Origin of the sequence: Streptococcus sp. 'group B' (genome assembly GCF_002073795.1) — a bacterium.
In the GTDB taxonomy this organism is placed as follows: domain Bacteria; phylum Bacillota; class Bacilli; order Lactobacillales; family Streptococcaceae; genus Streptococcus; species Streptococcus agalactiae.
In genome coordinates this window covers 1,161,543-1,219,213 of sequence record NZ_CP020432.1, presented here as the reverse complement: position 1 = coordinate 1,219,213, position 57,671 = coordinate 1,161,543, and the positions used below count along the sequence as shown (strand labels likewise).

General features: G+C 34.8%; 54 protein-coding genes and 1 pseudogene (2 of these 55 cut by a window edge). 25 read left to right on the top strand and 30 right to left on the bottom strand.

What is annotated here, in order from left to right; genetic code table 11:
* The 18 genes from A6J68_RS06500 to A6J68_RS06415 all read left to right on the top strand — a co-directional run.
* Nucleotides 1–428, top strand: partial view of a bifunctional riboflavin kinase/FAD synthetase gene (locus A6J68_RS06500; RefSeq protein WP_000690921.1) — the end only. Its footprint begins 505 nt before the window's first position; 428 of the gene's 933 nt are visible here — the last part of the coding sequence; the start codon falls outside the window, past its left edge; the stop codon is at nucleotides 426–428.
* Nucleotides 429–470: 42 nt separating this feature from the next.
* Entirely contained in the window at nucleotides 471–884 is a 414-nt protein-coding gene (locus A6J68_RS06495; RefSeq protein ID WP_000631264.1) for a Spx/MgsR family RNA polymerase-binding regulatory protein, read from the top strand.
* Nucleotides 877–1,158 (top strand): UPF0223 family protein, encoded by a 282-nt coding sequence (locus tag A6J68_RS06490; RefSeq protein WP_000625904.1) that lies wholly within the window; start codon nucleotides 877–879, stop codon nucleotides 1,156–1,158. Before A6J68_RS06495 ends, A6J68_RS06490 begins: the two co-directional genes overlap by 8 nt.
* Nucleotides 1,148–1,912, top strand: a complete 765-nt coding sequence (locus A6J68_RS06485; protein ID WP_000338948.1) for an inositol monophosphatase family protein — start codon at nucleotides 1,148–1,150, stop codon at nucleotides 1,910–1,912. Before A6J68_RS06490 ends, A6J68_RS06485 begins: the two co-directional genes overlap by 11 nt.
* A gap of 67 nt (nucleotides 1,913–1,979) precedes the next feature.
* Nucleotides 1,980–3,290 (top strand): RsmF rRNA methyltransferase first C-terminal domain-containing protein, encoded by a 1,311-nt coding sequence (locus tag A6J68_RS06480; protein ID WP_000775401.1) that lies wholly within the window; start codon nucleotides 1,980–1,982, stop codon nucleotides 3,288–3,290.
* A gap of 178 nt (nucleotides 3,291–3,468) precedes the next feature.
* The gene (locus A6J68_RS06475; protein WP_001873504.1) at nucleotides 3,469–4,335 is read left to right on the top strand and encodes a phosphate ABC transporter substrate-binding protein PstS family protein; all 867 of its coding nucleotides are present in this window, start codon (nucleotides 3,469–3,471) and stop codon (nucleotides 4,333–4,335) included.
* 45 nt (nucleotides 4,336–4,380) lie between these two features.
* The gene (pstC, locus tag A6J68_RS06470) at nucleotides 4,381–5,298 is read left to right on the top strand and encodes a phosphate ABC transporter permease subunit PstC (RefSeq protein ID WP_000795717.1); all 918 of its coding nucleotides are present in this window, start codon (nucleotides 4,381–4,383) and stop codon (nucleotides 5,296–5,298) included.
* Nucleotides 5,288–6,175 (top strand): phosphate ABC transporter permease PstA, encoded by an 888-nt coding sequence (gene pstA / locus A6J68_RS06465; RefSeq protein ID WP_000992189.1) that lies wholly within the window; start codon nucleotides 5,288–5,290, stop codon nucleotides 6,173–6,175. Before pstC ends, pstA begins: the two co-directional genes overlap by 11 nt.
* An 11-nt stretch (nucleotides 6,176–6,186) precedes the next feature.
* Nucleotides 6,187–6,990, top strand: coding sequence for a phosphate ABC transporter ATP-binding protein PstB (gene pstB / locus A6J68_RS06460; protein ID WP_000852851.1), 804 nt, complete (start codon nucleotides 6,187–6,189; stop codon nucleotides 6,988–6,990).
* A gap of 11 nt (nucleotides 6,991–7,001) precedes the next feature.
* On the top strand, nucleotides 7,002–7,760 hold the full coding sequence (pstB, locus tag A6J68_RS06455) for a phosphate ABC transporter ATP-binding protein PstB (RefSeq protein ID WP_000193363.1): 759 nt from the start codon (nucleotides 7,002–7,004) through the stop codon (nucleotides 7,758–7,760).
* Nucleotides 7,761–7,793: 33 nt separating this feature from the next.
* The gene (gene phoU, locus A6J68_RS06450; RefSeq protein WP_000946330.1) at nucleotides 7,794–8,447 is read left to right on the top strand and encodes a phosphate signaling complex protein PhoU; all 654 of its coding nucleotides are present in this window, start codon (nucleotides 7,794–7,796) and stop codon (nucleotides 8,445–8,447) included.
* 145 nt (nucleotides 8,448–8,592) lie between these two features.
* Nucleotides 8,593–11,142, top strand: a complete 2,550-nt coding sequence (locus tag A6J68_RS06445; RefSeq protein ID WP_000859382.1) for a M1 family metallopeptidase — start codon at nucleotides 8,593–8,595, stop codon at nucleotides 11,140–11,142.
* 161 nt (nucleotides 11,143–11,303) lie between these two features.
* A complete protein-coding gene (locus A6J68_RS06440) occupies nucleotides 11,304–11,984 on the top strand; it encodes a response regulator transcription factor (RefSeq protein WP_000590620.1) in 681 nt (226 codons plus the stop codon).
* Entirely contained in the window at nucleotides 11,968–13,281 is a 1,314-nt protein-coding gene (locus A6J68_RS06435; RefSeq protein ID WP_000042576.1) for a sensor histidine kinase, read from the top strand. Before A6J68_RS06440 ends, A6J68_RS06435 begins: the two co-directional genes overlap by 17 nt.
* Before the next feature lie 88 nt (nucleotides 13,282–13,369).
* Nucleotides 13,370–13,702, top strand: coding sequence for a putative DNA-binding protein (locus A6J68_RS06430; RefSeq protein ID WP_000402075.1), 333 nt, complete (start codon nucleotides 13,370–13,372; stop codon nucleotides 13,700–13,702).
* Nucleotides 13,703–13,719: 17 nt separating this feature from the next.
* Nucleotides 13,720–15,285 (top strand): signal recognition particle protein, encoded by a 1,566-nt coding sequence (ffh, locus tag A6J68_RS06425; RefSeq protein ID WP_000863591.1) that lies wholly within the window; start codon nucleotides 13,720–13,722, stop codon nucleotides 15,283–15,285.
* A 66-nt stretch (nucleotides 15,286–15,351) separates the two neighbouring features.
* Entirely contained in the window at nucleotides 15,352–16,038 is a 687-nt protein-coding gene (locus tag A6J68_RS06420) for a SatD family protein (protein ID WP_000280311.1), read from the top strand.
* Nucleotides 16,028–16,801 (top strand): DUF3307 domain-containing protein, encoded by a 774-nt coding sequence (locus A6J68_RS06415; RefSeq protein ID WP_000622399.1) that lies wholly within the window; start codon nucleotides 16,028–16,030, stop codon nucleotides 16,799–16,801. The genes A6J68_RS06420 and A6J68_RS06415 overlap by 11 nt, the downstream gene beginning before the upstream one ends.
* 32 nt (nucleotides 16,802–16,833) lie before the next feature.
* Here A6J68_RS06415 and A6J68_RS06410 read toward each other — a convergent pair whose 3' ends face one another.
* Entirely contained in the window at nucleotides 16,834–18,429 is a 1,596-nt protein-coding gene (locus A6J68_RS06410) for a peptide ABC transporter substrate-binding protein (protein WP_000093958.1), read from the bottom strand.
* Nucleotides 18,430–18,813: 384 nt separating this feature from the next.
* Between A6J68_RS06410 and xerS the strand changes: the two genes are divergently transcribed.
* A complete protein-coding gene (gene xerS, locus A6J68_RS06405; protein WP_000817931.1) occupies nucleotides 18,814–19,884 on the top strand; it encodes a tyrosine recombinase XerS in 1,071 nt (356 codons plus the stop codon).
* A gap of 42 nt (nucleotides 19,885–19,926) precedes the next feature.
* Here the strand turns inward: xerS and A6J68_RS06400 are convergent, their stop codons facing one another.
* The 5 genes from A6J68_RS06400 to A6J68_RS06380 all read right to left on the bottom strand — a co-directional run bounded on the left by A6J68_RS06400 (nucleotide 19,927) and on the right by A6J68_RS06380 (nucleotide 25,337).
* The gene (locus tag A6J68_RS06400) at nucleotides 19,927–20,865 is read right to left on the bottom strand and encodes a sensor histidine kinase (RefSeq protein WP_000620981.1); all 939 of its coding nucleotides are present in this window, start codon (nucleotides 20,863–20,865) and stop codon (nucleotides 19,927–19,929) included.
* The gene (locus A6J68_RS06395; RefSeq protein WP_000076874.1) at nucleotides 20,862–21,530 is read right to left on the bottom strand and encodes a response regulator transcription factor; all 669 of its coding nucleotides are present in this window, start codon (nucleotides 21,528–21,530) and stop codon (nucleotides 20,862–20,864) included. Before A6J68_RS06395 ends, A6J68_RS06400 begins: the two co-directional genes overlap by 4 nt.
* Nucleotides 21,531–21,639: 109 nt before the next feature.
* On the bottom strand, nucleotides 21,640–23,595 hold the full coding sequence (locus A6J68_RS06390; RefSeq protein WP_000499553.1) for an FtsX-like permease family protein: 1,956 nt from the start codon (nucleotides 23,593–23,595) through the stop codon (nucleotides 21,640–21,642).
* 1 nt (nucleotide 23,596) lies between these two features.
* Nucleotides 23,597–24,349 carry an ABC transporter ATP-binding protein gene (locus A6J68_RS06385; RefSeq protein WP_000923535.1) on the bottom strand — a complete coding sequence of 251 codons (753 nt, stop codon included), beginning with the start codon at nucleotides 24,347–24,349 and terminating at the stop codon, nucleotides 23,597–23,599.
* 25 nt (nucleotides 24,350–24,374) lie between these two features.
* Nucleotides 24,375–25,337 carry a S41 family peptidase gene (locus A6J68_RS06380; protein ID WP_001253125.1) on the bottom strand — a complete coding sequence of 321 codons (963 nt, stop codon included), beginning with the start codon at nucleotides 25,335–25,337 and terminating at the stop codon, nucleotides 24,375–24,377.
* Between the two features lie 165 nt (nucleotides 25,338–25,502).
* Between A6J68_RS06380 and A6J68_RS06375 the strand changes: the two are divergent.
* Nucleotides 25,503–25,990, top strand: a pseudogene (locus A6J68_RS06375) (PASTA domain-containing protein).
* A 31-nt stretch (nucleotides 25,991–26,021) separates the two neighbouring features.
* Here the strand turns inward: A6J68_RS06375 and A6J68_RS06370 are convergent.
* The 4 genes from A6J68_RS06370 to A6J68_RS06355 all read right to left on the bottom strand — a co-directional run bounded on the left by A6J68_RS06370 (nucleotide 26,022) and on the right by A6J68_RS06355 (nucleotide 29,970).
* Entirely contained in the window at nucleotides 26,022–26,870 is an 849-nt protein-coding gene (locus tag A6J68_RS06370; protein WP_000694284.1) for a MetQ/NlpA family ABC transporter substrate-binding protein, read from the bottom strand.
* Between the two features lie 132 nt (nucleotides 26,871–27,002).
* Entirely contained in the window at nucleotides 27,003–27,746 is a 744-nt protein-coding gene (locus A6J68_RS06365) for a GNAT family N-acetyltransferase (protein ID WP_000559002.1), read from the bottom strand.
* Nucleotides 27,747–27,823: 77 nt separating this feature from the next.
* Nucleotides 27,824–29,158, bottom strand: coding sequence for a methylenetetrahydrofolate--tRNA-(uracil(54)-C(5))-methyltransferase (FADH(2)-oxidizing) TrmFO (trmFO, locus tag A6J68_RS06360; RefSeq protein ID WP_000083755.1), 1,335 nt, complete (start codon nucleotides 29,156–29,158; stop codon nucleotides 27,824–27,826).
* Nucleotides 29,159–29,271: 113 nt separating this feature from the next.
* Complete coding sequence (locus A6J68_RS06355; RefSeq protein WP_105253170.1) at nucleotides 29,272–29,970, bottom strand: GntR family transcriptional regulator; 699 nt, start codon at nucleotides 29,968–29,970, stop codon at nucleotides 29,272–29,274.
* A 212-nt stretch (nucleotides 29,971–30,182) separates the two neighbouring features.
* Between A6J68_RS06355 and guaA the strand changes: the two genes are divergently transcribed.
* The gene (gene guaA, locus A6J68_RS06350; RefSeq protein ID WP_000129872.1) at nucleotides 30,183–31,745 is read left to right on the top strand and encodes a glutamine-hydrolyzing GMP synthase; all 1,563 of its coding nucleotides are present in this window, start codon (nucleotides 30,183–30,185) and stop codon (nucleotides 31,743–31,745) included.
* A 269-nt stretch (nucleotides 31,746–32,014) separates the two neighbouring features.
* Nucleotides 32,015–33,142 (top strand): cation:proton antiporter, encoded by a 1,128-nt coding sequence (locus A6J68_RS06345; protein WP_000547446.1) that lies wholly within the window; start codon nucleotides 32,015–32,017, stop codon nucleotides 33,140–33,142.
* Nucleotides 33,143–33,204: 62 nt separating this feature from the next.
* Here the strand turns inward: A6J68_RS06345 and A6J68_RS06340 are convergent, their stop codons facing one another.
* The 4 genes from A6J68_RS06340 to gyrA all read right to left on the bottom strand — a co-directional run bounded on the left by A6J68_RS06340 (nucleotide 33,205) and on the right by gyrA (nucleotide 37,958).
* Nucleotides 33,205–34,167 carry a DUF1002 domain-containing protein gene (locus A6J68_RS06340; protein ID WP_000023418.1) on the bottom strand — a complete coding sequence of 321 codons (963 nt, stop codon included), beginning with the start codon at nucleotides 34,165–34,167 and terminating at the stop codon, nucleotides 33,205–33,207.
* A gap of 152 nt (nucleotides 34,168–34,319) precedes the next feature.
* Complete coding sequence (locus A6J68_RS06335; protein WP_000767937.1) at nucleotides 34,320–34,733, bottom strand: VOC family protein; 414 nt, start codon at nucleotides 34,731–34,733, stop codon at nucleotides 34,320–34,322.
* 15 nt (nucleotides 34,734–34,748) lie between these two features.
* Complete coding sequence (locus A6J68_RS06330) at nucleotides 34,749–35,492, bottom strand: class A sortase (protein WP_001244681.1); 744 nt, start codon at nucleotides 35,490–35,492, stop codon at nucleotides 34,749–34,751.
* A gap of 6 nt (nucleotides 35,493–35,498) precedes the next feature.
* The gene (gyrA, locus tag A6J68_RS06325) at nucleotides 35,499–37,958 is read right to left on the bottom strand and encodes a DNA gyrase subunit A (RefSeq protein ID WP_001152978.1); all 2,460 of its coding nucleotides are present in this window, start codon (nucleotides 37,956–37,958) and stop codon (nucleotides 35,499–35,501) included.
* A 238-nt stretch (nucleotides 37,959–38,196) separates the two neighbouring features.
* On the opposite strand from gyrA, the gene A6J68_RS06320 reads away from it, so the two are divergent.
* Nucleotides 38,197–39,186, top strand: a complete 990-nt coding sequence (locus tag A6J68_RS06320) for an L-lactate dehydrogenase (RefSeq protein WP_000127487.1) — start codon at nucleotides 38,197–38,199, stop codon at nucleotides 39,184–39,186.
* Nucleotides 39,187–39,306: 120 nt separating this feature from the next.
* Here the strand turns inward: A6J68_RS06320 and nox are convergent, their stop codons facing one another.
* The 7 genes from nox to A6J68_RS06285 form a co-directional block, all read right to left on the bottom strand.
* Nucleotides 39,307–40,677: a H2O-forming NADH oxidase gene (nox, locus tag A6J68_RS06315; RefSeq protein WP_000036813.1), complete on the bottom strand. Its 1,371-nt coding sequence runs from the start codon at nucleotides 40,675–40,677 to the stop codon at nucleotides 39,307–39,309.
* Nucleotides 40,678–40,882: 205 nt separating this feature from the next.
* Nucleotides 40,883–41,839 (bottom strand): ABC transporter permease, encoded by a 957-nt coding sequence (locus A6J68_RS06310; protein ID WP_000060306.1) that lies wholly within the window; start codon nucleotides 41,837–41,839, stop codon nucleotides 40,883–40,885.
* Between the two features lies 1 nt (nucleotide 41,840).
* Entirely contained in the window at nucleotides 41,841–42,902 is a 1,062-nt protein-coding gene (locus A6J68_RS06305; protein WP_000036989.1) for an ABC transporter permease, read from the bottom strand.
* On the bottom strand, nucleotides 42,895–44,430 hold the full coding sequence (locus A6J68_RS06300; RefSeq protein ID WP_000193235.1) for an ABC transporter ATP-binding protein: 1,536 nt from the start codon (nucleotides 44,428–44,430) through the stop codon (nucleotides 42,895–42,897). Before A6J68_RS06300 ends, A6J68_RS06305 begins: the two co-directional genes overlap by 8 nt.
* 144 nt (nucleotides 44,431–44,574) lie before the next feature.
* On the bottom strand, nucleotides 44,575–45,624 hold the full coding sequence (locus A6J68_RS06295; protein WP_001034779.1) for a BMP family lipoprotein: 1,050 nt from the start codon (nucleotides 45,622–45,624) through the stop codon (nucleotides 44,575–44,577).
* Between the two features lie 64 nt (nucleotides 45,625–45,688).
* A complete protein-coding gene (locus A6J68_RS06290; protein ID WP_000526762.1) occupies nucleotides 45,689–46,078 on the bottom strand; it encodes a cytidine deaminase in 390 nt (129 codons plus the stop codon).
* Between the two features lie 325 nt (nucleotides 46,079–46,403).
* Complete coding sequence (locus tag A6J68_RS06285; RefSeq protein WP_000002661.1) at nucleotides 46,404–46,994, bottom strand: class I SAM-dependent methyltransferase; 591 nt, start codon at nucleotides 46,992–46,994, stop codon at nucleotides 46,404–46,406.
* A 105-nt stretch (nucleotides 46,995–47,099) separates the two neighbouring features.
* On the opposite strand from A6J68_RS06285, the gene coaA reads away from it, so the two are divergent.
* Together coaA and rpsT are read left to right on the top strand one after the other, a co-directional pair.
* Nucleotides 47,100–48,020, top strand: a complete 921-nt coding sequence (gene coaA / locus A6J68_RS06280; protein ID WP_001058331.1) for a type I pantothenate kinase — start codon at nucleotides 47,100–47,102, stop codon at nucleotides 48,018–48,020.
* 53 nt (nucleotides 48,021–48,073) lie between these two features.
* Entirely contained in the window at nucleotides 48,074–48,322 is a 249-nt protein-coding gene (rpsT, locus tag A6J68_RS06275) for a 30S ribosomal protein S20 (RefSeq protein WP_001872296.1), read from the top strand.
* Between the two features lie 83 nt (nucleotides 48,323–48,405).
* Here the strand turns inward: rpsT and A6J68_RS06270 are convergent, their stop codons facing one another.
* The 9 genes from A6J68_RS06270 to A6J68_RS06225 all read right to left on the bottom strand — a co-directional run.
* Nucleotides 48,406–49,239 carry an amino acid ABC transporter substrate-binding protein gene (locus tag A6J68_RS06270; protein ID WP_000955380.1) on the bottom strand — a complete coding sequence of 278 codons (834 nt, stop codon included), beginning with the start codon at nucleotides 49,237–49,239 and terminating at the stop codon, nucleotides 48,406–48,408.
* A 13-nt stretch (nucleotides 49,240–49,252) separates the two neighbouring features.
* Nucleotides 49,253–49,882 (bottom strand): amino acid ABC transporter ATP-binding protein, encoded by a 630-nt coding sequence (locus tag A6J68_RS06265; RefSeq protein WP_000891276.1) that lies wholly within the window; start codon nucleotides 49,880–49,882, stop codon nucleotides 49,253–49,255.
* Between the two features lie 9 nt (nucleotides 49,883–49,891).
* The gene (locus A6J68_RS06260) at nucleotides 49,892–50,533 is read right to left on the bottom strand and encodes an amino acid ABC transporter permease (protein ID WP_000120401.1); all 642 of its coding nucleotides are present in this window, start codon (nucleotides 50,531–50,533) and stop codon (nucleotides 49,892–49,894) included.
* 134 nt (nucleotides 50,534–50,667) lie between these two features.
* A complete protein-coding gene (locus A6J68_RS06255; protein WP_000056776.1) occupies nucleotides 50,668–50,997 on the bottom strand; it encodes a zinc ribbon domain-containing protein YjdM in 330 nt (109 codons plus the stop codon).
* A gap of 162 nt (nucleotides 50,998–51,159) precedes the next feature.
* Nucleotides 51,160–52,974 carry a glutamine--fructose-6-phosphate transaminase (isomerizing) gene (gene glmS, locus A6J68_RS06250; protein WP_070469334.1) on the bottom strand — a complete coding sequence of 605 codons (1,815 nt, stop codon included), beginning with the start codon at nucleotides 52,972–52,974 and terminating at the stop codon, nucleotides 51,160–51,162.
* 268 nt (nucleotides 52,975–53,242) lie between these two features.
* The gene (gene lepB / locus A6J68_RS06240; RefSeq protein WP_000240773.1) at nucleotides 53,243–53,800 is read right to left on the bottom strand and encodes a signal peptidase I; all 558 of its coding nucleotides are present in this window, start codon (nucleotides 53,798–53,800) and stop codon (nucleotides 53,243–53,245) included.
* Between the two features lie 170 nt (nucleotides 53,801–53,970).
* Nucleotides 53,971–55,473 (bottom strand): pyruvate kinase, encoded by a 1,503-nt coding sequence (pyk, locus tag A6J68_RS06235; RefSeq protein WP_001042782.1) that lies wholly within the window; start codon nucleotides 55,471–55,473, stop codon nucleotides 53,971–53,973.
* 48 nt (nucleotides 55,474–55,521) lie between these two features.
* Entirely contained in the window at nucleotides 55,522–56,544 is a 1,023-nt protein-coding gene (gene pfkA / locus A6J68_RS06230; protein WP_000820830.1) for a 6-phosphofructokinase, read from the bottom strand.
* An 80-nt stretch (nucleotides 56,545–56,624) separates the two neighbouring features.
* On the bottom strand, nucleotides 56,625–57,671 hold the end of the coding sequence (locus A6J68_RS06225) for a DNA polymerase III subunit alpha (RefSeq protein WP_000457951.1). It continues 2,058 nt past the right edge of the window; the window shows 1,047 of its 3,105 coding nt (coding positions 2,059–3,105); the start codon falls outside the window, past its right edge; it ends in the stop codon at nucleotides 56,625–56,627.

Below are 57,671 nucleotides of genomic sequence, written 5' to 3'. Positions count from 1 at the left end.
TGATTACAGAGGGTAATGTTGAGAAAGCTAACCAACTTTTGGGTTATGAGTTTTCAACCTGTGGCATGGTAGTACATGGAGATGCTAGAGGACGAACTATAGGGTTCCCAACTGCTAATCTAGCTCCTATTAATCGCACTTACTTACCTGCAGACGGTGTTTATATTTCCAATGTTCTGATTAATGGAAAATATTATAGAGCAATGACGAGCATTGGAAAAAATATCACTTTTGGTGGTACAGAACTTCGTTTAGAAGCTAATATCTTTGATTTTGATGGCGACATTTATGGAGAAACTATTGAAATTTTCTGGTTAAAAAGAATCAGAGAAATGGTAAAGTTTAATGGTATTGACGATCTTGTAAAACAACTTAAAAAAGATAAAGAAATTGCTTTAAATTGGAAAAAAGATAGTCAAACTCTTTAATTTTTTGTATAATAGTCTCTAGTAAATACAAGAGGCGGTTATATGATTACCTTATTTTTATCACCCAGCTGTACTAGTTGTCGAAAAGCGCGTGCTTGGCTAAGTAAGCATGAGGTTGCTTTTGAAGAGCATAACATTATTACAAGTCCACTCAATAAAGAAGAACTATTACAAATTCTATCGTTTACAGAAAATGGTACAGAAGACATTATTTCCACACGTTCAAAAGTCTTTCAAAAACTTGCTATTGATGTAGACGAATTATCAACGTCTTCATTAATGGAATTAATTTCAGAAAATCCAAGTCTTTTACGACGCCCAATTATTTTAGACAAAAAACGTATGCAGATTGGTTTTAATGAGGATGAAATTCGTGCCTTCTTACCGCGTGACTATCGTAAACAAGAACTGAAACAGGCCACTATTCGTGCTGAAATTGAGGGAAAACATGATTAGTAGTAATTATAGTTATCCTCTTGATCCTTCATGGAATACGGAAGATATTACTAAGGTACTTCGCTTTTTAAATCAAGTTGAACACGCCTATGAAAATAGTGTTAAAGTTGATGATTTGCTAGATAGCTATAAAGAATTTAAAAAATTTGTTAAATCCAAGGCGCAGGAAAAACAAATTGACCGTGAATTCCAGAGAACTAGCGGTTATTCCACTTATCAAGCTGTTAAAGCAGCACAACAACAAGCGAAAGGATTTATTTCACTTGGACGCTAAATTTGATTTCGCTAAACAATTAGTGTATAAAGCTGGTCAATTCATTAAATCTGAGATGCAAAATACTTTTGATGTTGAGGAAAAGTCTCGATTTGATGATTTAGTGACAAGTCTTGATAAAAAAACACAAAAATTATTAATTCAAGAAATTATTCAACATTACCCAGATGATAATATACTTGCCGAAGAAGATGATGTGCGCTCACCCATTGCACAAGGTAATGTTTGGGTTTTAGACCCTATTGATGGAACTGTTAATTTTATTGTTCAAAAAGATAACTTTGCTGTTATGTTAGCTTATTACGAAGAAGGCGTTGGACAATTTGGTATCATCTACGACGTTATGGCTGATATTCTTTACAGCGGGGGAGGACATTTTGATGTCTATGCTAACGATAAAAAAATTGTTCCTTTTCAAGAGTGTCCTTTAGAACGTTGCTTACTTGGAGTAAATTCTGCTATGTATGCAGAAAATGATTGCGGTATTGCCCATTTAGCTTCTGAAACCTTAGGTGTTCGTATCTATGGTGGTGCTGGAATTAGCATGGCAAAAGTCATGCAGGGCAAATTATTAGCTTATTTTTCGTATATTCAACCTTGGGATTATGCTGCAGCAAAAATCATGGGGGAGACATTAGGATTTACCTTATTAACGCTTGACGGGGAAGAACCCAACTATTCAACAAGACAAAAAGTAATGTTCCTACCAAAGTCGAAATTAAATCTTATCCAATCCTACCTTACCAAAAAATAAACTTAAAACCTTCTAATTAAATAGAAGGTTTTTTTGCACGCCCGTGATTATGTAGTATAATAGAAACATGAAATTACCGAATGAATTTATTGAAAAATATCAGACTATACTTAAAGATGAAGCAGAAGCTTTTTTTGACAGTTTTGAACAAAAACCCATATCGGCATATCGCACCAATCCTCTCAAAGAAAAGCAACTTGATTTTCCAAATGCCATCCCAAGTACCCCTTGGGGGCATTATGGGAAAATATCAGGAAAATCAATAGAACACACAACTGGCCTTGTTTATTCTCAAGAACCTGCTGCTCAGATAGTGGCTCAGATTGCTGAACCACAAGAAGGAATGAAAGTGCTAGATTTAGCAGCTGCACCTGGTGGAAAAACAACACACCTTCTATCATATTTAAACAATACTGGTCTATTAGTTAGTAATGAAATTTCAAATAAACGTAGTAAAATTTTAGTCGAAAATGTCGAACGTTTTGGTGCTAGAAATGTTATCGTGACTAATGAAAGCTCCCAACGACTAGCCAAATGTTTTAATTCTTTTTTTGATCTTATTGTTTTTGACGGTCCGTGTTCTGGTGAGGGAATGTTCCGCAAAGATCCTCAAGCAATACAATATTGGCACAAAGATTACCCCACTGAATGTGCACAGTTACAAAGAGATATTTTAAAAGAAGCAATCAAAATGCTAGCTCATGGTGGTATACTTGTATACTCTACTTGTACATGGTCACCAGAAGAGAACGAAGAAGTGGTTAATTGGCTCCTTCAAGAGTATGATTACTTAGAACTTGTTGATATTCCTAAACTAAATGGGATGGTTGAAGGGATTAATGTACCACAAGTTGCAAGGATGTACCCTCATCATTTTCAAGGTGAAGGACAATTCGTTGCAAAACTGAGAGATACTAGATCTAAGGAAGCACAGAAAATTAAGCCAAAAGCACAGAAAATAAATAAAATGCAGTTACAATTGTGGCAACAATTTGCACAAGACCATTTAAAGATAGACTTGAACGGTGTTTTAGATGTTTTCGGCGACCAACTCTATCTTCTACCTAATGGTCTCCCTGATTTGTCTAAATTAAAAATAGCACGCAATGGTCTCCATCTAGGCACTTTCAAGAAGAATCGTTTTGAGCCATCGTTTGCTTTAGGAATGGCACTTAGCGAACATGACCTAGTACAGTCTATTGAAATTGATATAGAACAGTTTGAGGTGTACGTATCTGGAAATGTAGTCAAACTAGACAAGACTGTTCCAAACGGTTGGTATCAAATTCTTGTAAAAGGCAATGGATTAGGTTTTGCAAAAGTGACAAATAATACTCTTAAAAATTATTACCCTAAAGGACTACGATTTCAGACATAACTGTTATTGAATACTTTTAATAAAAAAGGAAAAAGAAATACTTTTCAAACCCTAGAAACTTATGGTACTATGGGACAGTGATGTGTGTTTTTACTATTTGTAAATCATTAAACACTCAATGATTTTAGTAATATATATCAACTACTAAATATCAAAATTTATTCAAAAGAATAGGAAAATGAAAATGAAAAAAAACATTTTTTTGTTAACCTTGCTAGCCACCGTCTTATTGACGCTGTCTGGTTGTGCTAATTGGATTGATAAAGGTCAATCAATCACCAGCGTTGGTTCAACCGCCTTACAGCCACTTGTAGAAGCTGCAGCAGATGAGTTTGGTAAGACAAACCTCGGTAAGACTATCAATGTCCAAGGAGGAGGCTCAGGAACAGGCTTATCACAAGTACAGTCTGGAGCTGTTCAAATTGGTAATAGCGACTTATTTGCAGAAGAAAAAGATGGTATTGATGCTAAGAAATTGAAAGACCATCAAGTCGCAGTAGCTGGATTAGCTGTTATTGTTAATAAAAAAGTTAATGTTAAAAATCTAACCACCCACCAACTTCGTGATATTTTTGCAGGAAAAATCAAGAATTGGAAAGAAGTGGGAGGACAAGATTTAGATATTTCCATCATCAATCGAGCAGCAAGTTCTGGATCCCGTGCAACCTTCGATAATACTATTATGGGAAATGTTGCTCCTATTCAAAGCCAAGAACAAGATTCAAATGGTATGGTGAAATCAATTGTTTCTCAAACACCTGGTGCGATTTCATACCTCGCTTTTGCATACGTTGATAAATCTGTCGGAACATTAAAACTAAATGGTTTTGCGCCAACAGCTAAAAATGTTACTACCGACAACTGGAAACTTTGGTCATATGAACATATGTATACAAAAGGTAATGAAACAGGTCTAACAAAAGAATTCTTAGACTACATGAAAAGTGATAAAGTTCAAAGTAGTATCGTACAACATATGGGATATATCTCTATTAACGACATGAAAGTTGTTAAAGATGCTGAAGGTAAAGTAACCCCAAAATAAAACTTAATCACATCTAGATAAAGCATCTTGATCCTAGGAGGAATTATGAAAAATCAAGAATTAGCTAAAAAATTAACATCTCCTTCAAAAAACTCTCGATTAGAAAAATTTGGTAAAGGAATAACTTTTCTTTCGCTTGCCCTAATCGTCTTCATTGTTGCGATGATTTTGATTTTTGTTGCTCAAAAAGGACTATCTACATTTTTTGTTGATGGCGTTAAATTAACAGACTTCTTATTTAATACAAAATGGGAACCAAGTGCTAAGTCATTCGGTGCTCTTCCAATGATAGCTGGATCATTTATTGTTACTATTCTATCAGCTATCATTGCTACACCATTTGCTATCGGTGCTGCCGTATTTATGACTGAAATCTCACCTAAATATGGTTCTAAAATTTTACAACCTGCAGTTGAATTACTAGTTGGGATTCCTTCTGTTGTTTACGGTTTTATTGGTTTACAGATTATTGTTCCCTTCGTTCGCTCTATTTTTGGGGGAACAGGTTTTGGCATTTTATCTGGGGTCTGTGTCCTCTTCGTCATGATTCTACCAACTGTTACTTTCATGACAGTAGATAGCCTTAGAGCTGTGCCACGTCACTATAAAGAAGCAAGTTTAGCCATGGGGGCAACTCGTTGGCAAACAATTTGGCGTGTTATATTAAACGCTGCACGTCCAGGAATTTTCACTGCAATTGTTTTTGGTATGGCACGTGCATTTGGTGAAGCTCTAGCAATTCAGATGGTTGTCGGAAACTCTGCAATTTTACCAACATCATTGACAACACCAGCAGCAACATTAACGTCTGTTCTAACAATGGGTATTGGTAATACTGTAATGGGAACTGTACAAAACAATGTCCTCTGGTCGCTAGCCTTAGTACTTTTAATTATGAGTTTAGCATTTAATACAGTTATTAAGTTAATTACAAGGGAAGGAAAGAAAAACTATGAACGCTAAAAAGGCTGACAAATTAGCAACTACAATACTCTATAGTATTGCAGCTATCATCGTTACAATCCTCGCCTCTCTTTTAATTTTTATTCTTGTTCGCGGATTGCCACACGTATCTTGGTCATTTTTAACTGGGAAATCATCATCATATGAAGCAGGAGGCGGTATTGGAATACAATTATACAATTCCTTTTTCCTACTTATTGTTACTCTGATTATTTCTATTCCTCTATCTTTAGGAGCTGGAATATACCTCTCAGAATATGCTAAAAAAGGACGTTTAACAAACTTTGTTAGAACATGTATCGAAATTTTGTCATCTCTTCCTTCTGTTGTAGTTGGTCTGTTTGGTTACCTAATCTTCGTTGTTCAATTTCAATATGGCTTCTCAATTATCTCAGGTGCCTTAGCACTTACTGTTTTTAACTTACCCCAAATGACACGTAGTGTTGAAGATAGCCTTCAAAATGTACACCACACACAGCGTGAAGCAGGATTGGCCCTAGGTATTTCTCGTTGGGAAACGGTCATTTACGTCGTTGTCCCTGAAGCTCTGCCAAGTATTGTAACTGGTGTTGTGCTAGCTTCAGGACGTATTTTCGGTGAGGCAGCAGCACTTATTTATACAGCTGGTCAATCTGCTCCAGCACTTGATTGGTCAAATTGGAACGTCCTTAGTGTTACAAGTCCAATCTCAATTTTCCGTCAAGCAGAAACTTTAGCTGTTCATATTTGGAAAGTTAATAGCGAAGGGACAATCCCTGATGCAACACAAGTATCTGCCGGTAGCGCCGCAGTCTTATTGGTTGTTATTCTTATTTTCAACCTTTCAGCTCGCTCGATCGGTAAGAAACTTCATTCGAAATTAACCTCGTCTAATTAAAAGGAGTAGTAATGGCAGAATATAATTGGGACGAACGCCATATCATTACCTTCCCTGAAGAAAATTCAGCTCTCACCACAAAAGATTTACACGTTTACTACGGTGAGAAAGAAGCTATCAAGGGAATTGATATGCAATTTGAAAAAAATAAAATTACAGCCTTAATCGGCCCATCTGGATGTGGAAAATCAACATATCTTCGTAGCTTAAATCGTATGAACGATACGATTGATATTGCACGCGTGACTGGACAAATCATGTATGAAGGAATTGATGTTAACGCTCAAGATATCAATGTTTACGAGATGCGAAAACATATCGGAATGGTTTTCCAACGTCCAAACCCGTTTGCAAAATCAATTTATAAAAACATTACCTTTGCATATGAGCGTGCTGGTGTAAAAGATAAAAAATTCTTAGATGAAGTTGTCGAAACCTCACTAAAACAAGCTGCTCTATGGGATCAAGTAAAAGATGACCTTCATAAATCAGCATTCACTTTATCTGGCGGTCAACAGCAGCGATTATGTATTGCACGTGCTATCGCAGTTAAACCAGAAATTCTCTTAATGGATGAACCTGCTTCAGCACTCGATCCGATTGCAACTATGCAACTAGAAGAGACAATGTTTGAACTCAAGAAAAATTACACTATAATTATCGTAACACATAATATGCAACAAGCAGCACGTGCTAGTGATTATACTGCATTTTTCTATCTTGGAGACTTAATCGAATACGATAAAACGAATAACATTTTCCAAAATGCTAAATGTCAATCTACTAGCGATTATGTTTCTGGTCGATTTGGATAGTGAGGTAAAAGATGACACAACCTATTTTACAAGTCAGTGATTTGTCTGTTTACTATAATAAGAAAAAAGCTTTAAAAGAAGTCTCAATGGACTTCTATCCTAATGAAATTACAGCCTTAATTGGTCCGTCTGGTTCTGGAAAGTCAACACTCTTACGAGCTATTAACCGTATGGGAGACTTAAATCCTGAAGTCACTCTAACAGGAGCAGTGATGTATAACGGACATAATGTTTATAGCCCGCGCACTGATACCGTAGAACTTCGTAAAGAAATTGGGATGGTTTTTCAGCAGCCTAATCCATTTCCTATGTCAGTATTTGAAAATGTTGTTTATGGTCTTAGACTCAAAGGAATAAAAGACAAAGCTACGTTAGATGAAGCCGTAGAGACTTCATTGAAGGGCGCGTCTATCTGGGACGAGGTCAAAGATAGATTACACGACTCTGCTCTTGGTTTATCTGGTGGTCAACAACAACGTGTTTGTATTGCCAGAACCCTTGCTACCAAGCCTAAAATTATCCTTCTAGATGAGCCAACCTCTGCACTTGACCCAATTTCTGCTGGTAAAATTGAAGAGACTTTACATGGTCTAAAAGATCAATATACCATGTTACTTGTTACACGTTCTATGCAGCAAGCCTCACGTATTTCTGATCGTACAGGTTTCTTCTTAGACGGTAACTTAATTGAATATGGCAATACAAAAGAAATGTTTATGAATCCTAAACATAAAGAAACTGAAGATTACATTACAGGTAAATTCGGTTAATACCATATAATAAGATCAGAAAGAGAATACAATATGTTAAGATCAAAATTTGATGAAGAATTAGATAAACTGCATAACCAATTCTATGCAATGGGAATTGAAGCTATCGGACAAATCAAAAAAACAGTTCGTGCTTTTGTCAGTCATGATCGAGAGTTAGCTAAAGAAGTGATAGAAGATGATGTAACGCTTAACAACTTTGAAACGAAGTTAGAGAAAAAATCATTGGAAATTATTGCACTCCAGCAGCCTGTATCACAAGACTTACGCACCGTTATTACCGTTTTAAAAGCTACTAGTGATGTTGAGCGTATGGGAGACCATGCAGCAGCAGTTGCAAAAGCAACCATCCGTATGAAGGGCGAGGAAAGAATCCCAGCAGTAGAATTAGAAATCAATAATATGGGAAAAGCAGTTAAAAACATGCTTGAAGAAGCCTTAACAGCTTATATCAATGGTGATGATGAAAAAGCTTACGAAGTAGCAGCAATGGATGAAATAGTTGATGATTACTTCCGTGATATCCAAAAAATGGTAGTTGAAACAATTCAAAAGCATCCTGACGTAGCATTTGCCGCCAAAGAATACTTCCAAGTATTGATGCACTTGGAGCGAATTGGAGATTATGGCAAAAATATCTGTGAATGGATTGTTTATTTAAAAACTGGAAAAATTATCGAGTTATGATATAATTATTGCTTGTAGAGTGGTAATTGTAAGTATAGTTCGTGCGATAGAAAAGCTGTAACTATCTTGTTACAGCTTTTCTATCTTTTCTAGCCCATACAGGACTAGTAATGTTTCAAATGTTTCTGAATTAGTTAGGAGTTATATGAAAACTGTAGAACATTTTGTTACCAAATTTGTCCCTGAAAACTATAACCTTTTCTTGGATATTAATCGTCAAACTAAAACCTTTTCAGGTAACGTTGCTGTGTCTGGCGAAGCCTTAGATAACAATATCTCTTTTCACCAAAAAGGGTTAACCATTAAATCTGTCTTATTAGATAATCAACCATTAGATTTCCAACTAGATGAAGACAATGAAGCTATGCATATTCAATTGCATGAAACTGGTAGCATGGTATTAGTCTTTGAATTCAGCGGTCACATTACCGATAATATGACAGGTATGTATCCATCTTACTATACAGTTAATGGCATCAAAAAAGAGGTTATCTCCACACAATTTGAAAGTCATTTTGCTCGTGAAGTATTCCCAAGTATTGACGAACCAGAAGCAAAAGCAACCTTTGATTTGAGCCTAAAATTCGATCAAAAAGAAGGAGAGATTGCTCTTTCAAATATGCCGGAAATCAATGCTGAACAACGTCAAGAAACAGGTTTATGGACATTTGACACCACACCTAAAATGTCCTCATATTTATTAGCTTTTGCCTTGGGGGAATTGCATGGTAAAACAACACATACCAAAAACGGCACTCTTGTTGGCTCATATGCCACAAAAGCCCATCAGTTAAATGAATTAGATTTTTCTTTAGATATCGTTGTGCGTGTTATTGAGTTTTATGAGGACTACTTTGGTGTACGTTATCCTATTCCTCAGTCACTCCACGTTGCTCTACCTGATTTTTCTGCTGGAGCTATGGAAAATTGGGGATTAGTAACATATCGTGAAGTCTATCTTTTAGTAGATGAGAACTCTAGTGTTTCCAGCCGTCAGCAAGTAGCATTAGTTGTAGCACATGAAATAGCTCACCAGTGGTTTGGTAACCTCGTTACTATGAAATGGTGGGATGATTTATGGTTAAATGAATCATTTGCTAATATGATGGAATATGTATCAATTGATTATATTGAACCAAAACTTAATATATTTGAAGACTTTCAAACAGGTGGTCTACCATTAGCTCTTAAGCGTGATGCCACAGATGGCGTCCAATCTGTTCACGTTGAGGTCAATCATCCTGATGAAATTAACACACTTTTTGATCCAGCTATCGTTTATGCAAAAGGTAGCCGCCTCATGCACATGTTACGTCGCTGGTTAGGCGATACAGATTTTGCCGCAGGACTAAAAATTTATTTTGAAAAACATCAATATCAAAATACTATTGGTCGTGACCTTTGGAATGCACTTTCTCAAACCTCAGGAAAAGATGTTGCAGCTTTCATGGATTCTTGGTTAGAGCAACCAGGATACCCTGTGATGGCAGCCAAAATAGAAGAAGATGAGCTCATTTTAACTCAAAAACAATTCTTTATTGGTGAACACGAAGATAAGTCTCGCTTGTGGCAAATTCCTCTTAATAGTAATTGGGAAGGAATCCCAGAGATATTAACCGAGGAAACGGTAGTAATCCCCAATTTTAGTCAGTTAGCTGAAAAGAACAAAGAAAATGGTGCACTGCGTTTCAATACTGAAAATACTGCACATTACATTACTAACTATCAAGGTCAACTCTTAGAGCATATCATTTCTGATCTTCCTCTTATGGATAACATTTCTAAACTACAAATTGTACAAGAACGTCATTTACTTGCTGAAAGTGGTATGATTTCATATAGTAGTTTAATACCTTTAGTCTCTCTTTTGAGCCAAGAGACATCATATCTTGTTAACTCTGCTATTAAGAGTGTTATTGATGGTTTATCCTTATTCGTCCAGGAAGATAGCCAAGATGAATTCGACTTTAAAGAATTTGTTAATAAATTATCAGCATTTAATTTTAATAGACTTGGCTTTGAAAAAAGAGAAGGAGAAGGAGATGATAGCGAAATGGTCCGTCATCTATCCCTAAGCCTTGCTCTCTACTCAGATAATGAACATGCTATTGAAGAAGCTCACCATATTTTTAAAGCCCACGAAAATAATATCGCTGCTATACCAGCTGCAATTCGCCTGTTAGTTCTTACCAATGAAATGAAGCATTTCGAATCCAAAGAACTTAGCCACTTGTTATTAGAGACTTATAGTACTACTACCGATGGGAATTTCAAACGACAACTAGCGAGTGCTTTATCTCATACTACAGATAGCAAGACACTCAAGAAATTATTGTCAGATTGGAAAAATAAAGATATTGTGAAACCACAAGACTTAGCTATGAGTTGGTATGCTACTTTCCTTAAAAATTCTTTTACACAAGAAAGTGTCTGGGAGTGGGCCCAAGAAAACTGGGAATGGATCAAAGCAACTCTAGGTGGTGATATGAGTTTTGATAAATTTGTGATTTATCCCTCAAGTAGTTTCAAAACAGAAGAACGCCTTGAACAATATAAAAACTTTTTCGAGCCTCAATTAAGCGATATGGCGATTAGCCGTAATATTTCAATGGGAATTAAAGAAATTTCTGCTCGTGTCCTTTTAATCACGAAGCAAAAAGAAGAAGTTATCAATACTATCAAAAAATATATCTAATAAACTCAAATAGAGATTGATGGATTATTCAATCTCTATTTCTTTGTCTGTGTCATGAAATTAGTTGACATAAAACATACTTTATTTAGGATTTATTAAGCAAAGTTTGGTATTCTAATATTAATAGTTCAGATAAAATATGTACATCGAAAGGATATACTATGATAAAAATTTTATTAATTGAAGATGACTTGAGTCTTTCCAATTCCGTTTTTGATTTCCTTGATGACTTTGCCGATGTCATGCAAATTTTTGATGGAGAAGAGGGTCTTTACGAAGCCGAAAGTGGAGTCTATGATCTGATTCTTCTAGATCTCATGTTACCTGAAAAAAACGGCTTCCAAGTGTTGAAAGAGCTACGTGAAAAAGGTATTACAACCCCTGTATTAATAATGACCGCTAAAGAAAGCATTGATGATAAGGGACAAGGTTTCGACTTAGGTGCTGATGATTATCTAACAAAACCTTTTTACCTAGAAGAACTAAAAATGCGAATTCAGGCTCTTTTAAAGCGTTCTGGAAAATTTAATGATAACAGCCTAATTTATGGTGATATTCGCGTAGACATGTCTACTAACTCAACCTTTGTTAATCAAACAGAAGTTGAGCTCTTAGGTAAAGAGTTTGATCTTTTAGTCTATTTCCTTCAAAATCAAAATGTTATCTTACCGAAATCTCAAATCTTTGATCGTATTTGGGGATTTGATAGTGATACAACGATTTCAGTTGTAGAAGTCTATGTCTCTAAGGTTCGGAAAAAATTAAAAGGAACACTTTTTTCAGAAAACCTTCAAACTTTGCGTAGTGTAGGATATATTTTAAAGCATGTCGAAACCGATTAAGATAAGTAAATTCAAAAAAAATGTCTCAGATAGTCATTTTATCCATTTTTTCACAGTTTTTAGTGGTATTTTTCTGGTTATGACTGTTATCATCCTCCAAGTCATGCGCTATGGTGTTTATTCTTCTGTTGATAGTAGTTTAAAGTATATCAGTACCCATCCTAAAAATTACATCAATATGGTTATGTCACGTACTGCTGCCTACCTAGATAACTCCAATATCGCAAGTGTCAAGTTAAAACCCGGCGGTCAGACAGTAGCTAATACTGATATTATTCTTTTTACATCAGAAGAAGAAGTCATTAACTATTTTGACGCATTTTCAAACTATCAGTTTTTAAAACCTAATAAAAAAAATCTAGGTGGCATTAGTGAATTAACTTTAACCAACATCTTTGGTCAAGATGAGACATATCATGCTGTCACCGTAAAAGTTAATAACCCTGCTTATCCTAATGTGACTTACATGACAGCTATTGTTAATATTGATCAATTAGTAAATGCTAAAGAACGCTATGAAAAAATTATTATATTTGTCATGACTACTTTTTGGATTATTTCAATTGGAGCAAGTATCTACTTAGCTAAATGGGCACAAAAACCGATTATAGAAAACTACGAAAGACAGAAGGCTTTTGTCGAAAATGCTAGCCACGAGCTGCGTACTCCCCTAGCTGTCTTACAAAATCGCCTAGAAACGCTATTCAGAAAACCGAATGCCACCATTTTAGAAAATAGTGAAAATATCGCTTCAAGTCTAGATGAAGTACGAAATATGCGTATTTTAACCACTAATCTTTTAAACTTAGCAAGACGTGATGATGGAATCAAACCAGAATTAGCTGTTATTAAGCCTACACTTTTTGATAGTATCTTTGAGAATTATGATCTAATCGCCCAAGAGAATGGTAAAAATTTTACTGGACATAATATGATCCAAGATAGTTTCAAAACAGATAAGACACTGCTAAAACAACTCATGACTATTTTATTTGATAATGCTATAAAATATACTGACAATGATGGTAGCATTGACTTTACCATATCTGAAACTGATAAGTATCTCTTTTTAGAAATCGCTGATAATGGACCAGGAATTTCAGAGGAGGATAAAGTCAGAATTTTTGATCGTTTTTACCGTGTTGACAAAGCAAGAACACGACAACAAGGAGGGTTTGGCCTCGGCCTTTCTTTAGCTCAACAAATCGTTAACTCACTGCGAGGTAATATTACAGTAATTGATAATAAACCTAGAGGCAGTATTTTTAAGATAAAACTACCAAAAGTAAAAGGTTAGGCCATGTTAGTCCTAACCTTTTAAATTTTAAAGTGGTCTTGCATACTTGATATAGCAAGCTGATAGGAAATTTGGTATAATAAAAGCTATGGAAATTGAAAAAACAAATCGTATGAATGCCCTTTTTGAGTTTTATGCGGCATTATTAACAGATAAACAAATGAATTATATCGAGTTATACTACGCCGATGACTACAGCCTTGCTGAAATAGCTGAAGAATCCGGTGTTAGCCGACAAGCTGTCTATGATAATATCAAACGAACTGAAAAAATTCTTGAGGCGTACGAAATGAAACTACATATGTATTCAGATTATATTGTCCGTAGTCAGATTTTTGATGACATTCTAGAAAAATATACCGATGATGCCTTTTTACAAGAAAAAATTTCCATTCTAAGTAGCATTGATAATAGAGATTAAATGAGGAGAAATAATTTATGGCTTTCGAAAGTTTAACAGAGCGCCTGCAAGGAGTTTTTAAAAATATTCGTGGTAAGAAAAAGTTATCTGAAAAAGATGTGCAAGAAGTCACCAAGGAGATTCGTCTAGCTCTTTTAGAAGCTGACGTTGCTCTTCCAGTTGTTAAAACCTTTATTAAACATGTTCGTGAACGTGCTGTTGGACATGAAATCATTGATACACTAGATCCTACGCAACAAATTGTTAAGATTGTCAATGAAGAGCTAACAGATTTATTAGGGGCTGAGACCTCTGAAATTGAAAAATCCCCTAAAATTCCAACCATCATTATGATGGTTGGTCTACAAGGTGCTGGTAAAACAACTTTTGCCGGTAAGTTAGCAAACAAACTAATCAAAGAAGACAATGCTCGTCCTATGATGATAGCAGCTGATATTTATCGACCAGCTGCTATTGATCAGTTAAAAACCCTTGGTAGCCAGATTAATGTTCCTGTCTTTGATATGGGAACTAACCATTCAGCAGTTGAGATTGTCACTAAAGGTTTAGAACAGGCTCGTGAAAATCGTAATGACTATGTTCTTATTGATACAGCCGGACGCCTACAAATTGATGCAACCCTTATGCAGGAATTGCATGATGTCAAAGCCATAGCTCAACCTAATGAAATACTCCTTGTCGTTGACAGCATGATTGGACAGGAAGCTGCAAATGTCGCTGAAGAATTTAACCGTCAGCTCAGCATTAGTGGTGTTGTTCTGACAAAGATTGACGGTGATACACGCGGTGGTGCTGCCCTTTCAGTACGCGAAATTACTGGAAAACCAATTAAATTTACAGGGACAGGGGAAAAAATCACTGATATTGAAACTTTCCATCCCGATCGTATGGCAAGCCGTATATTGGGGATGGGAGACCTGCTAACACTTATTGAGCGCGCTAGTCAAGAATACGACGAAAAACGTTCAATGGAATTAGCGGAGAAAATGCGTGAAAACACCTTTGACTTCAACGATTTTATTGATCAATTAGATCAAGTTCAAAATATGGGGCCAATGGAAGATCTCCTTAAAATGCTTCCAGGAATGGCTAACAATCCAGCAATGAAAAACTTCAAAGTGGATGAAAACGAAATTGCTCGCAAAAGAGCCATTGTGTCATCAATGACTCCAGAAGAGAGAGAAAATCCAAATCTCCTCAATCCAAGTCGTAGACGTCGTATTGCTGCTGGATCAGGTAATACTTTCGTTGATGTTAATAAATTCATTAAAGATTTTAACCAGGCAAAACAAATGATGCAAGGCGTGATGTCCGGTGATATGAATAAAATGATGAAAAAAATGGGAATTGATCCTAATAACCTCCCTAAAGATATGCCTGGAATGGACGGAATGGATATGTCTAATTTAGAAGGTATGATGGGGCAAAATGGCATGCCTGACTTATCTAGTTTAGGTGGCGATATGGACTTCAGCCAAATGTTTGGTGGTGGCTTAAAAGGAAAAGTAGGAGCCTTTGCAGCTAAACAATCAATGAAACGTATGGCTAATAAAATGAAGAAAGCTAAGAAGAAACGCAAATAAAAATGTCTATTTAAATAGACATTTTTATTTTTGTCTGCTATAATAGACAAAAAGGTGGTGATATTTATGTATTTAGCATTAATCGGTGATATCATTAATTCAAAACAGATACTTGAACGTGAAACTTTCCAACAGTCTTTTCAGCAACTAATGACCGAACTATCTGATGTATATGGTGAAGAGCTGATTTCTCCATTCACTATTACAGCTGGTGATGAATTTCAAGCTTTATTGAAACAATCAAAAAAGGTATTTCAAATTATTGACCATATTCAACTAGCTCTAAAACCTGTTAATGTAAGGTTCGGCCTCGGTACAGGAAACATTATAACATCCATCAATTCAAATGAAAGTATCGGTGCTGATGGTCCTGCCTACTGGCATGCTCGCTCAGCTATTAATCATATACATGATAAAAATGATTATGGAACAGTTCAAGTAGCTATTTGCCTTGATGATGAAGACCAAAACCTTGAATTAACACTAAATAGTCTCATTTCAGCTGGTGATTTTATCAAGTCAAAATGGACTACAAACCATTTTCAAATGCTTGAGCACTTAATACTTCAAGATAATTATCAAGAACAATTTCAACATCAAAAGTTAGCCCAACTGGAAAATATTGAACCTAGTGCGCTGACTAAACGCCTTAAAGCAAGCGGTCTGAAGATTTACTTAAGAACGAGAACACAGGCAGCCGATCTATTAGTTAAAAGTTGCACTCAAACTAAAGGGGGAAGCTATGATTTCTGATTTTTTAAGGGATAATCCAATCCTAACTTTATTATTTTGCGCACATTTTTTAGCTGACTTTCAGTGGCAAAGTCAATCCTTAGCAGATAGTAAATCACATAGTTGGAGGGGACTCTGGAGACATCTCTTGATTGTTTTCCTCCCCCTAGCAGCTTTAATGATATTGATACCAGAAACTACTTTGTTAAATTTAAGCATATGGGGAAGTCATATTGTTATTGATAGTATAAAGAAATTGAGTTACCCTTGGGTAGAGGAAGGGCATTTCCAAAAAGCAGCTTTTATTATAGACCAACTAGCCCACTATACTTGCATTATCGTTTTTTACCATGCGCTTCCTACATATTTACCGCCTAATCATTGGCTTTTGCCTATCAAGCACTTTATTGTCATAGCTCTGGTTTTTATCATTATCACCAAACCCATTAATATTGTGTTTAAAATTTTCTTTAATAAATTTCAAGCTAAAGAATTATCATCATTATTAACACAAGAAAAAACAAAAATAATGAAAGAAAAATCTGAAGATCATGAAGAAACAATTGAAGGAGCAGGAGCTATGATTGGTAATTTAGAGCGTCTAATTATGGCTATATTACTAATCTCAGGACAGTATGCTGCTATAGGTCTTGTTTTTACTGCAAAATCCATTGCACGTTACGATAAAATTTCTAAAAGTCAGGTTTTTGCCGAATATTATTTAATTGGATCATTGTTCTCAATTATAAGTGTTTTGATAACTCATTGGGTACTTTTGGTATAGAAAAGCGCTAGAAATATCCTAACGCTTTTCTTTTATTCTGTCTTATAAGCATAAGTAAAATCAACATTCAAACCAGTTGAATTTCTTACCAACCCCTTTAATTTAGAATTTTGGAGTCCTTTTTTCCCTAGGTAATAAACTGGGTTATAATATGATTGATCAAATAAAGCTTTTTCAGCAGTTTTGTAATCATTAGCGGCATCTCCTGGTTTCAAGGCGTCAGTAGTAATTGCCTTTTGATAGGCATTGTCATACTCTTTAGAAGAAAATTTACCATAATTATACGCAGAATTAGTCGTGAATAACCCATAGAAAGTTGATCCTTCTGGATAATCTCCTCCCCATGAGAAGAGCACGACATCAAAATTTTCATTTTTTGCATCTTCAAGGCGTTGCTTGAAAGTAACAAATTTTTCTTCAACAGTTAGACCAGGCAAAGCACTCTCCCATGTAGATTTCACATAGTCAACAGCATTTTTAGCTGCTGGAGAGTCCGAATCAGCTGTGATTGTTAACTTGAGAGATGACTGACCAACCTCAGCAAGACCTTCTTTAAAAAGTTTTTGAGCTTTACTTGTATTATACGTATAACCTGGGGCAGTATACTTGGAAAGATCCTCACCATTAGGTAATTTGGCTAATTTTTTAGGGACCAGAGATTCAGCAGGAGTTGAACCTGTATCAACTGCCGCTTTAACAACACCTTTACGATCAGTCGCTAAATTCAAAGCTTGCCTAATTTTCTGATTTGTCAATGCTTTAACCGAACCAGTTTGGTTATAAATAGCAGAAGTTCCTGATATTTCAGCAAAATCAATCTGACCTTGCTTGTACATTTGAACTGCAGTATCTGGTTTTTTGATAGTTTGAACTATGACACTATTTGTTTTAACATGTTTAGAATCCCAATAATATTTATTTTTGACTAATTTAAATTTACCATTTGAACCATTCCAATCCTTAACAAGGTAAGGACCTGAGTAAATTTGATTTTTTGATGTTGTACCATAATCTTTACCAACTTTTTCAACATACGATTGTTTTTGAGGCATAAAATTAGAGAAGGCTAAATAATATTTAAATTGAGGGCATGGACTTGTCAATTTAAAGGTCACTTGATTGCCTTTAGCTGTTACACCAAGTTTATTTAAATCTTTAATATCTCCAGAATTAATCTTATCAGCATTTAAAAGGTGCGATTCTGTCGCCAAGTAAGCATATTCAGATGCAGTTTTAGGATCAACTATTCTCCGCCATGTGTAAACAAAATCTTCAGCGCTTAGTTTGCTTCCATCTGACCATTTTAAATTATCACGAAGTGTAGCAGTATAAGTAAGACCATCAGAAGAAACGGATACTTTTTTAGCTAAATCGGGTTTTGGTTTGCCCTCTTTATCAATTCTAAGTAAATTGCTGCCTGAATTACCTATAGCTAAGTTTGAATAAGCATCTGTATTCTTTGAAATGTCCAATGTACTGATTTCAGTAGGAATATACCAATTAATAACTTTATTATCTCCAGAGTTCTTTGACTCATTACCACAGGCAACCAGGGTAACTGTGGTGGCTGTTAGAGTCGCCAAAGATATACCCAAAAACTTAAGTTTTTTTCTATTAAAACTAGACATAATACCAGTCCTCCTAAACCTTTTTTTATAAGACATAGTAGATCTAATATTGAGAAAACTAGTATATTTTAAAGTAGAATTTAACTTTGGTTATTAACTTGCAAATATAATTAAAAATAATTGAGTACACTTTATTACCTTTTCAGATACCGATAAAATCAATGAAATTATGAATCAGTTTTCTCAAAATACTCTGTCTTTACTATAACAAACATGTTAAACGATAATAAGTAATACTGATCATCATAAAGAATGGATATTTGATGTACTTACCGAATGAATTCCTGTTTTTAACTTTTAAACTTTCCGAAAAACTATAATTTTCTTGAAAGTTATGATAGAGTATGATATACTTCTATTTATAGATATAATGGAGATTTTATTATGAAACGTGAATTACTACTCGAAAAAATCGATGAACTAAAAGAAATTATGCCTTGGTATGTTCTAGAATATTATCAATCAAAGCTTTCTGTTCCTTATAGTTTCACAACACTCTACGAATATTTAAAAGAATATAGACGTTTTCTTGAATGGTTATTGGATTCTGGTGTTGCTAATTGTCATCACATTGCAGAAATTGAGCTTTCAGTTTTAGAAAACCTTACTAAAAAAGATATGGAAGCTTTTATACTATATTTACGAGAACGCCCTTTATTAAATGCTAACACAAGGCAAAATGGGGTGTCTCAAACCACCATTAACAGAACTCTATCTGCCTTATCTAGTCTTTTCAAATACCTTACTGAAGAGGTTGAGAATGCTGACGGGGAGCCTTACTTTTATCGCAATGTCATGAAAAAAGTCTCAACCAAAAAGAAAAAGGAAACTTTAGCTTCTCGGGCAGAAAATATTAAACAAAAGTTATTTTTGGGCAATGAAACGATAGAATTCTTAGAGTATATAGATTGTGAATATCAAAACAAACTTTCCAAACGTGCTTTAGCTTTTTTCAACAAAAATAAAGAGAGAGATTTAGCTATTATTGCTTTGCTACTAGCTTCAGGAGTGCGTCTATCTGAGGCAGTAAACTTAGATTTAAAGGATATTAACCTTAATGTAATGGTTATTGATGTCACACGAAAAGGGGGGAAAAGGGACTCTGTCAATGTCGCTAGCTTTGCGAAGCCCTACCTTGCTAATTATTTAGACATCCGTAAAAATAGATACAAAGCAGAAAATCAGGACATTGCTCTATTTTTATCAGAATACCGTGGGGTGCCAAATCGTATTGATTCTTCAAGTGTAGAGAAAATGGTTGCTAAGTATTCCCAGGATTTTAAGGTTCGTGTAACACCTCATAAACTAAGGCATACTCTTGCTACTAGGCTATATGATGCTACAAAATCTCAAGTATTAGTTAGCCACCAACTAGGTCATGCTTCCACTCAAGTTACTGACCTATATACCCATATTGTTAACGATGAACAAAAGAACGCTTTAGATAAACTATAGTAACATAAATAAAGTTATGTAAATATTTTATTTTACATAACTTTATTTATGTATAGAAACAGCAGTCCCATAATTAATTTTGCTATCCACCGAAATGGACAAATTCAGACTAGATAAGACTTCTTTTGTCATATATAACCCCATGCCTGTTGCCTTTTGGTGCTCATGACCGTTGTAACCCGTAAAGCCATCTTCAAAAAGTCTAGGGATATCCTCTTCGAGTATGCCGATACCGTAGTCTTGTATTCTAATACTCTCTTCTCCTATGCTTATTATTATCTTTGACTCAGGATTAGAATATTTTATGGCATTATCTAGCACCTGTGAAAGAGCAAAAGTTAACCACTTTTTGTCTGTTTTCCAGATATTATCGCCTTCAATTATGATAGATAAGCTTTTGGATAGACAAATAACCTTATACGATTTTATAATTTCTACTACTACTTCTCTAAGGCTAACAGCTTCAAAACGAAAATCGTCACGATATTGTCTAAATTTCAAAAATGCTAACAACGTTTCAAGATAATGTTGCAATTTCAATAATTGTTGTTCAACTTCCTTAGGATCGAGATGATTTGTCTGGGCCATTAATGAAATAGCTGCCAATGGAACTTTCATTTGGTGCGACCACATCTTTATCATAAGTGCAACATGATTGGTTTGTTCAATTGTTTCAGAAACTTTTTGCGCTTCTCTAGCTTCTAATTGTGTAATAATATTAAAATAAGCGTAATCACTCGGTTGAAGTTCGAAAGAGGGGTCCTGACTACTATTAAAATATTTGAGATGTAACATTTTTTTCCTGTAACGACTGTATTGCCAAATACTAATTCCTAGTAAAACAATAACATTTAAACCTAAGGAATTAAACAAATAGGGCATTGGTAAATGATATAGATAGAAACTAATAAAAAATAGGACAAACATCATGATATATAAAATATACCAAATCAAGTGTTCTCTTAAAAACTGGCGTATCATTGTAGTAAATACCCAACTCCTCTCACTGTATGAATGTAATCAAAACCTATTGGGACAATTTTTTTACGTAAGCGTGTCATATTAACATTAAGTGTATTTTGATCAATAAAACTATCATTTTCCCAAAGTTTCTCTAATAGAGACTCTTTTGAGACTACTTGTTTAGGATGCATGAGCAAGATAGATAGGATTTTATTTTCTGTTGGCGATAAAATAACCTCTTTATCTTGGCTAGACAATAACCCTTCTCTTGTCAACGTAAATCCCCCAAAAGTTAATTCCTGTTGGATAAATTGTTGACTTCTCCTTAAAATAGCAGTTAGCTTAGCATCTAATACAGCTAGAGAGAATGGTTTTGAAATAAAGTCATCACCCCCCATATTTAATGCCATAACCATATCCATTTCATCATTACTAGATGAAATGAAAATAATAGGAATTGTTAAAAACTTACGCAATTCTGCAGTCCAGTAAAAACCATTAAAATAGGGTAACGTAATATCCATTAGTATCAAATCGGGTTGAAATGCGATAATTTCTTGTTTCACATCACGAAAATTGCTGACACTAGAGACATGATAGCTAGCTGATAAATGATCTTTTAAAAGTGACACAATCGTCATATCATCTTCTACAATATAAATTTTTCCTTGCTCTTGTGACATATCCCCTCCTAAAATAGTACGAAATCTCTTTCTTTCATTTAGTATAACAAATTTTTTAGTCTATCGGTTTCTATTAATGCAAAAGGATTGGTAAAATAACCAATCCTTTTTAGCGTTCAATAATATGATAATAAGTTCGACTAGTTATACGGTAAATGATAAAGTAAATTATAGAAATCGCAAGTACTGTCAAACCACTTACTACATATACGATTGTTGAGTTAAGCACCCCAAATACCAAAAGCATCTGTTTTAGCATTGGAATAGCAACTCCAAAGTGAATAACTGCTACCACTAAAGGTTGGAAGAAGAAAATCATAATTTGAGAATTAATAGTCCGTTTAACTAATTTTTTGCTCATACCTACTTCTTGTAAGATACGATAAGATCTCTTATCTTCATGACCTTCTGAGTATTGCTTATAGTAAACAATTAGAGCTATACCTAGCAAAAAGCTTATACCTAACAGAAATCCAGTAAATAATAACCCACCAAACATTTGATAACCTTCTTTTAGAAAACTCTGTTTAGTGCTAATATTTCCAACATACTTACCATCTACCTCTATTATGTCGTTTTTAGAAATTGAATTTATCTCTTGACTATTCAAATCCAAATATGCCTTAAAGGTTTTTGGAAAAGTATTGATGTTCTTAGTATAAGGTAAATATGCTTTTCTAATATTGTCAATTTGTTTGTTGTTTGCAAATATAATCAAACCCGGGTTGTAAGTATTTGTAGTCTCTGGGACATAAGCCTCTTTTAAATTTTTTACAACGTCAAATTTATTTCCCAATAGATTTATTTTTTTCAAACGGCTATCACCTTTTTGAACAAAGTAAGCCACTTGGTTATCTTTTAATTTTGGTAATTGGTGACCTAAACGACGGAAATCATTCTGAGTAATTAGGTACATAAAACCCGTTTTTGTGATATCAACATGTTTGACGTTTTTAGATGTGATATTAAGTTCACTTGATTGACTAACTGGCATCGAAATCATTGTCTGATTATAAGTGATAGCTTCCTTAGATGACTTACCTAGTTTCTTCAAAATCTTTTCTTCAAATATATTTTTCGCGTCACCTTTTGAATTATCTATTGATAAACTTACTGATTTTGGAAATAGTCCGGTAACAACATTTTGTGTATTTGAATAGAGTGAGACTGTTGTAGCAATAGTAACTAGAGCCATAACAGCTAATAAAGTGATACTTGCTAACCCTACTGCATTTTGCTTCATTCGAAAAATCATTTGCGAAGTTGATACAAAATGCTCAGATTTATAATAATAATGCTTGTTTTGACGCAACCTTTTTAAGTACCATGTCATAAAACTAATATAAAAAAGATAAGTACCAGCAATAACTAAAAGTACTGCAAAGAAGAAACGATAGATAACAGCTAATGCAGGTGCTTTACCTGAAGTAAGAGCCATTGTATAAGCGATGGCGATAGCTACTAACGCTAAAATTGCAAGTATAAGATTACCTTTTGGTTCTTTTTCTCCCTGTTGTTTCTTTCTAAAAAGACTTAATGGGGATGATAAATGAACATGTCGAATAACTGGAACTTCTAAAGTCAGAAAAATACCTGTAAATATAACGATACAAATAATAAATGGCCATAAACTTAAACTAAGATTTAGTGCATGATAGTTAATAATGTTGACAAAAATTAAATAAATAAATTTAGCAAAAAAAGCACTAAACAGACTTCCTATAGAAATAAGAAATATATAAATAATAAACAGCTCTAGACTAGCTACACGCGCAACTTGACGTTTATTCATCCCCAAAATGTTATACAGTCCAAATTCACTACTACGCTGTTTCATCAAGATATTGTAGCTATAATGTTCCATGACTACCGCAAAGATTGACAAAACAATCACTCCAAGAAAAAGAACCGTTGCCGCTGTCCCCATATCTCTTCCAACAGCACTCATTAAGATTAGTAGCGTAGAACAAGTCAATGAATAAAGTAATAAACTGGCTAAGAGGAATGGTATGTACTGGTCTATAGAATGTTTTAAATTATGCCAGGCTATTTTGAGATAAAACATATTATTCACCCCCTAATATGGCAGACATTGTTAAAGAAATATCTTTATTGAATTCGCTATTATTCTTATTACCACGATAAAGTTGGTGAAAAATACGTCCATCTTTGATAAATAAAACGCGTTTGGCATGACTAGCAGCATTTGCTGAATGGGTTACCATCAAAATAGTTTGTCCATCCAAGTTAATAGTTTCAAATAAATTCAGCAAGTCTTCTGAATTACGGTAATCTAACGCTGCTGTTGGTTCATCTGCTAATAAAATTTGAGGGTTGGTTATCAAACTACGAGCAATCGCTACACGTTGCTTTTGCCCACCAGAGAGCTCGAAAGGTCTCTTATCTAATAAGTCATCAATTCTCAGATGAGAAGATAATTCTGACAAACGATGATCCATTTCTTTGTAACGTTTACGATCAAGAACTAAAGGAAGATAGATATTATCTCTTACAGAGAGAGTATCCAAAAGGTTGAAGTCCTGAAAGACGAAACCAAGATTTTTCAAACGAAAACTCGCTAATTTTGCCTCTTTAATTTTCGTAATATCTTCCCCATTTAAAATCACTTGTCCATTTGTCGGTTTTTCTAAAGTAGCTAAAATATTTAGCAGAGTTGTTTTTCCCGAACCAGACTCTCCCATAATAGCAATGAATTCCCCTTGTTCAACTTTAAAATCGACGTCTTGTAGAGCCCTTGTCTCTTCTTTTGAAAAACGTGTACGAAAAACTTTTTCTAAGTGATTGATTTCTAATAACATATAATTCTCCTTTATTTATTATACCCTAATTTTGATTGATTCTACTCTTTAACCAAGACTGTGACTCTTGTAAAGGAAGGCTGGTTACTTGATCTGGTAAGATAGGGGTGTTCTCGTATTTATATCCTTGTCGATCACTAACTATTCCTGTAGTTAAAGCTAATCTAGCACCGTCGTAAAGCATGAAAGTTTCATTAACAGTCGTATATCCTGCTGTAGCTTGACCAAAGCTTTTAACATTAGGTAATCCTTTAAATGATAAAAAAGTCATTTCTGCCGAACTAGCAGTTTTATGATTAGTTATAATAGCGATTGGAACATGCTTAGTATTGATTGTTTTCCTAGATATTTTTAATGCTTCTAGCGGTATATTTTTCATCGTGATTGTTTTCTTATTTCCATACTTATCAGTATAATGAAATAGGGTATCATTTGGTAAAATAGAGGCTAACCCCCCAATCATAGGGATCATATTGCCGCCAGTATTATTCGATAAGTCTAAAATGAGTCCCTTATAACTTTTTTCCATCAATATATTTTGTAATTTACCACTATAATGGCTAATAGATCGTTTATCTAACTTACTTATAGAAGGAATAGTAATTAAGAGAATGTCTTCGTTTAATCTTCGATATTCTGGATATCGACTATCTAGGGTATCTCTTCGTACAGTCTCTTTGGATAATATTTGACTATGTTTACCGCCTCCATACCGTACTGCTTCCTGTACAATGTTGCGACTCTCTTGATAAGATTTTGACGTTTTCAACTTTTTTTCTGATCGTTGTCTTATAATTTGCCATTGACGACCTTGCGAATACAAACCACGCTGTTCAACACGATCTAAAATAACACGTCCATAACGTTCGCTACTAGGAGGTAATAGATAAATATTTAATGCTGAACCATAATAATGAACTACCACTCCTAAAATTCCTAAAACTATAAGCATTGGAACTACAAAAAGTAAAACTATTTTTCGCCGCATCTCTTGCTCCCCCTTTCTCTTTAAGTCTATTATATGGCAAAATGGTTTACTATAACCTTACATCTTAAGACCTATTTCTTACAAATTTGAAAGTTTTAAAAGCTTTATAAACTATAATTTTGATATAATATCTTACATAACAAATGGAAAGTACGGTGAAAACATATGGCCAAGACAAGTAAAAAATTGACAAAATCTTTAGGGCCTATTGGTAAATTAATTTCAATAATCCCTGACACAACTGAACTTATTGGAAAAGCAATTGATAATTCTCGTCCAATTATTGAAAAAGAACTTGACCGTCGTCATGAAAAAAACAGACTTATACTCAGCTTGATAATGTAGTACACCTTGATATCAATGATGCGCAAGTTTACTTAGAGCAACGCCATTTTAATGTATCAAGGATTGTTGCTGAACCAAATTCAAAGTGGGCAACCCTACATCCTAATCAAGTTGTGAATATGTCGCCTAAAGCTGGTAGGGTCAGAATCGGTTCATTAGTGAAGTTGTACTATATTACAGAGGATATCCTTGAAGAAAGTAAGACACTACTTTTATCTAAATCCGAAAAAAGTAAAGCACGACAACAACGGTTAACAGAAGTATTGAGTACCCCTAGTCAATTACTCAAAAAAAATCGAAATAAATAAGCATGATCGAATTGACCATGCTTATTTATTTTTACCAAACAGGTTGATCTAAACCTTGAGATGTTTTTTCGATAACTTTTTTAACCGCATCTGTATGGTAAGCTTTCACAACTTCTTTAATGGCTTTAGCTTTTGATTTGTCTTGCCAACCTTTTTGAGCAACTAAAAGGTTGTACCATTGTTTTGCATTTTTACTTTTTGGTTCAATAAAAATAGCTGATTTAGGATTTATTCCTGCTTCTGTCACAAAATCATTATTAATAACTGCTGCATCTGTGGAATCCAAAGAACGTGCGGTCTGTGCTGCATCTACTTCTTTTAAATCTAAAGATTTAGGATTGGAAACAACATCTGACATTGTTGCTAATGTATCACCTGATACTTTCAATTTTAGCAAGCCTGCTGATTGTAACAAGTAGAGAGAGCGACTTTCGTTAACTGCATCGTTTGGGATAGTAATAGTTGCTTTATTTGGAATTTCAGAAACTGTTTGGTATTTACCTTTACCGTTCTTAGTACCAGAGTATAATCTAAAGGAAGTAAAGTATGTCTCAGCAACGGAAACAAGATTGGTCTTATTTGCTTTATTCCAATTGTTTAAGTAATTATAATGCTGGAAAGCATTAATATCAATCTCATCACTTTCTAAAGCTTTATTAGGTTGTGTATAATCTGTGAATTCCGTAAATTTTAGCTTAACGCCTTTTTTCTTAACTAATTCTTCGATTTTATCCCAACGAGCTTTTTCAGTTTTACTCTTTACCATTGTTCCAACTCTAACGACTTTGGCGTCTTCATTTTTAGACTGACCACAGGCTCCTAAAATAAGTGCTGAAATTACTACTGTTGTCGTTAACCCTAATAGCTTTTTGATTTTCATAATTTATTTCTCCTTTGATATGGTTGTATGATTAATCAACTGATACTAGTGTAACAAAAAGCTAATGGATTAAAAAATACTTATTATCAATCAAGAGATATAGCTTTTAACTATATCATTTCTTTTATAATTTTACTTTCGAGGGCTCCGTAAAGCGGTCCAATAATAGGCGACTTCCTCATAACCTTGGTGCTCATACATTTTTCTGTTTTCTTCTTCTGAAATTAAGATAACTTTCTTAAACCCCCTACTTGCATCAAATTGTAGGCGCGTACCAATTCCTTGTCCTCTGTAGGACTCTTGGACATAAAAATCATCTATTTCCACGTATTCACCATAGTCCCAAGCTGTTACATCTCCAATAATTTGATTATCTTTAATAGCTAGGTAAACTTTAGCATTATTATTTAAAAGATTAACACGATTATCATTATACATTTGCTTAGCGTAAATTTCTCCGTAAACTATACTTTGTTTATATTTGAACTTTAGGTATTTTTCTAGGTAATTTTCATTAAGTTTAGTAAATGTGATGTCATCAAATTCTTTTTCAAAAAGTTTAAGATGATTTAATGAATTTGTAAATATGATATGTTTCTCTGATTCAAAGCCTTGTTGTGATAAAGTTCTCTGTAATTCACTGCTCAATTCAGCATTTTCCTCAAAAAATACAAAAGCAAAATCAGACTGATAATCTTTTTGTTCATCTGCTAAATAGATCATATCCTGTAAAAACTCACTTACTGTAGGCATTATTTTGTAGCTAATATAGTTTGAAAAATAACGCTCTGAAGTGATTATATTCTTAAAATGTTTATACCGATTAGTTTCCAAATAAGCTTTTTCGGATGACTCAAGTAATTCTTTATAGTGCATATTTACTCCATTCATACATTTTTAAAAATCAATATAGAAAATTTGACCTTGCTTGTTGGCAAAGTCAAATGAATATATCAATAGTTGAGAAATTTTTCTAAATCTTTCAAAGCTCGTGTAGCAATAGCTTCATAACGCTCTTTCTTATCACGAATTCGTGGACCTTCTAATTCTTTGATGATACCAAAGTTAACATTCATTGGTTGGAAATGTTTGCTGTCTGTATGTGTAATATAATGTGGCAGTGCACCAATAGCAGTAGTTTGTGGGAAAACTACTTCACTCTCCCCATTGAAGCGACGGACAGCATTGATTCCCGCTACAAGACCACTTGCTGCCGATTCTACATAACCTTCAACACCGGTCATTTGTCCAGCAAAGAAAAGATTTGGGTTCTTACGTGTAGCAAAGGTTTGGTTTAAAAGATTTGGTGAATCCATATAAGAATTGCGATGCATAACACCATACCGGACAAATTCAGCATTTTCAAGACCAGGAATCATTTGAAATACACGTTTTTGTTCTCCCCACTTAAGATGAGTTTGGAAACCAACTATGTTATAAAGAGAGCCTGCAGCATTATCTTGACGTAATTGAACAACAGCATATGGTGTTTTAAATTCACCATCTCGCGGTCCTTTGTAGTCCTCAGGATACTCCAAACCAACTGGTTTCATTGGACCATAAAGCATCGTTTTAATACCACGCTTAGCCATCACTTCGATAGGCATACAACCTTCGAAGTATTTTTCTTTCTCAAAAGAATTTAGTGGTGCTTCCTCAGCTGTAGTTAAAGCTTCATGAAAAGCCATAAATTCTTCTTTGGTCATTGGACAATTTAGATAAGCTGCTTCACCTTTGTCATACCTAGACTTAAGGTAAACTTTATTCATGTCAATCGTATTTTTATCGACAATTGGAGCGGCGGCATCGTAAAAATAAAAACCATCACCACCATTAAGTTCATGGATTTTAGCTGCCAGACTATCACTTGTTAATGGTCCTGTAGCGATAACTGTAATAGCATCTCCAGGGATATCTGTGATTTCATCACGAATTACTTCGATTAATGGATGTTTATGGATTTCCTCAGTAACAGCTTCAGAATAACCTTCTCTATCAACGGCCATGGCTCCACCTGCTGGAACTCGATGTGCCTCCCCATTTCTCATAATGATAGAATCCAAACGACGCATTTCTTCTTTTAAAAGACCAACTGCATTTGTTAGAGAATCACCGCGGAATGAATTGGAACATACTAATTCTGCAAAATTATCTGTTTTATGTTGAGGGGTTGATTTAACCCCACGCATTTCATAAAGCTTAACTGGTATTCCACGTTTAGCAATTTGATAAGCTGCTTCAGAACCAGCCAAACCAGCGCCGATAACATTAATGTAAGATTGAGACATGAACTAATACCTCTTGAAAGTAGTCAACTACTTCCTCAAATCTTTCTATATAATTTATTTTTCCATTATAACATACATAGCTACTTCTTCAAAAAACGTTATTCATTAAACTACTAGTTATTCTCTAAATAAAACTCAAAACGATCTCCAACATATTGCCCATGAACATATTCAAAAGGCTTACCATCAGTAAAGTATGAAACTTGTGTCAATGCCAAAATAGCATGGCCTGCGTTAACTTCTAAATGCGAAGCAACACGTTCACTAGCATTTCTAGCATATATAGTTTGTTGGCTTTTCCCAATTTCGTAGCCATTCTCTGTTAAGGTTTTAAAGAAATGTTCTGTAACCTCTGATTGTTCAAAACCTTTAATTAAATTCTCTGGTATAGAGGCTACCTCATAAACCAACGGTACCTTATCAGCATAACGTACCCTTTCCATACGAACCACATAATCTGACTGTGATAAATTTAATTTTTGAATTTCGGTTTCATTAGCTAGTTTTCTTTGAAATGAGATTAGTTTACTGGATGGCTTACGCCCTTGAGAACTGACAATTTCTGTAAAACTAGTTGTTCCCCGCATTTTTTCTTGAACACGATGACTAGCAACATAGGTGCCACTACCAACTCGTCTCTCCAAAATACCTTCTTCAACTAACAATGTAATTGATTGGCGAAGTGTCATACGACTTACACTATAATCATCCGCTAAATCTCTTTCGCTAGGTAACCGCTGCCCAATCTTCCAAGTCCCTTTATCGATTTCCTTTTTAATAGCGTCGTGAATTTTAATATATGCTGGTAACAATATTCTCTCCTCCTAGAATCTACACTTCATTTTACCATACTTCTATATATTTCTAACTCTAAAATCGTGAAATAATTCAGAAAAATCATAAGCAATATTTCTTGATAAGAAAGCGTTTAATCAATTATTTTAATGATGTTAATTTATATAAAATATGCTAAAATGGTATAGGTACAGCTGTTTTTAAAATTAGCTACAAAGAAAGGGAAACAATGACTGATATTTCTATATTGAATGATATCCAAAAAATTATCGTTCTAGATTACGGTAGTCAATATAACCAGCTTATCGCACGTCGTATCCGTGAATTTGGTGTATTTTCTGAGTTAAAATCACATAAAATTACGGCTGATGAAATTCGCGATATTAATCCTATTGGTATCGTACTTTCAGGTGGTCCAAATTCCGTATACGCTGATGGCGCTTTTGGAATCGATGAAGAAATTTTTGAATTAGGAATTCCAATCTTAGGAATTTGTTATGGTATGCAACTGATTACCCATAAACTCGGTGGTAAGGTTCTTCCTGCGGGAGAAGCTGGTCACCGTGAGTATGGTCAATCAGCACTTCGCCTACGCTCAGAATCAGCACTCTTTGCTGGCACTCCTCAAGAACAACTTGTTTTGATGAGCCATGGTGATGCTGTTACTGAAATCCCTGAGGGTTTCCATCTCGTTGGTGACTCTGTTGACTGTCCATTTGCTGCAATGGAAAATACTGAAAAACAATTTTATGGTATCCAATTCCACCCCGAAGTTCGTCACTCAGTATATGGCAATGATATCCTTAAAAATTTTGCTGTTAATATCTGTGGTGCACGTGGTGATTGGTCAATGGATAACTTCATTGATATGGAAATTGCAAAAATACGTGAAACTGTAGGCGATCGTAAAGTACTTCTTGGACTATCTGGCGGTGTTGATTCATCTGTTGTCGGAGTACTCCTACAACGTGCTATCGGTGATCAATTAACATGTATTTTTGTAGATCATGGTTTATTACGTAAAAATGAAGGTGACCAAGTTATGGATATGCTTGGTGGTAAATTTGGACTTAATATTATCCGTGTTGATGCTTCAAAACGCTTCCTAGATCTTCTTTCTGGTGTTGAAGATCCCGAGAGAAAACGAAAAATCATCGGAAATGAGTTCGTGTACGTTTTTGATGATGAGGCAAGTAAACTTAAAGGCGTTGATTTCCTTGCTCAAGGTACCCTCTACACAGATATTATTGAATCTGGGACAGAAACAGCCCAAACAATCAAGTCACACCATAATGTTGGTGGATTGCCAGAAGATATGCAATTTGAATTGATTGAGCCACTTAACACATTATTCAAAGATGAGGTTCGCGCTCTTGGTACTGCACTTGGAATGCCTGATGAAGTTGTATGGCGTCAACCATTCCCTGGGCCTGGTCTTGCTATTCGCGTTATGGGTGAAATTACCGAAGAAAAACTTGAAACAGTCCGCGAATCAGATGCTATTCTTCGTGAAGAAATCGCTAAAGCTGGTCTAGATCGTGACGTATGGCAGTATTTCACAGTTAATACTGGCGTACGTTCTGTCGGTGTTATGGGAGATGGTCGTACTTATGACTATACAATTGCTATCCGTGCAATTACTTCAATTGATGGCATGACAGCTGACTTTGCGCAACTTCCTTGGGATGTACTTAAGAAAATTTCGACACGTATTGTTAACGAAGTTGATCACGTTAACCGTATTGTTTATGATATTACAAGTAAACCACCTGCAACTGTTGAGTGGGAATAAAAACTTAGCTACTTTAAGTAGCTAAGTTTTTTTACTCTTATTTCTTGAATAAGGGATACTTACACTTAAAATATCATTTTTATGTAGTTCGATAGTTACAAGTTCATTATTCTTAAATTGAATATTTTTCAGTATATTTTTCCATTTTCTTGATAATAATATGAAAAAGACAGAAAAGAAATATTCCTAGATTTTAGGCTTAAAAAATGGTATTCTAAATATTCAGTACAATATGATTGATATCATTTTATTAATATTAGGAGGAAAAAATGCATATTATCATTCAAATTACAATCATTTTGTTGGCAAGCGTTCTTGCAACTCTTATTTCAAAAAGAATTGGAATACCGGCTGTTGTTGGACAACTACTTGTAGGTATCATCATCGGACCTGCAATGCTAGGACTTGTTCATCAAAATCAGGTATTACATGTCCTGTCAGAAATTGGTGTTATCTTACTCATGTTTTTAGCGGGTCTTGAAGCTAATTTTGATCTTTTAAAGAAGTATCTTAAGCCCAGTCTACTGGTCGCAATTACTGGTGTTATTGTTCCTATGGCTCTCTTCTACTTCTTGACACGCTTGTTTGGGTTCCAAATCAATACTGCTATCTTTTACGGGCTCGTATTTGCTGCAACTAGTATTTCTATCACAGTTGAAGTTTTACAAGAATACAATCGTGTAAAAACAGATACTGGTGCTATTATTTTAGGTGCTGCTGTTGCTGATGATGTCTTAGCTGTTTTGCTTCTGAGTGTCTTTATTGCAACAAATGGAAGCTCTTCTAATATCGGATTACAAATTATCATTCAATTGTTATTCTTTGTTTTCTTATTTATTTGTATGAAATACCTTGTACCTGCTCTTTTCAAATTAATCGAAAAGGTTCATTTCTTTGAGAAATATACTATTCTTGCTATCCTTATCTGTTTTTCTCTATCAATTTTAGCCGATAAAGTTGGAATGAGTTCTATCATTGGTTCGTTTTTTGCAGGATTAGCTATTGGACAAACTTCTTTTGTTGATAAGGTAGAACATAAAATTTCACTTCTTAGTTACACCTTCTTTATCCCAATTTTCTTCGCTTCAATTGCACTACCTCTTAAATTCGATGGAATGATGTCTCACCTTCACACGATATTAATCTTTACTGCTTTGGCTGTTTTATCAAAATTAATTCCAGGGTACTTTGTCGGTCGAGGCTTTAATTTTTCAAAATTAGAATCTTTAACAATTGGTGGTGGAATGGTCAGTCGTGGCGAGATGGCTCTCATTATAGTTCAAGTTGGATTAGCTGCTAAAATTATTTCAAGCACTACTTATTCCGAGCTTGTTATTGTTGTTATACTGTCAACTATTATTGCGCCATTTATTCTTAAATATTCATTTAAAGATTAGTAAAAAAACACAAACATTTATTTAGGGTAAAAAAAGTCTAGCTTATAAGCTAGACTTTTTTATTAACTACCAAACTGCTGGAAAAAATTAACAATTTGTTGCCAAATATTAGCTAAAAATCCCTTACCTGATTCAACAGCTTTATTAGCATTAAAATTGACATTGATATTTTTAAATTTAGATCCTGCTTTCGAAACAATGTTGTCTTTCAAATTATTCAAGGTGTTCGTGAAATCACTATTTTTGATGACATTACTTTGTGAAAGATTAACTGCAAAATTAACAATTAAATTTATTTGATTTTCCGTTACAGCGTTATCAAGATGATAATTTTTCAATGTTTCCTCAACAATTTTTCGAATATCATCTTTTGAAAGATCAGATCCTCCTTTAGCTACGGCTGACTTAATATCCGTTAAAGCTACATTAAGCTTGTCGGCGTCATAACCTTCCTTACCCTTATTCTCAGCATTAATACCAGATAAAGTACTTAACTCTTCTTGTGCTAGTTGTTTATTTTCTGATGATACACTTGCTCCATTTTTCTCTAATGAATAATAGATACCTGCAAGAGCACTCTCCCCAGTTACTTTTATTGGAGCAGCCACTGATATCGTTGCATGCTCAATACCTAATGTAACTGCAGCATTGCGATACATATCTTCTGTAACTTTAGTAATATTCTCAGGTGTAACAATGTTTACTGCTAAGGTATCGTTAGACCCTAATTTTTTTATTTTAACAGATGAATATAATTGGATGCTTGCATCATCAGCTATATTCATTATTTTAGCATATGAGCTAGTATTTAGCGTTTTAACTTTCGTGTCTCTAGATTCATCATAATTCAGAAGTTGTAATGTCTGTGCACGCTGTTCTTGATTTAGCGAATAACCTAAGACATAATCAGGTTGAACATAAGTTTCATCAATAACTTTCTGAACATCTGATGCAGCATATGCTGGACTCGCTAGGGTAAATAAAATAAAAGCAAGGCCTGCAAACAATAGCTTTTTAATACTCATTTTAGTATCCTCATTTCAAAATAATTCCTTTTCAATTCTTTTCATACCTTACATTATACCATGATTAACTTACTTATTTCTTTAAAAAACTTCTTGAATATAAAATTATTCAGTAAATTAAACAAAGTTGCGTATCCACGCAACTTTGTTTATTATTCATGTAATTCTAAAGGTAAACCATCTGGATCAAAGAAAAAGGTCATCTTTTTGCCAGTATAGTCATCGTAACGAATAGGCTCTACAAAAATTCCTAAATTCTCCAGTTCTACCTTGTACGCTTCCACATCTGGAACGTAAAAGGCAAGGTGTCGTAAACCACATGCTTCACGTGGCCAATTCGGCCTACCTATTCTCTGAGGAGGAGTTTCATATTCTGGATCATCAAGACGATTTCCAAATATTTCAAGCTCAATATCACCGCACCGTAAATCTAATTTATAATCATGACGCTCCGGACGATGGTTTTCACGAATAATTTCAAATCCTAGCTTATTAACATAGAAGTCTTTTGACTTTTCATAGTCAGAAACAATTATCGCAATATGATGAACAGCCTTTAATTTCATAATTCTAACTACCTTCTAGAGATTAATTTGATTATATTTTTTCGAAAATGCTTTTAATATCGACTCATCTGCTGTTGAAAATTCACCTGTTTTTTCTAATTCAGCATGCACAATAATACGTTCTGTGGCTTCTGGATCCGTACAGGTCACTAAAGTGAGTTGGCTCTTGCCAGGTGTATCATCAATAACCTCAACATGTTCTGGTGTTACCTTTGAAATTTCAGTAATAGTGTAAGTGTATACTTTGCTTTTATCAGTGAGGTAAACTTTCATACCTTTCTTAGCATGTTCTAAAGGTGAAAAGAGCATCTTAGAAGAACCTGTCAAACCAAAGACATGGTGACTAGCTAAGGCATAGTTATTTGGGCCTCCCATAATCTGGTTTTCTTTCATCGTTCCTGCACCATAACTCAACTCTGTATTGCCCAGTCCTTTGAAAATTGGGAGATTGATTTCGACATCTGGTATAGCAATCCCTCCTATTACAGGCAAATTATGTGATTTCGTTTGAGCAGATAAAATCGATTCTGTACTAATAGATTTGACTGATGAAAAGTCATAACTTGTTTTAGATTTCTTATTTTTTTCAATTGTTTTTTTACTAACTCGTGAAATTTGATAATGATTTGATTGATGAGCTATGAAAGCATTGCGAATTGGTTTATTGAACACCAAAGCCAACCCAACAATAATTAGCAATACAACCAATAACCATCTAACAAAGTTAAAGAAACCATGTGATTTTTTTTTATTACGCATAACTTCCTATTCTTTTGTATCCTCTATATTAGACTTATCTTCAATTTCTTGTTCCACTAGCGCAACAGTGACGATTTTAGCTTCTTGATCAAGTCTCATCACTTTAACACCCATGGTAGAACGACCAGTTTGAGAAATATTAGCAACATTGGTTCGAATAATAACACCTGTATCTGTAATGACCATGATGTCCTCATTTCCATTAATCGTCACTAAGCGTGCTAATGGCCCATTTTTAGCAGTAATATTAGCGGTTTTTATTCCTTTACCACCACGGCCTTTTGTAGGATATTCCGAAGCTTCTGTTCTCTTGCCATAACCTTTTTCAGTGATGATTAGTACTTCTTGTCCATTAACGATACGAGAAGCTCCCACAACTTTATCACCTTCACGAAGATTAACGCCTCGTACCCCAGTCGCTGTGCGTCCCATATTACGTACAGCGTTCACTTTGAAGCGAACAGAGTAGCCTGTACGTGTCCCGATAATAACATCTTCATTTTCGTCAATCAAGAGGACGTTAATCAACTCGTCATTCTCTTTCAAATTAATAGCACGAAGTCCATTTTGACGAATGTTACTAAATTCAGAAACACTTGTACGTTTCACTATACCTTGCTGAGTTGTGAAAAAGAAATATTTATTAGCGACATCTTCTTTTCTAGCGTTAATAATTGTTTGAATTGTCTCACCTTCGTCAAGTTTTAAAAGGTTAACGATAGGGAGGCCTTTAGCTGTACGTCCATATTCTGGAATTTCATATGCTTTCAAACGATACACACGCCCTAAATTTGTAAAGAAAAGCACAGTATCGTGAGTACTTGTTGAAACCAATTCACGAACAAAATCATCGTTATTAACTCCAGTCCCTTGAATACCGCGTCCTCCACGTTTTTGTGCTCTAAACTCATCTTGAGCGAGACGCTTGATATATCCCTTGTTTGAGAGAGTAATAAGAACATCTTCTTCCTCAATAAGGTCTTCATCTTCAAGTGATAAAACTTCACCAATCATTAATTCTGTACGACGGGCATCAGCATACTTACGCTTAACCTCATCCATCTCTTCTTTTATAATGGTAACAACACGTTCAGGCTTAGCTAAGATATCTGCTAAATCAGCAATTAAAGCTAGTAAGTCATTGTATTCTGATTGGATTTTATCGCGTTCTAATCCAGTTAAACGACGAAGACGCATATCTAAAATAGCTTGACTCTGACGCTCCGATAATTCAAAACGTGACATCAACTCTGCTTGAGCAATGGTGTCTGTCTCACTATTACGAATAATTGTGATAACTTCATCCAAGTGATCAAGCGCCACAAGTAAACCTTCTAAGATATGAGCACGGGCTTCTGCTTTAGCTTTGTCAAACTGAGTACGACGAACAATAACTTCCTTTTGGTGTTCAATATAGTTATCAATGATTTGTCGTAATGACAAAATTTTTGGAACACCTTTTTCAATAGCAAGCATATTGAAGCTAAAATTTGTCTGCAAGCTAGTTAATTTGAAAAGATTATTTAAAATCACATTTGCTGAAGCATCACGACGAACTTCAATAACAAAACGAACGCCTTCACGACTTGATTCATCACGAACAGCAGTAATACCTTCAATGCGCTTTTCTTGTGCTAAACGTACAATATGCTCGTGTACTTTTGTTTTATTAACGCCATATGGAAACTCTGTGACAACAATACGCTCTTTCCCATTTGAAGTTGTTTCAATTTCAGTCCGTGAACGTAAGACAATTGATCCCTTCCCAGTTTCATAGGCACGGTGAATACCTGAACGTCCCATCACCAAGGCACCAGTAGGAAAATCTGGACCAGGAATAACTTCCATTAACTCCCGTGTAGTAACATCAGGGTTATCCATAACCAATTTGACAGCATCTATAGACTCACCTAGATTATGTGGTGGAATATTTGTTGCCATACCTACAGCAATACCAGTTGCACCATTGACTAATAAATTAGGGAAACGCGCTGGTAAAACAAGAGGTTCACGTTCACTGCCATCATAGTTATCTTGAAAATCAACTGTATTTTTATTGATATCACGAAGCATCTCAAGAGCAATTTTACTCATACGTGCTTCTGTATAACGCTGTGCGGCAGCACCATCCCCATCCATTGAACCAAAGTTTCCATGACCATCAACGAGCATATGACGATATGACCACCATTGTGCCATACGCACCATTGCTTCGTAAATAGATGAATCACCATGTGGATGGTATTTACCCATAACATCACCAGTAATACGTGCTGATTTCTTATGAGGTTTATCAGGTGTCACACCTAGTTCATTCATACCATATAAAATACGACGATGAACAGGTTTTAAACCATCTCTAACATCTGGAAGTGCACGAGCAACAATGACACTCATGGCGTAATCGATAAAACTCGTTTTCATTTCACTAGTTAGATTAACATCTACTAAATTTTTATCTTGCATTAAAAAATGCCCCTTTTCTTCACTGTAAGTCTCTTACATTGTACCATAATTTAGGTAAAATTGCGATGATAAATCGGTATCAAAAATATCAAGACACTCAGCGTTTTCAATAGTTTTCTATGATATTTCAATTTGTTTGCAAATTTTTTCACATTTTATTAGTGACTTCTTTCATTGAAAATGATAGAATATAGGTGTATGGGAAACTTCCCAAAAATATTTAAGGAGATGTTTAGAAATGACTGCAACTAAACAACATAAAAAAGTTATTCTCGTTGGTGATGGTGCCGTAGGTTCTTCTTACGCTTTTGCACTTGTTAACCAAGGTATTGCGCAAGAGTTAGGTATCATTGAAATCCCAGCTTTATTTGATAAAGCTGTTGGTGATGCTGAAGATCTTTCACATGCCCTTGCATTTACATCACCTAAAAAAATCTACGCAGCTACTTATGCAGACTGCGCAGATGCTGACCTTGTTGTCATTACTGCTGGCGCACCTCAAAAACCAGGTGAAACTCGACTTGACCTTGTTGGTAAAAACTTAGCAATTAACAAATCAATCGTAACTCAAGTTGTTGAATCAGGTTTCAACGGTATCTTCTTAGTAGCGGCTAACCCTGTAGATGTACTTACATATTCAACTTGGAAATTCTCAGGTTTCCCTAAGGAACGCGTTATTGGTTCAGGTACTTCACTTGACTCTGCACGTTTCCGTCAAGCTTTAGCAGATAAAATTGGTGTTGATGCTCGTTCAGTTCACGCATACATCATGGGTGAACACGGTGACTCAGAATTTGCCGTTTGGTCACATGCTAACGTTGCTGGTGTCCAACTTGAACAATGGTTACAAGAAAATCGCGATATTGATGAACAAGGACTTGTTGATTTGTTTATTTCAGTTCGTGACGCTGCATACTCAATCATCAACAAAAAAGGTGCTACATATTACGGTATTGCTGTCGCACTTGCTCGTATTACTAAAGCTATCCTTGATGATGAAAATGCAGTTCTTCCATTATCTGTATATCAAGAAGGCCAATACGGTGATGTTAAAGATGTCTTTATCGGTCAGCCTGCAATCGTAGGTGCACATGGTATCGTTCGTCCAGTTAATATCCCATTAAATGATGCTGAACTTCAAAAAATGCAAGCCTCAGCTGAACAATTAAAAGATATTATTGACGAAGCTTGGAAAAACCCAGAATTCCAAGAAGCATCAAAAAACTAACATAGTTGAAAAAAAGCTAGGATAGGAATATCTTAGCTTTTTCTTTGCCGTTACATTTTTGACCTTGTTAAAGGATGAAATAAAAGGCTAAGCATTTCGCTTAACCTTTTTAATTTTAAATTAATCTTTAGCGCCTAATGCAGCCATTGTAATATAGTTATATGGCTTATTAAAATGTGGTAAGAAGAAGATATCGGTCAAAGCAAGCTTTTCAATAGTAACTTTTTCTTGAATAGCAAGTGAGAACATATGAATTCCCATAGATACATCTTCGTGTGAGACCATTTGGCAACCAAGGATAACTCGGCTATCTTTATCATAGACAATCTTAATAGCTACTTCATGATTATTGTGTTTGATAAATTCTGGTTTTTGAAGGTCATTAAAGCCTGTTTCAACTGCATTGTACCCAGCTTGTTTTGCTTTTTCTAAAGTCAAACCAGTTGACACCATGTTAAGGCCATAGATTGAGATACCATTTGACCCTTGGACACCAGCACCTTCAAGCTCTGTACCACATGCATTGTGAGCTGCTACAATACCAGTACGAACGGCGTTTGAAGCAAGAGCAATATAATTGATATCATCACGAGAATTATCCCAAATTGTCGCACAATCACCTATAGCATAAACATCTTTCACGCTTGTTTCTTGCTTCTTATCAACTACCCAAGCGCCATTACGGAATGTATCTAATTTACCTGCACCGAGTTCTGTATTTGGACGGAATCCAACAGCTAAGATCACCATATCAACATCAAATGTTTCTTTATCAGTAACAAGACGTTCTACTTTACCATCACCTTCAACTGCTTGAACAGCTTGTCCGAAAGCAAGACGAATACCATGGTCTTCAAGGTTTTTACTCATCATATCAGTAAAGTCACGATCATAGTAACCACCCATACAAGTATCAGCAACATCAACAAGTGTTACTTCTTTTCCAATACGTTGGAAAGCTTCTGCTAATTCTACACCAATATACCCAGCCCCAACAACAGCAACACGATTGATACCAGGTTTAGCTAACTTTTCAATAACTTCTTCTGAATTTTGATAAAGTTTCACAAATTGAAGGTTTTCAAGAGTAGCTTTAAATTCACGAGATCCTTCTTGAATTTCAACACCTTTAATTGGTGGAATGATAGGTTGTGAACCAGTTGCTAAAATAAGTTTTTCATAACTTTCAACATGTTCTTTTCCATCTACTAAAGCTGTAACTTCTTTTTTATCGTAGTCAATATTAAGTACTGGAGAGTTCATGTAAACCTTAGCTCCCATACTTTCCAACTGCTCTTTATCAGAGTAGAACAATCCTTCTGGACCATCAATCTGTTCACCAATCCAAAGAGCCATACCACATCCTAAGAAAGAGATATTGGAATTTTGATCAAATGTTACAATTTCATTGGCTTCACCATAATTACTAAGCATTGTTTTAATTGCTGCTGTACCAGCGTGGTTTGTCCCTACGACAACGATTTTACTCATATTAAGAGTTCTCCTTTATAAATAATTAATAACAAAACACATTATAACATTATTCACAAACTCTTACTAGAATAATGACTCAATTTTCTATTTTTTTATATTTTATTGTTATTGTATTATAATTTATGTGAAATTTTCACAAAGTATTTTTTTCACAAATTCACAAACAATAAAAAGAAACTAGCTTATACTAGTTTCTTTTTATTTATTTCGTTTTAATATAATTAATACCATCCGCCTTAGGAGCTACTGCTTGTCCAAAGAAAGCTGCTAATACAATGATAGTGAGGACATATGGAGCAATTTGTAGATAAACTGTTGGAATATTGCTCAAAAGTGGTAAATGGCTACCGATAACTGCTAAACTTTGCGATAAACCAAAGAATAGACTAGCAAGCATTGCACCAATTGGATTCCACTTACCAAAAATCATCGCCGCTAAGGAGATAAAGCCCGGTCCTAATATAGTTGTCGCTGCAAAGTTAACAGAAATAGATTGAGCATATACAGCTCCTCCTATTCCACCAAGGAAACCTGAAATCAAGACACCAGAGTAACGCATAAGATAAACATTAATACCTAAGGTGTCTGCTGCTTGAGGATGTTCTCCAACTGAGCGTAATCTTAATCCAAAGCGAGTTTTATATAGAATAAACCAAGCAAGGAATGAGAAAAGAATAGCAATATAACCGACTAAGCTTGTTCCTTTAAAGAAGATATCACCAACAAAAGGAATATCTGATAGTATAGGGAAATTAAATTTTCCAAATGATTCTTGAATATTATCAGTTTGACCTTTATTATAAAGAACCTTAATCAAGAAAACAGCTAATGAAGGTGCCATTAAATTAAGAACGGTTCCGCTGATAATATGATCTGCACGAAAATTAACTGTCGCAACTGCATGGATAACAGAAAAAATTAAACCAACTAAACCACCAACTAGTACAGAAATCCATGGAGTCGCATCACCAAAAACAGAAGCAAACTCTAAATTAAATACAACGCCTGAGAAAGCTCCAATTACCATAATTCCTTCTAAACCAACGTTGACGATACCACCACGTTCAGAGAAGGTTCCCCCAATACTTGTAAAGATAAGAGGTGTTGCGTAAATTAGCATTGATGAAAATAGCAATGCAAAAATCGTTGTTAAACTCAATTTACTTACCACCTTTCATTTGTTTTTTAGGTTTAATAACATACTCAATAATGTAATGGACACCTACGAAGAAGATGATTGAAGCTGTTACAACTTTAATTAACTCAGGTGGAATACCTGCAATGTTCATACCAGGCGCACCAACACTTAGAACACCAAATAGAAATGCTGCAAATAAAATACCTATTGGACTATTCGCTGCGAGTAGACTTACTGCCATACCGTCAAAGCCAATAGCTAACGAGGATGGCTGTACAAATACATTCTCAAATGTACCTAGTCCTTCAACAACACCACCAAGTCCTGCAAAAGCTCCAGAAATAATCATTGATAGAATAATTGTACGCTTTGCAGACATACCAGCGTACTCACTAGCATTTGGATTTAAACCAACTGAACGAATTTCAAATCCAAGCGTTGTTTTATTTAATTGGAACCAAACTAACACAACTGCAATAATAGCAATGAAGATACCAATATTGATACGTGAATTATTCGTTAAACTAGATAACCAATCTGTCTGGTATGATGCATTGGCAGAAACATATACACTCGAGTCACTTGTACGCATAATGCTTTTTGGGAAAACACGTTGTACAATAGCATTTCCTGAATAAAGAACAATATAGTTCATCATAATAGTTACAATAACTTCACTTGTTCCAAGGTATGCTCTGAGAATACCTGGAATAGCTCCAGTGATTCCCCCAGCAACGATACCAATAATAATAGTACAAAGAATCATTGCTGGACGTGGCATATCTGGGTGTGAAAGAGCGAACCAACCTGCGGCAATCCATCCTGATAAGGCTTGCCCTGGAAGTCCAATATTAAAGAAACCTGCACGACTGGCAACTGAGAAACCTAGAGCAATTAAAATTAATGGTCCCATTGCACGGAAAATTTCACCAATATTTTTTATACTACCGAATGCTGTTTGGAACAATCCCTCATAACCCCAAAGTGGATCATAACCAAATATCAGCATAATAATAGCTCCTAGAATGATTCCTAGTACAACTGAAATCAGAGGAACTGCAATTTTTTGCGCCTTCTTAGACATCTCTCTCCTCCTTTTCAATTTTTCCACCAGCCATCAAAATACCCAATTCTTGCTTGTTGGTTTGGTCGGGTTTAACAATTCCTTGAATTTTACCATCATGAATAACTGCAATACGATCTGATAAGTTTAAGATTTCATCTAACTCAAAGCTAACTACTAAGACCGCTTTCCCTTTATCGCGCTCTTCAATCAAACGTTTATGAATATACTCGATAGCACCAACATCTAGACCACGAGTCGGTTGGCTAACAATGAGTAGGTCTGGATCGCGATCCACTTCACGAGCAATAATAGCTTTTTGTTGGTTACCACCAGAAAATCCTCTTGCTAAAACATGTTCACCAGCACCACGCACATCAAATTCTGTCATTAATTGACGAGCATACTCTTTAATTTTAGCAAAATTAAGGATACCTTTATGACTCAATGGCTCTTTATAATAAGTTTGTAAAGCTAAATTTTCTGCCATCGTCATATCTAGAACCAAACCATCTCTATGACGATCTTCTGGAACATGACCTACACTTAATTCTGTAATTTGTCGACTTGAAAATTTTGTGACATCTTTACCTTTAATTACAATTTGACCAGAAGTTACCTTTCTTAAACCTGTAATAGCTTGAATTAATTCACTTTGTCCATTACCATCAATACCAGCTATACCTACAATTTCACCTGCTCGAACATCTAACGACAGATTTTTAACAGCTAGAACGCCGCCTCTATTTTCTTCTACAACTAAATCCTTTACAGAAAGGATTATGTCAGTCGGATTAGCTTCCTTTTTTTCAGTTCTGAAGGAAACAGATCGTCCAACCATCATTTCCGCCAGTTGTTGAGAACTTGCGCCTGCAACAGGGACTGTTTCAATACTTTTACCACGGCGAATCACAGTAACTTTATCAGCAACTGCCCGAATTTCATCCAATTTATGGGTAATTAGTATAATGGATTTGCCTTCTTTAACAAGGCTCTTCATAATTGTCATCAATTCTTTTATTTCTGATGGTGTAAGCACCGCCGTCGGCTCATCAAAAATTAAAATATCTGCACCGCGATAAAGTGTCTTCAAAATTTCAACACGCTGCTGTGCTCCTACAGAAATATCAGATATTTTAGCATTTGGATTTACTGACAAACCATATTTCTCTGATAGTTCCTTTATTTCTTTAGCTGCTGTCTTAATGTCTAAAACACCATTTTGGGTGGTTTCATTTCCTAGAACAATATTTTCAGCTACAGTAAATGCTTCAACAAGCATGAAATGCTGATGTACCATACCAATCCCCAATTGTGACGATTTGGAAGGTGAATCAATAGTTACAGGCTGACCATTAATAAAAATTTGACCGTCTGTTGGTTCTAGTAAACCTGCTAACATGTTCATTAAAGTTGATTTCCCTGCACCGTTTTCGCCAAGCAGAGCATGTATCTCACCTTTTTCAACCGTCAAATTGATATGATCATTTGCCACAAAATCACCGAATTTCTTAGTGATTTCTTTCATTTCAATGACATTCTGTGTCATGTGGTTCTCCCTTTCAGAAAAATTCATTTATAGTTCAGTAAAATCCACCAATCGTTAACGACTGATGGATTTTACTGAGATATAAGTTTATCTCAGCTTCAAAAAAGCGATTTCTAATCGCTTTTTTGAAAGTTCTTAAAGATATTATTTGCTAGGAACTTTGATATCTCCTGAAATAATTTTAGCTTTAGCCTCTTTAATCGCTTTAACGGCGTCATCTGAAAGGTTTGTAGTTGCTATATCAACTCCACCATCCTTCAAACCATAAGTTGTTACATTACCACCTGGGAATTTACCTTTACTTGTTTTAGTAGCAATCAATTCAACTGATTTTCCAACTTCTTTAATTGATGAAGCCAAAACAAAGTTAGAAGCCTTACCATCTTTAGAAGTATACTTACCTTCTGCTGCTTGGTCACGGTCTACACCTAATACCCAAACTTTGTCAGCTTCTTTTAAAGATTCATTGCGTGATTTTGCTTCACTGAATACACCTGCACCAGTTCCACCAGCTACTTGATAAACAATATCTGCGCCAGAAGCATATTGTGCGGCTGCAATTGTCTTACCCTTAGCAGCATCACCGAATGAACCAGCATAGTCAACTTTAATTTTAATTGATTTATCAACTGATTTGACACCTGCTTCAAAACCTTTTTCAAAACGGGTAATAACCTCAGATTCCATACCACCTACAAAGCCAACTGTTTTTGTTTTGGTAGTTTTAGCGGCTGCAATACCTGCTAAGTAAGCTGATTCATTATCCGCAAAGACAACACTTGCAACATTATCTTTCCCTTTAATAACATCATCAACGATGACGTAATTAACATCTTTGTTATTGTCTGCTGCTTTATCAATAGCATCATGAAGAGAAAATCCAATACCGAAAATCAATTTATAACCACTAGACACAGCTGTATCTAAGTTAGTTGCATAATCAGATTCACTTGCCGATTGGAAATAGTCAAAACCAGCTCCTTTTTTAAGGCCATTCTTCTTGCCCCAAGCTTGCATACCTTCCCAACCAGATTGGTTAAATGATTTATCATCAACACCACCGGTATCTGTTACCATTGCAACCTTCAAGCTATCTGATTTACCACCAGATTTAGAAGCACCACGATGTCCACATGCAGCTAAACTAAGTACTGCAATCGAAGCCAAGCCGATCCCGGCAATTTTTTTGTTCATGAAATGAACCCTCCTAAAAAACTTAATATTTAAGCTAAATGCTTAAAAGAGCAACTGATTTAAATTATTTTAAATCAACAAACGAGTATGGTAACAACTCACCGACCGTCGTCTCGACCGTCTTACCATTTTTAGCAATCAATGTAACTTTAGCATTCTTATTAAAAAATTCCACCATCACTTGACGGCATGCACCGCAAGGAGAAATTGGTTCTTCAGTATTTCCATAAATAGCAATTTCCGAAAAATCTTTATAACCTTCTGAAACAGCTTTAAAAATTGCAGTACGCTCAGCACAGTTTGCTAATCCATAACTGATATTTTCAACGTTACATCCTGTAAATATTTTTCCTTCTGCTGTACGCAATGCTGCGCCTACTGGAAATTTCGAGTAAGGAACGTATGCATTTTCACTCGCTTTTACAGCCAATTTTTTCAACTCTATATTTCCCATTTTTAGTAGCTGCACCTTTCGCTTCATAATGTTTACTGGCAAAATTTTTAGAACACGTTTATTATCTTCTTATCAAACACAGAAGTATTTATTATTGAGTAACCAAGTCTTGTAGTTTCATTAGTCTTGGTATTTTAGCTGAATCTATTTTACCATTTTTTTTAGATAATGTAAGTAGTTTTTTATAATTTTCAGAATAAAAAGCAGAATTCTTTTTATCTTATACGGAATTTAAAGAAAACATTTTTAGAGAAAACCTTTCCAAAAAATAATACGATAGTTATTATCCGAACTATTTATTATTTTTACGCTTTAGGGATATCATTTAGACTTTTTCACTTCTCAATATATAATATCCCTTATCTTTTTTTAAAATATCGCAATTACCAAAAGTATCTAGCATTTTAGCTTTTGCACTTGGAGCGCCTTGTTTCTTTTGAATGACAATGGTAAGGCTACCGCCTGTATTAAGGTAACAGATACTTTCTTCGATAATAGAATGAACAACTTGCTTTCCAGCACGAATAGGTGGGTTGCTTATAATATAGTCGAAAGTTTTAGAAATATTTTCATAAATGTTTGACTGAAAGACTTCAACTACTACTCCATTGCGTGTTGCATTTTTCTTAGCTAATTCCAATGCTCTCGTATTAATGTCAACCATAGTTGCTTTAACTCCTTGCACTTTGGCTAGAGAAATTCCCAGCGGACCGTATCCACACCCAAGGTCTAACAAGGATTTATTTTTTTCAAAATGTAAACTATTTAGAAGGACTTGACTACCATAATCTATCATTCTTTTAGAGAAAACTCCTGCATCAGTTAAAAAACTGAATGATTCTCCTAATAATTTGACATTTAGCTCATGAATATCATGTTCAACATTAGGATTCTCTGTATAATACATATTAGCCATAAATAATTCTAACCCTCCAATTTCGCCATATTATTTTACCATATTTTGAAACGGTTTTCAATCACTCAATAAAATGTTATAATAGCTTTCATATAGGAGTTTGACATGAATAATGAATTTATTAATTTCGACCGTATTTCCAGAGAAAATTGGAAGGACTTACATCAGCAATCCCAAGCTTTACTAACTGAAAAAGAGCTTGAATCTATCAAAAGCTTAAACGATAATATTAATATTCAAGATGTTATTGACATCTACCTTCCTTTAATTAACCTTATTCAAATCTATAAACGTAGTCAAGAAAATTTATCTTTTTCTAAAGCAATATTTCTTAAAAAGGAAAATTATCAACGTCCTTTTATTATCGGCATATCAGGGTCAGTTGCTGTTGGAAAATCAACTACCAGTCGCTTACTACAATTACTAATTTCACGAACTTTTAAAGATAGTCACGTCGAATTAGTCACTACTGATGGCTTTTTATATCCTAACGAGAAACTCATACAAAATGGAATTTTAAACCGTAAAGGTTTCCCGGAATCCTATGATATGGAGTCACTTCTAAATTTCTTAGATACTATAAAGAACGGTATAACCGCGAAAATCCCAATTTATTCTCATGAAATCTACGATATCGTTCCAAATCAATTGCAAACTATTGAAACACCAGATTTTTTAATTTTAGAAGGAATAAATGTCTTTCAAAACCAACAAAACCATCGACTTTACATGAATGATTATTTTGATTTTTCAATATACATTGATGCTGAAAATAAACAAATTGAAGAATGGTATTTACAACGATTTAACAGTCTTCTACAATTAGCCGAAGCAGACCCTAGTAATTACTATCATAAATTCACACAAATACCGCCACATAAAGCTATGGAACTAGCTAAAGATATTTGGAAAACTATTAATTTAGTCAACCTTGAAAAATATATAGAACCAACCAGAAATAGGGCTGATTTTATTATTCATAAAGGGAAACATCATAAAATTGATGAAATTTATCTCAAAAAGTGATAAAGGGTTGCCAAAAATCACTTAATTAGATATACTTATATAGTTAGATTAATATGGAGGTGAAAACATTGGCAAATATTAAATCAGCTATCAAACGCGCTGAACTTAACGTTAAACAAAACGAAAAAAACTCAGCACAAAAATCAGCTATGCGTACTGCTATTAAAGCATTTGAAGCTAACCCTTCAGAAGAACTTTACCGCGCTGCTTCTTCAAGCATCGACAAAGCTGCTTCTAAAGGTTTAATTCACACAAACAAAGCAAGCCGCGATAAAGCACGTCTTGCAACTAAACTTGGTTAATTAACCTAGAAAACATCGGATATATCGATGTTTTTTATTTAATTTTTTCGTAGAATAAAAGACTAGGAGAAATTCCTAGTCTTTTATTCTTTACTATAAACATCTTCACCAAACCATTTGTAAGAGATTTTTTGAAATCTCCCCTTATTATGAAGCTGTTTGAAAGCTTTGTTAATCTTTTCAATTAGTCTACGATCAACTTTACGAGCTCCTACTACAAAATTTTCTCCTTGATAAGCAGTTTTAACAAAATAATAAGCTTTTATATTTCCTTCTTGCTTTAAATAATAGTTAGCATAAACTTCATCAATCAAAAGACCATCAATACGGTTATTTTTTAAATCAATCAAAGCCTGAGTGAAAGTATCGTATTGAACTGCTTCTTTTCCTTTTACAAACTTTTTTAAAATATCAGGTTTAGCGTTAAAAGCATCAAAACCAGATGAACCCGACTGGGCTCCTAGTTTTTTCCCCTTCATATCCTTAATACTATTAATATGTGATGAAGTTTTAGTAACAATTACTTGATGATTATTCATATATGGGTTTGTAAAAGCGACTTTTTTAGCACGTTCTGCCGTTTTTGAATAACCATTCCAAATAAGGTCTATATTACCATTATTAAGTTCAGTTTCTTTCATATCCCAGTTAATAGGCTGCCATTTCACTGAAATACCGTATTCTTTAAAAACAGCATTAGCTAAATCAATATCAAAGCCGGTATAGTCACCAGAACGACTTTCAAATCCCATAGGAACAAAAGTATTATCAAATCCAATAGTAATTTTCTTTTCCTTTTGATAATGTTCCCAATTATCAATACCAGCCATTTCCTTATTAGACATACCACATGCTGATAATATAATCATAAATAATCCAAATATAATGGTTAATAATATATTTTTGTGAGTCAACAATCTACCCCCAAGTCTACTTAGGATTAATTTTGAGAATCGTATCAGATATACTTTCAGCAAATTGAAGATCATGTGTTACTACAATTTGTGTCATACCTGTTTCTCTATTTTGTAAAATTAGTTTTTCTACTTCTTGACGCAACTCTGGATCAAGAGCGCTAGTTGGCTCATCATAACCAATAATCTGTGGATCAATCATCATCGCACGAGCTAGTGCGACACGTTGCTTTTGCCCCCCAGATAATGAAAATGGATAGACTAAAGCATGGTCTTTAAGTCCCAAGCGTTCAAGTAATACTAAGGCTTTTTCTTTAGCAAGTTCTTTTGATAATCCCATCGTTTTAACAGGAGAGAGGATCAAATTATCTAATACTGTTAAATGTGGGAATAATTGAAAGTCTTGGAAGACGAATCCTAAAAGATTTAGTGTTTCCAAATGATCAACAGATACTTCTTTACCATCGTGAACAATAGTCCCTGAATCAATCTTTTCCAATCCAGCTAACATACGTAATAGTGTTGTTTTTCCACCTCCAGAAGGTCCTACTAAAGAGAGAATTTTACCTTCTTCTACAGTCAGATTGAAATCTTTAAAGATTTCTTTTTGCCCATAGCATTTAGAAATATTTTTTAATTCTAACATCGTCCCTCCTTATTTATAGTAGTTAAAACGCTTTTCAACTTGTTTAGATAAAATAGTTAAAAGACCAATTAATAATAGGTAAATACCACCTGCTATAAACATTGGTGCAAGTGTTGCATCCCTATTTGCGGCTGTCTTACTTTCTAGAAGTAAGTCGCCCACACCAAGTATGTAAACCAATGAGGAATCTTTCACTAGAGTAATCGTTTCATTGAAAACACTCGGTAAGACTATTTTGAAGACTTGAGGTAATACTATGTACCAAACCGTTTGAAACTTAGAAAACTTTAATACCTTTGCAGCTTCATATTGCCCTTTAGGAATAGACTCAATACCTCCTCGAAAAATCTCTGCAAAATAAGCTGCATAATTCATCGTAAAAGCAATAATCGCAGCTGGCATACGATCAAAAGAAATTCCTACACTTGGTAAAAAGTAATAAAAAAAGATAAGCTGTAATAACAGAGGCGTGCCTCGCATAATCCAAATATAAGTTGTCAGTAGCCATTGAAGCGGCTTAAAATGAACTTTCATTAGGAAGGCTACAACAATACCAAGTGGAATTGATAAACAAATAACAATAAAGAAAACTTGCAATGTCACTTGCGCACCTACTAATAAGCTAGGTAAGATTTCTAAAATATAAGACATGGTCCCCCCTAAATAAAAAATAGATGTTCTCATTATATCAAAATTCAAACCAATGTCATAGAGCTTTTTTAATAAAAATGCATGAAATCAAGTCATATTCAAAAAGCAATTGACCGTCGCCAATTGCCTGAAAGCTATTTTTTTATAAACTCAGATTTTAGTTTCATAGCTCCAAAACCATCAATTTTACAATCGATATTATGATCGCCATCAACTAAACGAATATTTTTAACACGAGTGCCTTGCTTAATATCCTTAGGCGCTCCTTTTACTTTTAAATCCTTAATAACTGTCACAGTATCTCCATCTGATAAGCGCGTTCCATTGCTATCCAATACAATTAAACCTACTTCTTCTTCGATTTCTTCTGGATTCCACTCGTAAGCACATTCTGGACAAACCAGTAAAATACCGTCTTCATAGACATATTCAGAGTTACACTTAGGGCAATTTGGTAATGACATTTTTCTCTCCTTAAATTAATTAATAAAATAGTCAGCAAGTAACATTCTAACTGATTATAGGCTTCTTGACAATAGGAAAAAGCCTATTTTCCTTCAAAAATAGGCTTTTTTACAATTTTTAATATTTTGTAGTTAATATTAGCGTATTTTAGTGTAACGAGTCTATTCAACAGTTACAGCTTTTGCCAAATTACGTGGTTTATCAACATCTAAGCCACGTTGTAATGAAGCATAGTAAGCAATTAATTGAGTCGGAATAACCATTGAAATGGCTGATAAGAATGGGTGAACTTTATTAACAATAATATCATCACCTTCACGTTCCAACCCTTCTTCTACAATAATCAAAGCATTTGCTCCGCGAGAAACAACTTCTTGGATATTTCCACGAGTATGCGCTGCAATAGTTGAATCAGCAGATATTAAAGCAATAACAGGAGTATTGTCTTCAATCAACGAAATTGTACCATGTTTTAATTCACCTGCAGCAAAACCTTCTGTCTGAATATAAGAAATCTCTTTTAGCTTCAGTGCAGCCTCCATTGTAACATAATAGTCGTTACCACGACCAATGTAGAAGGCATTACGTGTCGAGATTAACAACTGCTCTACCTTCTCAGAGATAACATCTTTTTCTGATAAGGTCGCTTCAATTGATTGTGCTACAATTGACAATTCATGAACCAAATCAAAATCTTTTGCTTCTGCCTTACCATTTGCTTCTCCTACCGCTTTTGCTAAGAAAGCTAACGTTGCAACTTGAGCAGTATATGCTTTTGTAGAAGCAACAGCGATTTCAGGTCCTGCATGAATGAGCATCGTATAGGTTGCTTCACGAGAAAGTGTTGAGCCAGGCACATTTGTTATAGTTAAACTAGGGATTCCCATTTCGTTTGCTTTAACTAAAACTTGTCTACTATCTGCTGTTTCTCCCGATTGACTAAGTAAAATAAACATTGGCTTCTTACTCAAAAGTGGCATGTTGTAACCCCATTCTGAAGAAACTCCAAGTTCAACAGGTGTATCAGTTAATTTTTCGATCATGGTCTTAGCAGCAAAACCAGCATGATATGACGTTCCTGCAGCCAATATGTAAAGACGATCTGCTTCTTGGACTGATTTTATAATATCAGAATCCACATTCATATCTCCAGATTCGTTCGCATAAGTTGAAATCAACTTACGCATCACAGTTGGTTGCTCATCAATTTCTTTAAGCATGTAGAATGGATAAGTCCCCTTACCAATATCTGATAAGTCAAGCTCTGCTGTGTAGCTACCACGTTCAATGACATTACCATCATAATCTTGAACTTCAACGCTATCTTTTTTAACAATAACGAGTTCTTTATCGTGGATTTCCATATATTCACTTGTCTCACGTATCATAGCCATGGCATCTGAACACACCATATTATAACCATTTCCCAAACCTATTAGAAGAGGTGATTTATTTTTAGCTACGTAAATCGTATCAGCATCTTGAGAATCAATAAGAGCAAATGCGTATGATCCTTCTATAATATGTAAGGCTTTTTTAAAGGCTTCAAGCACTGATAAGTTATCTTCTTCAACAAAGTGTTCAACTAAATGAATAGCTATTTCTGTATCAGTTTCACCCTTGAGGTTATGTTTTGTTAAGTAAGTTTCTTTAATTTGAAGGTAATTTTCAATAACACCATTGTGTACCAATACAAAACGACCAGATCCTGAAGTGTGAGGATGTGCATTTCCTTCAGTAGGTTTACCATGGGTTGCCCAACGTGTATGACCGATACCTGTCGTACCACTAACAGAATCTCCTACTTTTGTCTGAAGCTCCGCGATTCGACCGACTGACTTCACAAGTTGACTTTTGTTATCACCTACTACAAAAATACCTGCTGAGTCATATCCTCGGTACTCTAGCTTTTCTAAGCCTTGAATTAAAATATCCGTTGCATTTGTATTTCCAACTACACCTACGATACCACACATATTATTATTACCAATAAGAGCTTTCTCTTATACTTTCTATCTAAACTTTCTTTTTGAATTGGTATATATTAATATATACCGTTAAAAAGTAACAAAAACAGTATATAATTAATGTTTTTGTTTGTCAATAAAAAAATTGGTATAGTCTTTTTGATTTTCTGTGATAACGAGATAAACGCTATCAAAAATTCTATCTATCTTAAAAAAATATATTTCTTAGCCATTTTATTACATAAAAAGAATGGTATCAAATAATACCATTCTTTTACTACTCTGATGCTGTAAAACCAAATTCACTTAGAGGGTATACTTTAAAGGTAATAACACCACGAATATCTTTCTCTTTGATTAATCCAAATTTTCGACTATCATTTTTATTTTGTCGATTATCATTTAACACAAGATAAGAACCCTTAGGAACTCTGCTTTCTTTATTTCGTGTTAATGTTTCAACTGAGAAGTCGGAAGTAAAGGGCATTTGACCGTCTTTCTTTTCAGAATAAGCATTTTTCATTTTTTCAATGTAAGGCTCATCCTTGAAAACATCATTCAAATATAAAATATCATCCATTACTCTCACTTTTTGATTTGGCTCACCAATAACACGACTAATATAGAAAATCTTTCCAACCTTATAGACAATAAAGTCTTTGTACTTAGGCGTCCTATTACGATTAACAACAACAACATCTCCGTTGCTAAAATAAGAATTTGTAGCATCCTTATGTACTTTAAAGGTTGCAAAAACAAAATATCTCAAGAGAATCAAAATCAATACAGCAATCAATGCTAAAATAATATTTCTAATAAAATCGCGTTTAACCATAACTACTCCTAATCTTTTTTCCATTATATCATGTTTTCATAGATAAAAAAAGGAGGGTAATTATTAATATCATATCCTATTCTAGTCACAATAATCGAATAATAAAAAGCAAAACATATAAAAAACCCATTATTTAAGGTATTCTTAAATAATAGGTTTGAATTCAAAAATTATTTAACAGTACGAACACGCATTGTGTTAGTTCCACCTGTACCTACAGGAACACCTGCAACGATAACGATATTATCGCCTGATTCAACAAGTCCTGCTTCAAGTGCTACACGTTCTGCAACCTCAAACATATCATCTGTAGATGCTGGTTTGTCTGCAAGGACAGGGATAACACCCCAGTTAATCATCAATGAACGTTGTACTTTTTCATCAAATGTAACAGCCAAAATGTCTGCATCTGGACGGAACTTAGAAATGGCACGAGCTGTATTACCTGTTTCAGTAATTGTTACAACAAGTTTGATATCCATTGAGTGTGTTGCATCTTTAACTGCAGATGCAATAACATCAGTTTTGTTATTACGTGGGAATGCAGATGAGTCTAAGCGACCATACTCATTGAGTAATGTTTGAGCATTTTTATCAATAGTAGCCATTGTACGAACTGACTCAACTGGGTATTTACCATTAGCTGACTCACCTGAAAGCATTGTAGCATCAGTACCATCAATAACAGCATTGAAGACATCAGATACTTCTGAACGAGTCGCACGTGGTTTATCAGTCATTGTTTCAAGCATATTTGTTGCTGTAATAACTGCTTTACCAGCTGCATTAACTTTAGTAATGATCATTTTTTGGTAAACTGGAACCATTTCAAATGGAACTTCGATACCCATATCACCACGAGCAATCATAATACCATCTGCTGCTTCGATAATCTCATCAATATTATCGATACCTTGTTGATTTTCAATTTTAGCAAACAACTTAACGTGTCCATTGCCAGTTTCTTCACAAATAGCACGAACTTCATTAACATCTTTAGCAGTACGTACAAATGAGATAGCAATAAAGTTAAGTCCTTGCTCAAGTCCAAAACGGATATCAGCATTATCGCGTTCTGCAAGTGCTGGGAAAGGAATTTTAGTATAAGGGATGTTTACACCTTTTTGTTTACCAATAAGGCCATCATTCTCAACAACTACTTCAAATTCACGAGTGTCTTTATCTTTTGCAAACACAGTAAGACCTAGTTTACCATCATCAACAAGGATTTGCTTACCAACTTCAACGTCATCAAAGATGTCAAGTCCACCAGCAACATTCAATGCAATCACTTCTGGAGTTGATTTGATACCTTGCTTAGTAGCAACACGTAATTTTGTACCTGTTGTATATGAATGGAAATCTGCACCATCTTCAAAAAGTTCTGTACGAATTTCAGGTCCTTTAGTATCAAGGAGGAAGCCAACTTTTTGTCCTGCAATCTCTTCTGCTTTACGAACAGTAGCCATACGAGCTCCTTGCTCAGCATGATCTCCATGTGAGAAGTTGAAACGGAAAACGTTAGCACCTTCTTTAATCAATTGAGCAATTTTTTCTGCTGAAGCTTCTACGTCAAGGCTTTCACCCCAGTATCCAGACTCACCAAACTTCTTACCACCACGGAATTCTACCGCAGGACCAAGTGTTGCAACGATTTTTACGCGTTTATTCATAATAATTTATGAGCTCCTTTTTATTTAAAGTGTCAAATTGACAAATTCTTATTTACTACTTTGGTTGGCAAGGTCACGATTAAGTGCTGCCAAGCGAAGATCCGCTTCATGCGGATTATTAACAACGATTTTTCCTTCATCAGTCAAGCTGAACAAAGCACCTTCTTCTGCTAAACCTAAAATTGGACTTTCAACCATTTCTTCGTTGTGGACACCAACGGCTAAACCACCACGACCTTCTTTCAACAATTGAACAGCGTACGCTCCCATACGAGATGCTAAGACACGATCACGAGCCGTCGGACTACCACCACGGAGCAGATGTCCTAAATTCGTCACACGAAGATCGCTATCGTCTCCTGCTGCTTTCATTGTTTTTGCAAACTCATCACCACTCATAACACCTTCTGCAAGAACGATGATTTGGTGATGTTTACCAGCTGCATAGCCAGCTCTAACATTTGAGACAACTTCATCAATATTGAACTCTTCTTCAGGAACAATAATTTGATCTGCACCTGCAGCGATACCTGACCAAAGAGCGATATCTCCTGCATTTCTTCCCATAACCTCAACAACAAAAGTACGGTTATGACTTGCTGATGTATCACGAAGACGGTCAAGATTCTCAACTGCTGTCGCAACTGCTGTGTCAAAACCAATAGTATAGTCAGTGCCAACGATATCGTTATCAATTGTACCCGGCAAACCAACAGCTGGGAAACCGTGCTCAGTTAGACGCATAGCACCATGATAAGAACCATCACCACCGATAACTACTACACCTTCAATACCGTGTTTTTTAAGCTGTTCAATCCCTTTAAGCTGACCTTCAAGTTCAGCAAATTCAGGATAACGGGCTGAACGTAAAAACGTTCCTCCACGGTTGATAGTATCCCCAACAGAATTAGCATCCAAAGGGAAAATATCCCCTGTCACCATACCATAGTAACCTTGGTTGATGCCGTAAACTTCCATACCTTCAGAAATTGCTTTACGAACAACTGCACGGATAGCAGCGTTCATACCAGGGGCGTCACCACCACTAGTTAAAACAGCAATACGTTTCATTTAATTGGTACTCCTTTTATTAATTTAACGATTTAATTATAGCATATTAATTTGTAAATTTCTGCACTTTATATGCAATTTTATTGATAAACCGTTTTCACAACAAATTCAGATAAATCAAGGGCTAAGCCACTATCTTTTCTAACCAAATGTACTTTGCTTTGGATAGTTTCTTTAGTTGTTTCATAATGCAAATAGACAGGAATATGCCCTTTATATTTGGACAATATTTCCGATATTTTTTTGTCGTTATCATGATTTTTTAGAAGTATCCAAAAACGTTCCTCCGTTGCTTCTTGAACACCGTTTAAAACCATCTGTAATCGCTCATCTCGCTTCTGAATTTTTCCATGCAAGTAATAATATTTCCCTTCTTGTAAATCATCTCTTACAATATTGAAAGTTTCAGGAAAAACAGTAATATCCATTTTTGAATTAATATCCATAACAGTCAAGAAAGCCATTTGTTGTCCAGAACTTTTTGTCCTAATGATTTTGACCTGCTTTAGCTGAACTAAAATAGTAGCTTCGCTATTTTCTTGGACTTGACTAATTGGTATAAACGGACGGCTAGCTTTTTGTGAAATCCCCACTAAAGGGTGCGGACTGATTCCTACTCCTAAGATATCTTGTTCCATTTCATATTTCTCAGAATTAGAGAAATCTTCTACTTCTAACCAATGATATGAGGTATCTGCAAATAAACTACCTAGTTCATTTACAAATGTAAATAAAGAATCAAGATTAGAGGTGATTTTCCGTCTATTGTTATCAAATTCGTCAAATGCTCCAATAGCAATTAGCGGAGAAATAAAACCACTTTTTTGAAACTGCTGTGGCAGTCTCATTAGAAAATCTTCAATACTCTGAAATGGTTGATTTTTAGAAATCCAATAAGCCAAGTCGTTAGGAACAGCCTTAATATTTTTTAAACCTAAATAAATTTTCTTTTTATAGATGCGGTCTCTGTATGAAATAGTATTAATTGAAGGTTTTTCAATAACAAAACCAAAATCAATAGCATCGATTAGATAATCACTATTTGAATAATTTATCATGATGTCATAAAAGACATCGGAATAATGGGCTTTGAAATAGGCTAATTGAAAAGCTAAAGCCGAATAAGC

Excerpts from the sequence above, each read along its gene's own strand:
- A6J68_RS06495 (WP_000631264.1), top strand. The coding sequence starts at position 471 with ATGATTACCTTATTTTTATCACCCAGCTGTACTAGTTGTCGAAAAGCG.
- A6J68_RS06490 (WP_000625904.1), top strand. The coding sequence starts at position 877 with ATGATTAGTAGTAATTATAGTTATCCTCTTGATCCTTCATGGAATACG.
- A6J68_RS06480 (WP_000775401.1), top strand. The coding sequence starts at position 1,980 with ATGAAATTACCGAATGAATTTATTGAAAAATATCAGACTATACTTAAA.
- A6J68_RS06475 (WP_001873504.1), top strand. The coding sequence starts at position 3,469 with ATGAAAATGAAAAAAAACATTTTTTTGTTAACCTTGCTAGCCACCGTC.
- pstC (WP_000795717.1), top strand. The coding sequence starts at position 4,381 with ATGAAAAATCAAGAATTAGCTAAAAAATTAACATCTCCTTCAAAAAAC.
- pstA (WP_000992189.1), top strand. The coding sequence starts at position 5,288 with ATGAACGCTAAAAAGGCTGACAAATTAGCAACTACAATACTCTATAGT.
- pstB (WP_000852851.1), top strand. The coding sequence starts at position 6,187 with ATGGCAGAATATAATTGGGACGAACGCCATATCATTACCTTCCCTGAA.
- pstB (WP_000193363.1), top strand. The coding sequence starts at position 7,002 with ATGACACAACCTATTTTACAAGTCAGTGATTTGTCTGTTTACTATAAT.
- phoU (WP_000946330.1), top strand. The coding sequence starts at position 7,794 with ATGTTAAGATCAAAATTTGATGAAGAATTAGATAAACTGCATAACCAA.
- A6J68_RS06445 (WP_000859382.1), top strand. The coding sequence starts at position 8,593 with ATGAAAACTGTAGAACATTTTGTTACCAAATTTGTCCCTGAAAACTAT.
- A6J68_RS06440 (WP_000590620.1), top strand. The coding sequence starts at position 11,304 with ATGATAAAAATTTTATTAATTGAAGATGACTTGAGTCTTTCCAATTCC.
- A6J68_RS06435 (WP_000042576.1), top strand. The coding sequence starts at position 11,968 with ATGTCGAAACCGATTAAGATAAGTAAATTCAAAAAAAATGTCTCAGAT.
- A6J68_RS06430 (WP_000402075.1), top strand. The coding sequence starts at position 13,370 with ATGGAAATTGAAAAAACAAATCGTATGAATGCCCTTTTTGAGTTTTAT.
- ffh (WP_000863591.1), top strand. The coding sequence starts at position 13,720 with ATGGCTTTCGAAAGTTTAACAGAGCGCCTGCAAGGAGTTTTTAAAAAT.
- A6J68_RS06420 (WP_000280311.1), top strand. The coding sequence starts at position 15,352 with ATGTATTTAGCATTAATCGGTGATATCATTAATTCAAAACAGATACTT.
- A6J68_RS06415 (WP_000622399.1), top strand. The coding sequence starts at position 16,028 with ATGATTTCTGATTTTTTAAGGGATAATCCAATCCTAACTTTATTATTT.
- A6J68_RS06410 (WP_000093958.1), bottom strand. The coding sequence starts at position 18,429 with ATGTCTAGTTTTAATAGAAAAAAACTTAAGTTTTTGGGTATATCTTTG.
- xerS (WP_000817931.1), top strand. The coding sequence starts at position 18,814 with ATGAAACGTGAATTACTACTCGAAAAAATCGATGAACTAAAAGAAATT.
- A6J68_RS06400 (WP_000620981.1), bottom strand. The coding sequence starts at position 20,865 with ATGATACGCCAGTTTTTAAGAGAACACTTGATTTGGTATATTTTATAT.
- A6J68_RS06395 (WP_000076874.1), bottom strand. The coding sequence starts at position 21,530 with ATGTCACAAGAGCAAGGAAAAATTTATATTGTAGAAGATGATATGACG.
- A6J68_RS06390 (WP_000499553.1), bottom strand. The coding sequence starts at position 23,595 with ATGTTTTATCTCAAAATAGCCTGGCATAATTTAAAACATTCTATAGAC.
- A6J68_RS06385 (WP_000923535.1), bottom strand. The coding sequence starts at position 24,349 with ATGTTATTAGAAATCAATCACTTAGAAAAAGTTTTTCGTACACGTTTT.
- A6J68_RS06380 (WP_001253125.1), bottom strand. The coding sequence starts at position 25,337 with ATGCGGCGAAAAATAGTTTTACTTTTTGTAGTTCCAATGCTTATAGTT.
- A6J68_RS06370 (WP_000694284.1), bottom strand. The coding sequence starts at position 26,870 with ATGAAAATCAAAAAGCTATTAGGGTTAACGACAACAGTAGTAATTTCA.
- A6J68_RS06365 (WP_000559002.1), bottom strand. The coding sequence starts at position 27,746 with ATGCACTATAAAGAATTACTTGAGTCATCCGAAAAAGCTTATTTGGAA.
- trmFO (WP_000083755.1), bottom strand. The coding sequence starts at position 29,158 with ATGTCTCAATCTTACATTAATGTTATCGGCGCTGGTTTGGCTGGTTCT.
- guaA (WP_000129872.1), top strand. The coding sequence starts at position 30,183 with ATGACTGATATTTCTATATTGAATGATATCCAAAAAATTATCGTTCTA.
- A6J68_RS06345 (WP_000547446.1), top strand. The coding sequence starts at position 32,015 with ATGCATATTATCATTCAAATTACAATCATTTTGTTGGCAAGCGTTCTT.
- A6J68_RS06340 (WP_000023418.1), bottom strand. The coding sequence starts at position 34,167 with ATGAGTATTAAAAAGCTATTGTTTGCAGGCCTTGCTTTTATTTTATTT.
- A6J68_RS06335 (WP_000767937.1), bottom strand. The coding sequence starts at position 34,733 with ATGAAATTAAAGGCTGTTCATCATATTGCGATAATTGTTTCTGACTAT.
- A6J68_RS06330 (WP_001244681.1), bottom strand. The coding sequence starts at position 35,492 with ATGCGTAATAAAAAAAAATCACATGGTTTCTTTAACTTTGTTAGATGG.
- gyrA (WP_001152978.1), bottom strand. The coding sequence starts at position 37,958 with ATGCAAGATAAAAATTTAGTAGATGTTAATCTAACTAGTGAAATGAAA.
- A6J68_RS06320 (WP_000127487.1), top strand. The coding sequence starts at position 38,197 with ATGACTGCAACTAAACAACATAAAAAAGTTATTCTCGTTGGTGATGGT.
- nox (WP_000036813.1), bottom strand. The coding sequence starts at position 40,677 with ATGAGTAAAATCGTTGTCGTAGGGACAAACCACGCTGGTACAGCAGCA.
- A6J68_RS06305 (WP_000036989.1), bottom strand. The coding sequence starts at position 42,902 with ATGTCTAAGAAGGCGCAAAAAATTGCAGTTCCTCTGATTTCAGTTGTA.
- A6J68_RS06300 (WP_000193235.1), bottom strand. The coding sequence starts at position 44,430 with ATGACACAGAATGTCATTGAAATGAAAGAAATCACTAAGAAATTCGGT.
- A6J68_RS06295 (WP_001034779.1), bottom strand. The coding sequence starts at position 45,624 with ATGAACAAAAAAATTGCCGGGATCGGCTTGGCTTCGATTGCAGTACTT.
- A6J68_RS06290 (WP_000526762.1), bottom strand. The coding sequence starts at position 46,078 with ATGGGAAATATAGAGTTGAAAAAATTGGCTGTAAAAGCGAGTGAAAAT.
- A6J68_RS06285 (WP_000002661.1), bottom strand. The coding sequence starts at position 46,994 with ATGGCTAATATGTATTATACAGAGAATCCTAATGTTGAACATGATATT.
- coaA (WP_001058331.1), top strand. The coding sequence starts at position 47,100 with ATGAATAATGAATTTATTAATTTCGACCGTATTTCCAGAGAAAATTGG.
- rpsT (WP_001872296.1), top strand. The coding sequence starts at position 48,074 with ATGGAGGTGAAAACATTGGCAAATATTAAATCAGCTATCAAACGCGCT.
- A6J68_RS06265 (WP_000891276.1), bottom strand. The coding sequence starts at position 49,882 with ATGTTAGAATTAAAAAATATTTCTAAATGCTATGGGCAAAAAGAAATC.
- A6J68_RS06260 (WP_000120401.1), bottom strand. The coding sequence starts at position 50,533 with ATGTCTTATATTTTAGAAATCTTACCTAGCTTATTAGTAGGTGCGCAA.
- A6J68_RS06255 (WP_000056776.1), bottom strand. The coding sequence starts at position 50,997 with ATGTCATTACCAAATTGCCCTAAGTGTAACTCTGAATATGTCTATGAA.
- glmS (WP_070469334.1), bottom strand. The coding sequence starts at position 52,974 with ATGTGTGGTATCGTAGGTGTAGTTGGAAATACAAATGCAACGGATATT.
- lepB (WP_000240773.1), bottom strand. The coding sequence starts at position 53,800 with ATGGTTAAACGCGATTTTATTAGAAATATTATTTTAGCATTGATTGCT.
- pyk (WP_001042782.1), bottom strand. The coding sequence starts at position 55,473 with ATGAATAAACGCGTAAAAATCGTTGCAACACTTGGTCCTGCGGTAGAA.
- pfkA (WP_000820830.1), bottom strand. The coding sequence starts at position 56,544 with ATGAAACGTATTGCTGTTTTAACTAGTGGTGGTGACGCCCCTGGTATG.